The following is a 57,671-nucleotide window of genomic DNA, read 5'->3' on the forward strand; positions in this document are numbered from 1 at the left end:
GCGCCCCGCGCCAGGCGCGAAGCGCCCCCGCGCGGGGCGCCGGGTAGGGACCAGTGCCGCTCTCGCAAGGCCGAGGAGGGAGTCAGGGTGGTTCCCTGTCGACCGACGAGAACGCAGCGAGAGTGGTGCTGGGGCGCCCGCGCAGTAGGGCGAGTATCCATAAAACACGCCCTAGCCTCGGGGCGGCGCGGGGTCGGCGGCGGGCTCGCGCACCACGAACGGGCGCACCATGTCGGGGGTGACCCCTTCGGCGAAGGCCACCGACTCCGCCATGTCGGCGTCGATCGCGGTGTAGCCGCCCGGACCCGCGCCCACCGCCAGTTGCAGGTTCACCAGGTCGGTGCGGCGCTGGAAAAGCGACTGCTGCCACTTCCAGCCGATGATCGCCTCGCGGTGCACCACGGACTGCTCGCGGTGCAGCGACCCCGAGCGCACGCTGACCTGGTGGGCGTCGGCCCCGTGGCCGAGGTTGCGGTACCGGTCGACGCCCAGGGGGACGCCCAGCAGGGCCAGCACGCCCAGGGCGACGGCCACCCACGTCGGCGCCGTGAACGCGGCCACGGCCGCGGCGGCGGCGAAGGGCGCCACGGCCCGGAACAGCCGGCGGCCCAGCGCCGCGCGCGGGTGGCGCAGCAGCGGGCCGGTGAACGGCAGCAGCGCCCGCTCCACGACCGACTCCACGGTGGCGCGCGGCCCCATCGGCAGCAGGGCGGCGCGGGTGGCGGTCTGGCCCAGACCGGTCACCACGGCGCGCAGCCGCACGACCCGGCGCAGCCGCTCCAGCGGGTTGTCCCACAGTTCGTGACCCCGGATGCGGCGCAGTTCCAGGGTGACGCTCTGGCGGGTGAACAGGCCGCGCTCGGTCACCAGCGCGTGGCCGCGCCGGCGGAGGGTGAACTGCCAGTGGGCGATGGCGTAGGAGACGACCGCGAAGACCGGCATGGCCGCCAGCACCACGAGCAGCAGCGCCACGGCGATGAGCACCAGCAGCAGGGTGCCGCCCTCGGAGGTGCGCAGGTAGAGGTCGCGGGCCAACTCGCCGGCGTCCTGGACGCTGCGCTCGGCGGCGGCGTCGCCCAGGCCCTGGCTGACCACGCCCGAGACCGCCGCCAGCGCGGCGAAGGGGGTCAGCAGGTAGGCCAGGCTCAGCACCGCGTAGAAGTACCAGCTCAGCGGCATGGTGAAGTACGTCTCGGTGTCGGCGTCGCCGTCGCCGTCGTCGCCGGGGGCGGTCCCCGCCGGTGCGGCGGCGGGCGCACCCGGCGCGCCCGCCGCGGCGCCCTCGGCCACTGCGGCGCCCTCGGCGAGGACCGGTGCGCCGGCCGGTGCGGCGCTCTCGCCGCGCAGCACCGCCCGCCGGTGCAGCAGCACCCGGCGCAGCCGTTCGGCCTCGGCGGCGGTGACGGCGTCGAGCTTGCCCTCTTCGCTGGCCTCGCCGCCGGCCGCCGCCTCGACGCGGACCACGGCCAGGCCGAGCACGCGGTGCAGCAGGGTGGCGGTGATGTCCACGCCCCGGATGCGCTCCAGGGGAATGGACCGGCGCGAGCGGCTGATCAGGCCGCGCCGGATCTCCAGGCGGTCGGCGCTGACCTGGTAGCGGAAGGTGCGCCAGGTGACCAGGCCGCCGACGAGCATGGCGACGATGGCGGCGCCGGTGCTGCCCAGCACCCAGGGGTTGACGCTGTAGGTGCCGGCCACCAGCGCGATGACCACGGGCACCAGGAAGTTGCGCAGGTAGGCGATGGGCGCGGTGACCATCGTCAGCGCGCTGAGCCGACGGGCCGGCTCGGGCGGCGGCACGGCGGCGGGGGCCTCGGGCGGCGGCGCGCCGCCGGAGGCGTCGGCGGGGGCGTCGGTCTCCGCCGGCGGGCGCGCGGGGTCGGGGACCCGCTCCCCGGCCTCGGGCCGGTCCGGGGCGGGGCCGCCTGCCGCTCCCGGCGGGTGTCCCGGCTGCTCAGGGCCGGGGCCGCCGGCCCCGGGCTTCCGGGGCGGCTCGTGTGGCCGCTCGGCGGACGGCCCAGGGGTCGGCTCGTGGGGCGGCTCGGTGGGGCCGGGGCCGCTCACGTGGCGTCGTCCCGCAGTTCGGTGGCGCGCTCGGCCAGTTCCTCGGAGATGCGCTGGGCGTCGGCGGCGTCGAGCCCCGCGATGGTGGTCGACCCGGCGTGGGAGGCGGTCTGGATCTCCAGGGTGGCCACCCGGAACAGCCGCTCCATCCAGCCCTGGCGGTGGTCGACGGTCTGGATGCGGCTGACCGGGACCAACTGCCACTGCCGGCTCAGCCAGCCGGTGCGGGTGTAGACGACGTCGGCGGTGACCTCCCACCGGTGCACGCGGTAGCGCCAGCGCGGGGCGACCACCGCGCGGACCAGCGCGTAGGCGCCGTAGAGGCCGGGCAGCCACCAGGCGTAGCGCAGCACGGGGTCGGGTACCCAGAACCACGACGCCGCGCGCAGTCCCCAGGCCGCGGCGCACAGCAGTGCGGTGACGATCACGGCCGACACGGCCATCTGGAGGGTCCACATCGTGACCGATCTTCGGGAAACACGATGTGCGGGGGATCTCAGTCGAGTCGTCACGGCACGAGTGTAGAGGGGGCGGCGTCGGCGGCGTCCGCGTCAGCGCCGCCGGGCGGCGGGCGCCCGCGCTGACGGCCGCCTGTCAGCGCCGCGCACCCGTTATCAGCGCTTTGTCAGTACCGGTGACCAGACTTGAGGCATGAACGGACGTTGGGAGGAACGATGACTCACGCCATCCATGTGGAGGGCCTGGTCAAGAGGTTCAAGGGGAACACGGCGCTGGACGGCGTGGACCTGACCGCCCGCACCGGGGCCGTCCTGGGCGTGCTGGGCCCCAACGGTTCGGGCAAGACCACCACGGTCCGCATCCTGGCCACGCTGCTGCGGCCCGACGGCGGCCGGGCGCTGGTGGCCGGTCACGACGTCGTGCGCGAACCCCACGCGGTGCGCCGCCTGATCGGGCTGACCGGCCAGTACGCCGCCGTTGACGAGGACCTGAGCGGCACCCAGAACCTCGTGCTGATCGCCCGCCTGCTGGGGTTCTCGCGGCCCGACTCCCGGGCGCGCGCCGCCGAACTCCTCGACCGCTTCGCGCTGAGCGACGCCGCCGACCGCGCGGCCAAGACCTACTCCGGCGGCATGCGCCGCCGGCTCGACCTCGCGGCGAGCCTGGTGGGCCGCCCCAGCCTGCTCTATTTGGACGAGCCCACCACCGGTCTGGACCCCCACAGCCGCAACGAGCTGTGGGACGTCGTGCGCGACCTCGTGCGCGACGGCGTCACCGTGCTGCTGACCACGCAGTATCTGGAGGAGGCCGACCAGCTCGCCGACGACATCGTGGTCCTCGACCGGGGCCGCGTCATCAGCGAGGGCACCCCCGACCAGCTCAAGACCCGCGCGGGCTCCCAGGTGCTCCAGGTCCGCCCGGTGGAGGCCGCGCGGCTGCCCGAGGCCGCCCGGATCGTGGAGGCCGTCACCGGCGCCGAGGTCCGCTCGGGCGACGGCGCGGCCAACGCCTCGGTCAGCGACACCGCCGTGCTGCCCGAGGTCGTGCGCCGCCTTGACGACGCGGGCGTGCAGGTGGCCGAGCTGACCCTGCGCAAGCCCAGCCTTGACGAGGTCTTCCTGGCCCTGACCGGCCACACCGCCGAACCCGCCCCGGCCCAGGACGATCCCGCCGGCGCCGACCACACCGAGAGGACCCACGCATGAGCGCCGTGAACACGGCGGAGCGCTCGCCGCTGTCGGCCGGCCCCGCCACCGCGCAGCGCATCACCCCGCTGGGCACCGTGCGCCACGGCGCGCTGCTGACCTGGCGCAGCCTGCTGAAGATCCAGCGCAACCCCGAAGAGGTCCTGGGGTTGACCTTCATGCCGCTGATGTTCGTCGCCCTGTTCGTGTTCGTCTTCGGCGAGGCGATGATGGGCGACTGGCGGGCCTACCGCGACCTCATCACGCCGGGCATCATCTCCCAGTCGGTCATCTTCGCCACCATCGGCACCGGCGTGGCGCTGAACTCCGACATCGAGAAGGGCATCTTCGACCGGTTCCGGTCGCTGCCGATCGCCCGCTCGGCCCCGCTGATCGGCGCCATCCTGGGCGACCTCGTGCGCTACCTGCTCACCGTCATCATGGTGGTGCTGGTGGCCATGCTGATCGGCTACCGCCCCGAGGGCGGCGCGGTGGGGCTGGTGGCGGCCACCGCCGTGGTCATGGTGTTCGCCTTCGCGCTGTGCTGGCTGTCGGCGTTCATGGGGCTGCTGCTGCGCACCCCGATGGCGGTCAACATCTTCGGCTCCATCTGGATGTTCCCGCTGACCTTCGCCAGCTCGGCGTTCGTGCCCACCGAGCGCATGCCCGGGTTCATGCAGACCTTCGCGGAGTTCAACCCGGTCACCCACGTCATCGACGCCATGCGGGCGCTGCTGGAGGGTCAGCCCGCCGGCGAGCCGCTGCTGTGGGTGGCGGGCTGGAGCGTGCTGCTCACCGCCGTGTTCTTCCCGCTGGCCACCCGCGCCTACCGGCGCCGCGCCTGAGCCCTTCCCCCTCCCCTCCCCCGCCCGCGCCCGGCATGGCCGCGCGCGGGCGGGGAACCCCCACGGTGCCGTGCGCGTCGGACGGGTGAGCACCGTGAGCGTGTGCGATTGGCTGCGCGCGGCGGTCCCCACCCCCTGCACCGGAAGAGGACGGCATGGGCATCAAGCGTTTTCTCGCCGCGTTCGGCATCGGCGGCCCCAGTATCGACACCGTCATCGAGCAGCCGCTCGTGCGCCCCGGCGACCGCCTGGTCGGCCGCGTGGACCTCGTGGGCGGTGAGGTCGAGGCCCGCATCGACGAGATCGCGGTGTCGTTGGCCGCCCGGGTCGAGGTCGAGATCGGCGACCACGAGGGCCAGACCACCATGGAGTTCTCCCGGGTCGCCGTCAGCGGCCCGTTCGTGCTGGCCGCCGGGGAGCAGCGGCGGCTGCCGTTCGAGTACCCCGTCTCCCTCCAGAGCCCGCTGACCGAGGTCGACGGCCGCCCGCTGCCGCGCGCGGCGCTGGGGCTGAGCACCGACGTCGTGATCGGCGGCCAGCCCGACAAGGGCGACCTCGACCCCGTGCGGGTCGACCCCCTGCCGGCGCAGCGGGCGGTGCTGGAGGCCGTGGACCGGCTCGGGTTCGGCCTGGTCAAGACCGACATCGAGCACGGCACCCGCCACGGCACCCGCCAGGAGTTCCCGCTCTACCAGGAGTTCGAGTACCGGGCGGCGCCGCGCTACGCCGGTCGGCTCAACGAGATGGAGCTGTCCTTCGTGGCCGACGACCGCGGGGTCGACGTGCTGATCGAGGTCGACAAGCGCGGCGGGCTGTTCCTGGAGAGCCAGGACCGGTTCGGCCGGTTCCGGGTCGAGCACGCCGCCGTCGCCGGCGCGGGCACCGACCTCGCCCCCGTGGTGGCCGAGCAGGTGGACTCCCTGCTGCGCCGCCGCGGCCTGTTCGGCTGAGCGGCCCCGCGGGTCACGCGCCCGGGGTGCCCGGCCCGGCGGGGCGGGCCGGGCGCCACTCCGCCAGCCAGCCGGCCACCTGCGCGGCCATGGTGGCGCGGTCGGCGCCGCTGCCCTGGGCGTAGGCGCGGTCGAACTCGTCGGCGCCCAGCAGGTCGCGCGCCCGCCGGCGGCACCGCGCGACCTCGGGGTCGGCGTCGTTGGGCAGTCCCCGCACGGCCTCGGCGTAGCCCAGGACCACCGCGGCGCGCTCGGGCGCGGCGCCCGCCAGCACCTCGGCCAGCGCCTCCAGGACCTCGGCGGCGTGCATCTCGCCGATGAAGGGGTTGAGGGTGTCCCAGGCGGCGGCCACCCGGGTGCGGGCCTCGGCGGTGCGGCCCAGCGCCATGGCGGTGCGCGCCCGCCGCACCTGCACCAGCGGCTCCACCTGGGTGCGCATGACCTCGCTCATGTCCTGGACGGCGGCGGTGAGGTCGGCCAGGTGCTGGTCGGCCGCCAGGGGGTCGCCGGCCAGCCGGGCGACGTCGGCCTCGCCCACGCGCAGGAACACCCGGGTCTCGGGGTCGGGCAGGGCGCCGCGGGCCACGGCGAGTTCGCGGCGGGCCTCGGCGACCGCGCCGCGCGCGGCCATCAGCACCGCGCGCCGCACGCGGAACACCGTGGCCAGGCCGGGCAGGTGGAGTTCGTCGGCCAGGCGGCCGCCCTCGGTGAGGAGTTCGTGTTCGCGCTGGGGGTCGCTGTAGCGCACGACGTCGGCGGCGCAGGTGAGGGCGTGGGCGATGCCCCAGCGGTCGCCGATGGCGCGGTAGCGCGCCAGGCCGTCCATCACCCATTCGCGGCCCTGGGCGCCGCGCCCCTGGTGGGAGGCCAGCAGGCCGCCGAACAGCCGGGCGCAGGCGCGGGTCCAGGGGTCGGGGTGGGTCTGGGCGACGGTGTCCAGCCGGGCCAGGCGGGCGGCGGGGTCGTAGCCGAGCATGCCCAGCAGCAGCGGCAGCGAGAACAGGGCGGGGTGGTCCTCGGTGTGGTCGCCGGCCTCCAGCAGGATCTCCTCGGCGCGCAGCAGGCTCTTCACCGCGGTGTCGACCAGGGCGGGCTGGTCGCCGATGACGCTGGTGGTCAGGCACTGGGCGTAGGCGGCGGCGCGCCCGGGCGGCACGCGGTCGCCCACCAGGTCGAGGATCTCGCCGCACCAGCGCACGAGGTCGGTCCAGGTGTTGACCATCTGCCAGTACCAGGCGGACCCGGCGACCAGGTCGAGGGCGAGGTCGGTGTCGCGTTCGGCCACGGCCCAGCGCAGCGCGGCGGTGAGGTTGTCGTGCTCCTGGCGCAGCCGGGTCAGCCACGCCAACTGCTCGGGGCCGCGCAGGTGGGGGTCGGCCTCGCGGAAGAGGTCGCGGACGTAGTGGGCCAGGGCGCGGCGCAGCGCGGGCTCCTCGCCGCTTTCGGCCAGGCGCTGGGCGCCGTAGGCGCGCACGGTCTCCAGCATGCGGTAGCGGGGTTCGGAGTCAGAGTCTTCGGGGACGTCGGCGATCACCAGGGACTTGTCGACCAGCGCGAACAGCACCGACCAGACGTCGGGGCCGCCGCGGAGGTCGCAGACGGCCTCGACGGCGTCCAGGGTGGCGCCGCCGGCGAACACCGACAGCCGCCGCAGCAGGGTGCGCTCGGTGTCGTCCAGCAGCTCCCAGCTCCAGTCCACGACGGCCTGGAGGGTCTGGTGCTGGGGCAGCGCGAACCGGCTGCCGTTGGTGAGGATGCGGAAGCGGTCGCTGAGCCGGGCGGCCAGGTGGGCCAGCGGCATGGCGCGCAGCCGGGCGGCGGCGAGTTCGAGGGCCAGCGGCAGGCCGTCGAGTTCGCGGCAGACCCGCACGACGTGCTCGGCGTTGGCGGGGTCGACGGTGAACTCGGGCAGGACCGCGCGGGCGCGTTCGGCGAACAGGCGCACCGAGGCGTAGTCGCCGGCGCGGTCGGCGGGGGTGTCCTCGGGCGGGAGTTCCAGGGAGGGGACGCCCAGCAGGCGCTCGCCGGCGATACCGAGGGGTTCGCGGCTGGTGGCCAGGATCCGCAGCCCGGGGCAGGCGGCCAGCAGGCGCTCGGCGACCTGCGCGGTCTCGGCCACCAGGTGCTCGCAGTTGTCCATGACGACGAGGAGGTCCTGGCGGCCGATGAAGTCGACGACGCGGTCGAGGATGGCGGGGACGTGGGCGGTGGCCGAGGACACCGTCATGGCCGCGGAGTCGCCCAGGCCCAGGGCGGCGAGGAGGGCGTGGGGGATGTCGGCGCCCTCGCGCAGCGGCGCGAGTTCCACGAACCACACGCCGGCGGCGAGGTCGGCGTGGTCCTCCACGAACCGGGCGCCGGCCTCGATGGACAGCCGGGTCTTGCCGGCGCCGCCGGGGCCGATCAGGGTGACCAGGCGTTCGCGGGCGAGGAGGTCGCGCACCCGGGTCAGCTCGTCCTCGCGGGCGATGAAGCTGGTGAGGTGGTGCGGCAGGCGTTTGACGGGGGCCGGGCGCGGGGGCGCGGGTGGGGGCGGCGGGGTCTCGCGCCGGGGCGCGGGCGGTGCGGGCGCGGTCAGCTCCCCGCGCAGCAGGCGGACGTGCAATCGCTGGATCTGGGGCGAGGGGTCGATGCCGAGGTCGTCGGCCAGGGCGCGGCGCAGCCGGTCGTAGGCGGCGAGCGCGTCGGCCTGGCGCCCGGCGCCGGCCAGCGCGCGCATGAGGAGTTCGACGGGGCGCTCGGCGTGGGGCTCGCGCGCGGCGGCGGCCTCGATGTCGGGCAGGACGGAGTCGGCGCCGTGGAGGTCCAGGCGCAGGGTGAGCAGGTCGAGTTCGACGCCGCGGCGGGATTCGGCCAGGCGCACGGCGACGTCGTCGGCGCCGCCGGCGCCCGCGCCGCTGAGGTCGGCCAGGGCGGGGCCGCGCCACAGCTCCAGCGCCTCGGCCAGGCGCGCGGCGGCGGTGGCGGGATCGCCCTCGGCGCGGGCGCGCCGCCCCTGGTCGGCGAGGTCCTCGAAGCGGACGAGGTCGACGCTGCGGGGGTCGACGTCGAGGCGGTACCCGGTGGGGTCGCCGTGCAGCGGCGCCGAGGGCCCCAGGGCGCGGCGCAGCCGGGAGGCGAGCGCCTGGAGGGCGTTGCCCGCGCTCACGGGGGCGGGTTCGTCGGCCCAGATGCCGCGCACCAGGCGTTCGCTGCGCACGGTGCGCCCCGGGGAGAGCAGCAGCAGGACCAGCAGGCGGCGCAGCCGCGTGCCGCCGATGGGGAGCGCCGCGCCGTCGTCGCCGTGCACGACGAGGGGGCCGAGGATGGAGAACCGCACAGGTCCATGATTCCCGATGCCACCAAAGCGGGCTCAACGGGTTTTCGGTGAGCTGTGGAAAACCCGACGGAAGGCGGGGGCGGTGGCCTGATGCGGCCAGCGGTGGTGGATGAGCCGGCGCGGTGCGTGGAGGGGGGCGGCGGGGGCTGGGCCTGCGATGACCGCGACCGAAGGATCGCCGTGCGGGCTCCGACGAGGCGGCGAGGGCGACAGGGGCCGGGCCTGCGACCCTCGCAAGCGAAGGATCCGGCGTGAGCACCCGACGAGGCGGCGACGGGTGCGGCGGGGGCTCGGGTTGGTCGTCGGGCGGCCGGGTGGCGGCGGATTGGGCGACGTTGCGCGGTCCGACCATCGGCCGGTCGCGCCTGGCGCGGAGCCCGGCGAAGAAAAGCCGCGGCAATGCAGGATTCAACTACCTGCCATGTCACCCTTGGCCCGGTTTGCCCTGGCAGTGAAGCCCACAGGAGCCCACACTCGGGCGCCATCCATAGCGCCTACCACCTCCATGCCCAACATGTGAGACAACTTTCGCCGCTTGCTGCCCGATTTGGTGCGCGGGCCCGTTTGCAACGGCCGCCTGTCGCGACTTCTGAGCGAAATGGCGAACGGCAGCGGCATCTCGCCGCGCGATCGCCCCCACCGTCTCTCATATTGAGCCGAACAGTGGGGCATTCGCGTCAAATCGGACGCCTCAGCGGTGCCCCTTCTCCCGCAGCGCGGATTTCGCCGACCTCCCGCACCGCTGCCTTCGCCGAGTCGGTCCGGGGCTCCGCCGCCCACCGCCGGCACCGATGCCCGCGTGCCCGGCCCGCGCCGCCGCCCCGGCGCGGCCCGCACCACCCGCCGCCGTCGCAGCCCCGTCGCCACCGGCACCACCCGCCTCCCGACACGGTGCCCGCCCGGCCCAACCCCCGCAGCCCCGCGCCTCCACTCCCCCGCTTCCCCGGGGCGATGTGTCCGCCCGGCCGGAGTGCCGCCGAGCGTTGCTCCATCCCGTGGGCGAACGGGCTCATCGCTCCGCCGACCGCAGTAGGGTTCGGTGGGACGCCGCAGCACGCGCCCGGTACGCACCTCCCTCACCGCGTCCGGGGCGCCGCGGCGCCGCAGGAGCCACCGACGCATCGTTTCGCAGGAGTCCCATGTTCCCGGTCGAACGCCGACGTTCACCCCGATCGCGCCGCGCGGGAGCGCGGTCCGCCGCGGCGGGCGGCGCCGCGCTGCTGCTGGCCGCAACGGCGGGGTGCGGGACGCTGCCCTCCGGCACCGACGCCGAACTCAGCGACGAGATCAACCTGATGAGCACGATGCTCCAGGAGGGCGAGGCGCTACCCGACCTCTACACCTGCGACGGCGAAGGGGTCTCCCCCTCGCTCCAGTGGTCGGGCCTGCCCGGCGGCGACGTCACGCAGTCGCTGGCGCTGGTGGTGGACGCCCCCGAGGACGCCGTCGTGTTCTGGGTGCTCTACGGCCTGGACCCGCAGAGCGCGGAACTGCGGCAGAACACCGTGCCCCAGCCGGGCGAGCAGGGCCTCAACAGCGAGGGCGAACCGGCCTACGACCCGCCGTGCTTCTCCGAGGACGGCGCGAGCGAGATCCGGTTCACGCTGTACGCGCTCAACAGCGAGGTCGACCTGCCCAACGACGCGCCGCTGGACGAGTCCCTGGACGCCATCGCCGACCGGGCCGTGGCACGGGGCTCCCTTACAGTTACCAATGAGTAGTGAAATCGGACACCCGCAGGCGGGCGCCGTCGACGGCGGTCGCGCGGGGGCGGGGCCTCCTGCGGCCCCGCGCGAACCGTGGGAAGCGTCCGTCGCCCTCTGCACTCATGCCGCATCTATGCATAAAGTGGGTCCGTGCCCCCCGTTGATTACCTCATGACCGAATCGTGCAAGCGCTCGCATCGGCGCCCGCGCCCGGCGACGGGTCGCGTCCCCGGCGCCGCGCCCGGCCTGCCCACCGCGCCCGCGCGCGGCCGGCCGCCTGGCGGCGATCCGCTCCGCGTCGTGGCGGGGGCTCCCGAACGGGCCACGGTTTCCCGAGACCGCTTCAGCGCGCGGTACGGCCCGCTCCCCTCAGCGCGGCCCACCGCCCCCGCTCCGCGCGCCTCCACACCGGCCAGCCACATCACCACCGCCGGTGGCAGCTCTGTCCTCTACCAGGCCGCGGGCCCTAGGGTGGTGCATTCACCATGACCATTGCGCTTATCGCGATCATCGCCATCATCGTGGTCCTGATCGTGCTGGTCCTCATCCTGCTGGGAATGCGGGCGCTCAGCGCCGGCAACGCCGACGACCGCTACGACGACGACTACGAAGACGACGACTACGAGGGCGAGGACGCCGAGGCCGGCGACGCCGACGTCGACCGCGAGGGCGGTTCCCGCTCGCGCGGCCGCGAGCGCCGCTCGCGCGCGGAGTCCGCGCCCGCCCGCTCGCGCTCCCGCCGCGGCCGCGCCGCCGCGCGCGACGATGACGACGACGAGGACTCCGGGGGCCTGTCGGACAACGACTTCTGGTCCAGCCTCTCCGGCGACGACTCCGACGGCGACGACGACCGCCCCTTCGCCGGGCGCCGCGACACCCGCGCCGAGTCCACGGCCGCCATGGCCGCGCTGCCCGACGACGATGACGACGACGCCCCCGCGCCCCGGCGCGACTCCGGACGCGGCTCGCGCCGCCGCGCGGGCGCCGAGCCCGCCGCCCCGGCCGCGCCCGCGCCCGCCGCCACCCAGGCCGCCGACCCCGGCGACGCCTCGGGGCTGGCCGTGCTGGCGAGCCTGGGCCAGGGCTCGGGTCCAGCAGCCGGAACCGGAACCCCCGGCACCGGGGCCGAAACCCCGCGCACCGACGCTTCCCGGGCCGAGGAGTCCCGCCCGCAGGCCGGCGCCGCCGACCCGCGCGCCCTGCCGAGCGCCGGGCAGCGGCCTTCGGCGCCCGCCTCCCCCGACCCGCTGGGCGACCCGCTGGGCGGCCCCGCCGGCGGCTCGGGCGCCGCGGCTCCGCTGTCGCACAGCGGGCCGATCACCGGCGCGACCGGCCGGTCCGCCGCCTCGCCCGTCGACCCCCTCGACCCGCTGGCGCCCACCTCGGGCGCCTCGGGCACCGGCTCGGGCTCGGCCACGGACCGCACCGCGCGCTGGGACACCCCCCGCGACACCCGCGACACCGGGTCCTACTCCCGCGACCCGCTGAGCGGCCCCGCCCCGCTGAGCGGTTCGGGATCCACCTCCTACGACACCGGGTCGCACGCCCGACCGTCCTACGACTCCGGGCCGCTGTCGCGCTCCTCCTACGACACCGGCTCCCACGCCCGTTCCGGCTACGAGCCCGGCGCGGCCGGGCGCTCCCCGCTGGACCCCGGCACCTCGCCGAGCGGCTCCTACACCACCGGGTCGTTCGACACCGGCTCGTTCGACACCAAGTCCTTCGACACCGGCTCCCACGCCCGCCCCGGCTACGAGCCCCCGTCGGGCGCCTCGCCCTACGACACCGGGTCCCACAGCCGCCCCTCCTACGACTCCGGGCCGCTGCCCCGCTCCTCCTACGACACGGGGTCGCACAGCCGCTCCGGCTACGAGCCCGGCGCCGCCGGCCGGTCCCCCTTCGACACGGGGACCTCCTCGCGGCCCTCCTACGACACCGGCTCCCACACCCGGCCGGGCTACGAGCCCCCCTCGGGCGCCTCGCCCTACGACACCGGCTCCCACAGCCGCACGTCCTACCCGGGCGGCCGGGGCTCCGGCGGCGGCGACCCGCTGACCGACCCGTCGTTCACCCCGGCCGAGGCCGACTCCCCGATCTGGTCGAGCCTGGAGACCGGCTCTCACCAGCGGCCCGCCGTGCCGCCGACCGCGCCCGGCCCCGGCGCGCGGCCGGGCGGCCCCGCAGGCGCGGGCACCCCGCCCGGCGGGCTCACCCCGCCTCCGGGTGCGGGAGCGCCCGCGAGCGGTCCGGCCGGCCCCGCTGGGGGCGCGGGGGCGCCGTCGGCGCCGACGCAGTACACCACGGGCTCGTTCTCGCGCGACTCCTTCGACACCGGCTCCTTCGACACGGGCTCCTACGCCGCCCCGCAGGCGCCCGAGCCGCCGCAGCCGCAGCCTCCGCAGCCCGCGTCGCCGCCGGTGCCCCCGGCCGCCGCGCCCGGCGGCGGGTACGGCTACAGCGCCCCGCCCGCCGCGCTGTGGGACCAGCAGCAGCAACCAAGCTGGAGCGACCCCACCGGCGAGCAGCCGTCCATGGCGCCGCGCAGCACCGGCTACGAGCCGCCCTCCCCCTACGGCTCGGGCCCCTACGGGCGCGACCCCTACGAGAGCGGCGCCTACCCCGCGCCGCCGCGCGGACCCGAGGGTCCGGGCGGGTACTCCGGCGTCGGCGCCCCGGGCGGACCCGCTCCGACCGGCGGGCCGACCCCGCCCACCGGGCCGGGCGTCCCCGGTCCCGGGCAACCTGGCGGCCCGGATCCGATCGGGCCGCCCTACTCCGGCTACCCCGACGTGCTCGGCGGGTACCCGCAGTCCGGGGAGCCCTACAGCGGCGGCTACCCGGCGGGCCCGGGCTACGACGCCCCCTCGGGCGAGTGGCCCGCCTACGGCGGCGGCCGCCCTGACCAGCACGATCCTGAGAACGCGCCGCCGCCCTACGACCAGGGCGGGTACGGCTACAACGACGGACGGTACCGCTAGCCGGGACCAACGAAGGGGCGGGGCGCACCATGCGCCCCGCCCCTTCGCGTACGCAAGAGGCCAGAGCGGTCCTTCCGCCACAAAAACCGGTTATCCACATCACTTGGCGTGTCCAGTTATTCACCGCCTGGATTCGTTACCTTGGGTGTCCAACAGCGTTCGGTGGGTCAGGTTCCGAGGTCGGCTCACTGATCCTTCGCACGGCCGCTGTCCCAGAGCGCCATTTCGTTCACGCCCATCGGGGGGAACCATGCGTCACGACGCCCAGGGAACATCGACCGCGCCCCGGGAGGCGGGCACCGCCCCGCTGTCCCGTCTCCACTCCCTCCCCTTACTCCGCAACGTCCCGGCCGACCTCACCGCGTCGCTCATGGTCTTCCTGGTGGCGGTGCCGCTGTCGCTGGGCATCGCCGTCGCCTCGGGCGCGCCGCTGGTGGCCGGGCTCATCGCCGCCGCCGTCGGCGGTATCGTCGCCGGCGCCGTGGGCGGCTCGGCGGTGCAGGTCAGCGGCCCGACCGCCGGGCTGACCATCATCATCGCCGACCTCGTCCACACCTACGGCTGGCGCGTCACCTGCCTCATCACGCTGCTGGCCGGGCTGATCCAGATCGCGATGGGCGCCTTCCGCATCGCCCGGGCCGCGCTGGCGGTCTCGCCGGCGGTCATCCACGGCATGCTCGCCGGGGTGGGCATCACCATCGGGCTGGCGCAGGTGCACGTCCTGCTCGGCGGCGAGCCGCAGAGTTCGGCCATCGCCAACATCACCGGACTCCCCCGCCAGCTCCTCGACAACCACACCCCGGCCGTGGCGGTGGGGGTGCTGACCATCGCGGTGCTGCTGGTGTGGCCGCGGCTGCCGGTGGTGGGCCGCATCCGCCTGCTGCCCGCCGCCCTGGTGGCCGTTGCCGGGGCCACGGCCTTCGCAAGCCTGGCGCAACTGCCGGTCGAACGCGTCGACCTGCCCGACTCCCTGGCCGCCGCCTGGAGCGGCCCGCTGCTGCCCGAGCGCGCCGACCTCCACGGGGTGGCCATCGGGGCCGTGACGGTGGCGCTGGTGGCCAGCGTGGAGACCCTGCTGTGCGCCATCGCCGTCGACCGCCTGCACGACGGCCCCCGGGCCAACCTCAACCGCGAACTGATCGGCCAGGGCGCCGCCAACACCGTCAGCGGCGCGCTGGGCGGCCTGCCCGTGGCCGGTGTGATCGTGCGCAGCACCGCCAACGCCCGCGCGGGCGCGCGCACCCCGCTGTCGGCCATCATGCACGGCGTGTGGGTCGTGGTGTTCATCGCGCTGCTGGCCACCGCCGTGGAGCAGATCCCCATGGCGGCCCTCGCGGGCCTGCTGGTGTTCATCAGCGCCCAGATGATCAGCCTCGCGCGCCTGCGCGACCTCCGCCGCCACCGCGAGGCCAGCGTCTACCTGGTGGCGCTGGGCGCCGTGGTGGTGTTCGGGCTGCTGGAGGGCGTGATCATCGGGTTCGCGGTGGCGATCCTGGTGTCGCTGCGCCGCCTCACCCGGGTCACCGTCCTCACCGAGGAGTTCGAGGGCCGCTGGCACATCGTGGTGCAGGGCTCGCTGACCTTCCTGGGGGTGCCGCGCGTGGCCCACGTGCTGCGCACCGTGCCCAGCGGCACCCACGTCGACCTCGACCTGCACGTCGACTTCATGGACCACGCCGCCTTCGAGTCCATCCACGCCTGGCGGCTGGACCACGAGCGCACCGGCGGCAGCGTCGACATCGACGAGGTCCACGAGAACTGGTACGAGCGGCGGTCGCGGCAGACCCCGCCCGCCGACAAGACCACGCCCAGCGGCCTGTCGCGCTGGTGGGCGCCCTGGCAGATGCGCGGTTTCGACCACAGCGCGCCGCCCTCGGGGCTGCTGCTGAGCGGCGCGCGCGAGTACCACGCGAGCACGGCCGGGCGCATGCGCTCCATCATGAGCCGGCTGGCGCACCGCCAGCACCCCAAGGCGCTGTTCATCACCTGCGCCGACTCCCGGGTGGTGCCCAACGTGATCACCGCCAGCGGGCCGGGCGACCTGTTCACGGTCCGCAACATCGGCAACCTGGTGCCGCGCCAGGGCACCGGGCAGCCCGACGACTCCGTCGGCGCGGCCGTGGAGTACGCGGTGACCGTGCTGGAGGTGCCCTCGGTGGTGGTGTGCGGGCACTCCAACTGCGGGGCGATGAAGGCGCTGCTGGAGGGCACCGGCGCGCCCGACTCCGAACTCGCGCACCTGGGCCGGTGGCTGGGCCACGGAGAGGCCAGCGCCGTGCGCGCGGGCCGCTCCCAACTGCTGGACACCCCCGCGCCCGAGGCCATGCGGCTGCTGTCGCAGGCCAACGTGGTGCAGCAGTTGGAGAATCTGCTGACCTACCCGGTGGTGCGCCGCCGCCAGGAGGAGGGCCGCCTGGAGCTGACCGGCATGTACTACGACCTGGAGACCGCCGAGATCTCCGTCCTGGACCCCGCGACCGGGGAGTTCGCGCCAATACCCGCCGCCGAACTCAACGCGGGGCCGCCGGGCTCGGCGGCCAAAGGGGCGGTGCCGCCGCAGGGCGCGCCGCCCGCCGATTCCGACCCCGCGGGTTCCGCGCGCACGCAGGACCCCTCGCCGGCGGGCTGATCCCCTGACGGATCCCCCGAGGGCGGTGCCGCGCCGACGGCGCCGCCCTCGCGGGGGATCCGGTGCGTCACTTGTCGTCCGGCAGGTCGTCGCGCCCGTCCTGCTGGACCTCGGAGGAGTGATACCTGGCGAACGCGATGATCGCGATGATCGCGATGATCGGCAGGGCGAACAGGATCACCCAGGTCGTGGAGGACAACGTATTCTCACCGATACCCGAATCGCTGCGGCACGGGCGCCGATCGGCACCCGCGAAAGCCCCCGGGCGGCGGCGATCCGGGGGCCGTCATGACCCTCCCCAATCTAACGCCGCCCGGCGCCGGGTCGCCCCATTCGAGGCACTATGGCCGCACCCGGGCACCCGTCCCTTGCGCCCTTCCGGCCCCGTCCGGCCGTCGCCTCGTCGGCCGGGCCGCTCCCCCGCCGCCGTCTCCATCGCCGAGCGTGCTCACGACACCACGGATTGTCGGAGGGGAGTTCGCCCGCAACAGGTCCGATGACCCGTTGGATGGCACGGCAGCGGGCGACCGAAACGGGAGTGCCGGGGGCGCGGGCGGCGCGATGCCGGGGCCGCGCGCACGCGGCGGAGCTGCCGGAGGCAGGGCGGCACACCAGAACTGCCGCGCGAAGGGGCTGCGCGGGGAAGAGTCGGCCGGTAAGCCGGATTCTGTCGGTCCGCTGGGGACCGGGCGGTCATCCATCTGGGACTGGCGTTGCCGTCAGCCTCGGTGCGGTCTACCCGCGAACCTCGGGCGGGCCGCCCTCAAGCGTTCGCGCGGGGGAACTGATCGCTCCCCCTTTTTGACCTTGCTCCGGGTGGGGTTTACCTAGCCGACCGGATCGCTCCGGCCGCTGGTGGTCTCTTACACCACCGTTTCACCCTTACCACCGGTCGGGCCGGTGGCGGTCTGCTTTCTGTGGCACTGTCCCGCGGGTCGCCCCGGGTCGGTGTTACCGACCACCCTGCCCTGTGGAGTCCGGACTTTCCTCGACACCGCACGCGGTGCCGCGACCGCCTGGCCGACTCTCCCCTGCCCGCAAGTGTATCGCCCCCGCTTTGCGCCGGGCGCGGCGCGGAGCGGGGGCGCACAGGGGCGCACGGGGTGCGGCTCAGGCGAGGTGGCCGGTGAGGTGGCCGGTGTCGTTGAGGGCGCGCACCACCATCGGGCCGTCGCTGTAGCAGTCGATCCGCGACAGGCAGCCCACGTCCAGGTGCATGCGGAACAGCGCCTCGGGCGGGGCGCCCAGCGCCTGCTGGAGCAGCACCTTGATGGGGGTCACGTGGCTGACGACCAGGATGGTCTTGCGGGCGTGGCGGGACAGCAGCCGGTCGCGGGCCTCGGCGACCCGGTGGGCGACCTCGGCGAAGCTCTCGGCGCCGAACGGCGCGGTGTGGGGGTTGGCCAGCCAGCGCGCGAGTTCCTCGGGGTGGGCCTCCTGGACCTCGCCGAAGGTCATGCCCTCCCACGCGCCGAAGTCGAGTTCGCGCAGGTCGGGCTCCTCCTCGACGCTCAGGCCGAGTTCGGCGGCGATGGGGTCGGCGGTGTCGCGGGTGCGGCGCAGCGGCGAGGACACGATGGCGTCGATCCCGCTGTCGGCCAGGTGGCGGGCCGCCGCGCGGGCCTGGGCGTGCCCGGTGTCGGTGAGCGCGATGTCGCCCACGCCCGCGAAGCGCTGCTCGCTCGACAGCGGAGTCTCGCCGTGCCGCAGCAGGATGAGCCGGGTCGGCGAGGTGTCGGGGGCGGCCCACCCGGTGGCGGCGGCGGACCCGGCCACGCCCGGTTGCGCGCCGGTGTCGGCGTCGGCGGCCGGGTCGGGCGCCGCGCCCGCGTCGGCCGGTGCCGGGGCGGGGTCCTCGGAGGCGCCCGAGCCCTCGGCCGGGGCCGCCGGGCCGCCGTGCGCCGACGCGTCGGCTCCGGCACCCGCCGTGCCGCCGCCGGGCGCGCCTTCGGCGGACGCGGCCGCGCCGGCGCCCACGGGTTCCCAGGGCTCCGGCGACTCCGCCGTGTCCAGCCGCACCGGGCGCCCCTCGGCCGCCGCGTCCATGGCCTCGTTGGCGAGCCGGTCGGCGTGGGCGTTGCGGGCGCGCGGTACCCAGGTGTAGCGGACCGCGCCCAGTTGCTCGGCGGTGTCGCGGGCGCGCTCGTGCAGCGGGCGCAGGTCGGGGTGCTTGACCCGCCAGCGGCCCGCCATCTGCTCGACCACCAGCTTGGAGTCCAGGCGCGCCTCGACCTCGGCGGCGGGGTCCAGGCGGGCCGCCGCCGCGAGGCCGGCGATGAGGCCCTGGTACTCGGCGGCGTTGTTGGTGGCGGTCCCGATGGACTCGGCGATCTCGGCCAGGACGGTGCCGGTGGCGGCGTCGCGCACGACCGCGCCGTACCCGGCCGGGCCGGGGTTGCCGCGCGAGCCGCCGTCGGCCTCCACGATCAGGCGGCGGCTCATCGGCCCGCCTCCCGTCCGGCCGCGACCGCTGACACCGCCGTCAGCGCCGCGGGTGCGGAAGCCGCCGCGCGCGGCGGCCACCACCGCTCCGGCCGCCGTGCCGCCGTCCCCCGCGCCGTGCGCCACCGCGCCGCCCGCCCGACCTCGTCCTCCATGCCTTGCCTGCCTCCGCGTCGTCGTCTGTGTGTGTCCCGGCCCGCCGCCCTCAGGGGAGCGGCGATCCGGCGGCGGGTGGATACCCGCCGTCGGGCGCGGCATGCCGGACCCGGCGTCCGGAAGGACGGGACGCCGTCCGGCGGTCGCCTTCGCGCGCCCCAGACGTCCCCGCCGGAACCGCAGGAACCGGCGGGATCGGGAATCCGGAAAACCGGCGTTAGATACCCGACTCCTCGGTGCGGATCAGGATGCGGCGGCACTCCTCGCACCGCAGCACCTCGTCGGGCGGCGACTGGCGGATCTGGCCCAGTTCAGCCGTGCTCAGCGCCAGCTTGCAGCCCTCGCAGCGGCCGTAGCGCAGCGCCGCCGCGCCCACGCCCTGGTACTGGTCGCGCAGCTTGGTGTAGAGCGTGAGCAGGTCGCCGGGGATCTCACCGGCGACGCGCTCGCGCCGGGTGGCCTCGTTGTCGCGGTCGGCCTCGATCTCCAGCACCGCCGAGGACCGCCGGTCCTCGGCCGCCTCGCGTTCGGCCTGGGCCGCCGCCAGTTCCTTGTCCAGCTCGGCGTCCTCGGCCTCGGCCGCCTCGCGGCGCTCCATCACTCCCAGGACGATGTCCTCCAACTCGCTCTGGCGGCGCTGGAGCGACACGATTTCCGACTGGAGGTGCTCCAGGTCCTTGGGCGAGCCGACCTGGCCGGAGTCCAGGCGCTTGGCGTCGCGCTCGGCGCGGGCGCGCACCTGCTCCACGTCCGACTCGGCCTTGCGCTGCTCGCGGTCCAGGTCCGAGAGGGTGGTGGCGACGGCGGCCTTGCGGTCGCGCAGCTCGGTGAGGCGGGCGTCGAGCCGCTGGATCTCGGCGATCTCGGGCAGGGTGCGGACCCGGTGGGCCAACTGGGCCAGCCGGCTGTCGATCTCCTGTAGGTCGAGCAGGCGCACCTGGTCGGCGGGTTCTGCTTTCACTTGGGTTCCAGGCTCCTTGTGTGCGGCGTTGGAGGCGGTGGCGGCCGGCCGCGGGGCCGCCGAAGGGATCAGGTGGTGCGGGGGCGGGTCAGATCGCCAGTGACCAGGCGTCGGTGACGATCTCCGATACGCGGATCTCCACGTTAGCCCGTCCGTCGCCCAGCGCGCTCGCCAGTCGGGCGGCGCCGTCGGCCAGCCAGGGCCACTCGCTGGCCCAGTGCGCGGTGTCGATCAGGGCGATGCCGCCGTGCTCGGCGAACTCCGAGGCGGGGTGGTGGCGCAGGTCGGAGGTGAGGAAGACGTCCACCCCGGCGGCGCGGGCGCGCCCCAGCAGGGAGTCCCCGGCGCCGCCGGAGACCGCCACACGGCGCACCGGGCGGTCGGGGTCGCCGCTGACGCGGATGCCCCCGGCCGTGCGCGGCAGCCCCTCGGCGGCGCGCGCGGCGAACTCGCGCAGCGCGACGGGCTCGGGCAGGGTGCCGATCCGGCCGATGCCCCGGCGCCCGGCCGGGTCGGCGGGGTCGGGGTCGAGCGGGGCGAGGTCGCCGGTCAGCCCCACGGCCGCCGCCAGCGCGTCGGAGACCCCGGGCACGGCGGTGTCGGCGTTGGTGTGGGCGGTGTAGAGGGCGATGCCCGCGCCGATGAGCCGGTGCACCAGCCGCCCCTTGGGCGTGGTGGCGGCGACGCTGGTGACGCCGCGCAGCAGCAGCGGGTGGTGGGTGATGACCAGGTCGGCGTCCCACTCCCGGGCCTCCTCGACCACGGCGGCCACCGGGTCCACGGCGAACAGCACCCGCCGCACCGGCTGGGCGGGGTCGCCGCACACCAGGCCGACCGCGTCCCAGGAGGCGGCCCATGCGGGGTCGTAGATCCGCTCGAAGGCGGCGAGCACGTCGCCCAGGGCGGGCGGGGATGCGGGGTTAGCGGGAGTCGATGTCACGGACCGCAGATTAGCGGCTCAGCCGCCGTGCCCACGGCGCCCGCGCGCGGGAGGAGGGCGGAGTCCCCCGCCCGGCCGGGGCCGGCCCGCCGCGCACCGCCCGCGCGCCTTGTCCCGGCCGGGGCCGTCCCCTAGCGTCGTCAGCGACCCCCGGCCGCCGGAGCCGGGGCCAACCGCGACAAGGATGGGGCGGCCGTGAAGTTCCTGGTTCGTGAGCGCATGTTCGACATCGGCGACGACTACTGGGTGACCGACGAGGCGGGCCAGCGGGTCTTCCTGGTCGACGGCAAGGCGATGCGGATCCGCACCACCTTCGAACTCAAGGACGCCGAGGGCAACGAACTCCTGACCATCCGCAAGAAGCTGCTCAGCGTGCGCGACGCCATGCGGATCGAGCGCGACGGCGACACGGTGGCCACCGTGCGCAAGCGCATCATCAACCCCATCAAGGACAAGTTCGTGGTGGACCTCAAGGACGCCGACGACTGGGAGGTCAGCGGCGACTTCCTCGGCAAGGAGTACGTGATCAGCGACCCCAACGGCACGGTCGCCCACATCTCCCGCAAGTGGTTCCGGCTGCGCGACACCTACGCGGTGGACGTCAACACCTACCGCACCGACGCCGGTGGCGACCCCGCGCTCGTGCTCAGCGTGGCCGTGTGCGTGGACGCCATGACGGACGAGGACGGCGAGGCGGGCGACGACTAGAGCGCGCCGGGGCGGGGGTGGCCAACCACCGGCCCGCCGGACGATCACCGCCCATCCGCCGGAGTGCCACCGGGCATGGGTCGCTCCGAGGAGGGCAGCATTGCGCTCTGGGCGGTGATCGGCGCCGCCCCTTTCGTGGAAGGAGCCCGCAGATGGTCGGTCGCCTTGAGGCCGTGGTCCTCGACGCAGCGGACACCCACACCCTCGCCCGCTTCTACTCCGAACTGCTCGGCCTGCCCATCACCCGCGTGGACGGCGACTGGATCGAACTGGGCGGCCCCGAGGGCACCATGGTCTGCTTCCAGCACGTGCCCGACCACGTGCCGCCCCAGTGGCCCGACCCCGCCCACCCCCAGCAGGTGCACCTGGACGTGCGCGTGGACGACGTCGATGCGGCCGAGGCCCAGGTGCTGGCCCTGGGCGCCACGCGGCTCGGCGGGGGCGAAGAGGGCCAGGACTTCCGGGTCTACGCCGATCCGGCGGGCCACCCGTTCTGCCTGATCTTCGAGGCGCCCAAGGGCTAAGGAGCGATCGTGCCCTGAGGCGCCCCGCCGCGCGCCCCCGTTCCTCACCCTCGGGCGGCTCCCGTACCCACCGGGATCCGCACTCCCGCCAACTCCTCCAACTGCCGCCACACCGCCGCCATGGCCTCCGGTGCCGGATTCGCCGTCAGCGGCGGCGGGGTGGCGCGGACCGGCGGCCCCTTCACCCCGCTCTGCGGTGCGTACAGTTCCCCTCCCTTCGCCCGGGGGTCGGTGAGGGCGCGCACCGCCGGCCAGGCGGCGGCGTCCTTGCCCTGCGCCCACGGCGCGAAGGGGTGCCGGCGCACCGGTACCGTCTCGTCGCGGATCCCCGGCCGACGCGGCGTCCTGGCGTCCACGCCCACACCCGGCTGCGTCACCAGGGAGGCCACCGGCATGTCGGCCGCCCGCAGTCGGCGGTCCAGCTCGAACGCGAACATCTCCGTCACCGCCTTGGCCCGGGTGTAGGCCACGACGCCGATCCGCGACCCGCGCCGCACGTCGCTGACCCCCTTGCGCAGCAGCCCCACGAACCCCGTCGAGGTGTGCACGATCCGCACCGGCCCGCCGTGCCGCCACCCGGTCTCGGCCATCGCGGGCAGCAGCCGGCCCACCAGCTCCACGTTGGCCACGACGTGGGTGGCCAGCAGCGTCGACAGCCCCTCGGCGGTGCGGCTCGACCCCCACGCCGACATGGAGCCCCCGTTGAGCAGCAGCCCGTCGATCCGCTGCCGCGCCGCCAGCTCGGCGGCGGCGTCGGCCACCGACTCCTTCGACGCGAGGTCCAGCATCACGCGGCTCAGCGACGCCGAGGGCACCTGCCCGCGAATCGCGGCCTCGGCGGTGTCCAGCCGTGTGGCCGACCGCCCCGCCAGCACCACGTGCGCCCCGGCGGCGGCGAGCTGCTCGGCGGCGAAGTAGCCGATCCCCGCCGTCGCCCCGGTCACGACCACGGTGCGCCCGGCCTGCTCGGGCAGCCTGTCGGGATCCCACATCACAGCACTCTCCCATCAAGTGGATAACTCATCCGCTTACGCTAGCACTATACGGATAGACCATCCGCTTTTGGTAGAGTGCCGTCATGACCCCACTCCGCGCCGACGCCGCCCGCAGCCGCGAGCGCATCCTGGAGGCCGCGCGGCGGCACGACCCCCGCGACCTCCGCCTCAACGACGTCGCCCGCGAGGCGGGCGTGGGAGTCGGGACCGTCTACCGCCACTTCGCCACGGCCCACGCCCTGGTGGAGGCGCTGACCTTCGAGGCATTGGACCGGCTGGCCGAGGTCGCCCGCACGGCCGCCGCCCGCCCCGACCCCGGGCACGCCTTCGAGACGGCGCTGCGCGCCGTGCTGGACCTGCATTTGGAATCGGGCGGGCTCCAGGCCGTCCTGCTCGCCAACGAGGACATGAGCGAGGAGGTCGCCGCTCTCAAGTCCGCGATCCTCACCGAACTCGGCAGCCTGCTGGAGCGCGCCCAGGCGGCGGGCGTGGTGCGCCCGGACGTCTCGCCCGAACAGGTGCAGCGCCTCGTCTGCGGCATCGAGTACGCGGTGCGCCTGGGCACACTCCAGGACCGCGACGTCTTCGTGGACACGCTGCTGGCCGGGCTGCGGGCGCACTGACCGTCGACCCGCCCGGCCTCCCCTACGGCCTCAGCGCCGCTCGGCGCCGCTCGGCACTGCTAGCGCCCGGCCCGCTCCCGCGCCGTGCAGCCGCCCGCGTACACCCCCACCGCGCCCGCCAGCGCGCCCAGCACCAGCCAGGCCGCCACCACCCCCGGCGGCGCGGGGTCCGTCCACCCCGGCAGGGCCAGCAGCAGGTAGGCCGCCGTGCCGAACAGCGCCGCCGCGCCCGCGCGCGGCACCCCCCACAGCCGCAGCAGCCCCCACCCCGCCAGGGGTGTGGCCACCAGGCGCACGGCCATGATCCCGATGCCCACCCCGATGTTGGCGCCCACCACATCACCCCCGAACAGGGCGTCCACCGCCCAGCCGCCGCCCAGCGCGGCCAGCCCGACGGCCACCGTCGCGGCGCCGCCCACGGCGGCGCCCCGGGCGATGCCGCTCCAGTCGGGCGCGAATCGGGACGAGCGTGCGGTCGCGTCAGCCATGCCTCCATCCTGCCAGCGGCGCCCGCCGCCGAGGGGCGGCTTGCCGGGCCAGCCTCTAAGCTGGGGGAACCATGACTGATCTCGCCGTATCGCCCATCGGGGCGCACGTTCCCGTCGCCGGCGGCCTGGCCACCCGGGGCCTGGCCTACGCCGCCGAGGTCGACGCCGAGGCCGTGCAGGTCTTCGTCTCCAACCCCCGGGGATGGGCGGTCACCGCCGGTGTCCCCGCCGAGGACACCGCGCTGCGCGAGCGCGCCGACGCCGGGCTTCCGGTGTTCGTGCACTCCACCTACCTGATCAACCTCGGCGCGCCCGACGACGCCGTCGCCGAGCGCTCGCTGGCCTCCCTGGAGCACGCGCTGGTGCGCGGCGCGGCCATCGGCGCCCGGGGCGTGGTCGTGCACACCGGTTCGGCGGTGCGCGGCGGGCGCGAGGAGGGCCTGGCGCGGATGCGCGACCGGCTGGTCCCGCTGCTGGACCGCCTGGGCGAGGACGTCCCGCCGGTGCTGCTGGAGCCGATGGCGGGCCAGGGGCAGGTGCTGTGCGCGACGGTGGACGACCTCGCGGGCTACCTCGGCGCCCTGGGCTGGCACCCGCGCGCCGCCGTCTGCCTGGACACCGCGCACGTCTTCGCCGCCGGGCACGACGTGGCCACCCCGGCGGGCATGGCCGAGATGCTGGACCGCTTCGGCGAGGTCGTCGGCGCCGACCGGCTGCGGCTGATCCACGCCAACGACTCCAAGGCGCCGTGCGGCAGCAACAAGGACCGCCACGAGAACATCGGCGCGGGCCACATCGGTGCCGAGCCGTTCGGGGTGCTGTTCACCCACCCGGTGAGCGCGGGCGTGCCCGTGGTGTGCGAGACGCCGGGTCCGGCCGGGCCGCACGCCACCGACATCGCGGCGCTGAAGAAACTGCGCGGCTGACACCGGCCCCGGCCCGCCCTTTCCGTTCGGCCCGTTCGGCGTTGCCCGTTCCCCGCGCCGACGCTGGGAGCGGGGAGAGGGCCGCTTTCGGACCGAAACGCGAGCGGGCCGAACACCGGCGGACCGAAAAACAAGGACGGGCGCCTTCGCTGCGGCGAAGGCGCCCGTCCTGTTCTTCGGAGGCGGACGGCGGAGGCCGATCGCCGTCCGCCCGTCTGCGGTCGCGTACGGGCGGTCAGCCCATCCGCTGCTCGTGCTTGCCGGGCCGGGTGCCCGGAGGGCGCTCCATGCCCTGGCGCGGGTCCGGGGCGCCGCCCATCCCGCTGTCGGGCCTGCGGCGGCGGCCCCCGCCGGTCTCGGGCATCCACTGCTCGCCGACGCCCCGGGACTCGGCGCGGCCGGACGGCTCGCCGTAGCCCATCGCGCCGCGCGGGCCGGTCTCGGTGTAGTACGTCTGCTGCTGCGGACCGGTCGGCCCGGCGCCCTGGGGCATGTCGCCCTGGACCATGGGCTGGCTGTAGTCGTGCTGATCGCGCACGCCTCCGGCGGCCACGGGCTCACGCATGCCGCCCTCGGCGGCCTGCCCGCGCTCACCGCTGTGGGCGGGGTAGCCCTGCTCGCCGTAGCCGTACTCGCCGTAGCCCTGCTCGCCGCCCATCCCGGCGGCGGCGGGCTCGCCGCCCTGGCCCGCGTAGGCGGTGCGGCCGCCCTGGTCGACCATCTCGCCGGTCTGGCCGGACATGTGGCCGCCCCGGGGCGCGCCCTGGCCGTAGTGGGCGGGCGCGGTCTGGGCGTCGGAGCGGCCCGCGTCGTAGGCGTCGCGGCGGGGCTCGTCGGGCCAACCGGCGGTCATGCCGTAGACGATGAGCAGGTCAACGGCGATCACCACCAGCGACCACAGCGGGTGCGCGGAGATGAACGCCAACTGGGCCACGGCGTTGACGGCGGCCAGGACGACCGCGAACACCCGCGCCCACATCTGCCCGGAGAGCAGCGCGAGCCCGGCCAGCACCAGGACCACGCCCCAGATCCCCAGGACCAGCCCCCAGAGCAGGTAGTTGAAGACAAGCAGTTCCCCCTCGGCACCGAGGAAGAAGGCGGGCCGGAACATGCCCACAAGGCCCTGGACGATGTTGATGGCGCCGACGACGAACAGCATCGTCGCGCCGAAGACGCCCCATCCGTTCGCCCGTGATCGCTTCATTGCTGGCGCTCCTCTCGGGGTCGAGGGGCTGCCGTACCAGTGGTACCGCTCCTCATGGTGTCTTTGTGAGAACTAGGTATGGCCTCACGATGCACGACACCCAAGGCGCGAATCCACGTACGGGCGACCAGGGTCCGGTAAAGCAGGGCAAAAAAGAGATGCCCTGGTCCCCACGCCGATGGCGGGGCATCCAGGGCACGGTCGGAGGGGTGTCAGAGGGAGTCGACGTCGGCGAGGAAAGCGGCCCACTCCTCGCGGGGGAAGGCGAGCGTGGCCCTGTCCCGGTTCTGGGTGTCTCTCACCAGAGCGTCGCCGGTGTGGGCGACGCGGCACTCCACACAGTCACCCCGAACTTGCGAGTAACTACTCTTCCTCCACTGCGAATCCATGCAGAACCTCTCTTATCAGCTCACTGCTGGTACGGAAATCGTAGGCCCAGCCGGAGAGCTCGCTGAACACCGAGGTCAGCCGTCGTACCTCAGCGGCATCGGACACCAGGACCGAGCCGCCCGCATGTTCGCATTCGACACGCGGCGTGCGATCCGCGAAGGACAGCAAGCGGAACGATCCAGTGAGTCCGCCGAAGAACCCGCAGCCCAACGGAAGGACCTGGACGCGTGTTCGGCTTCCAAGGTCGAGCAAGTGCTGAAGCTGCTCCCTCATGATGGCCGGAGTCCCGACAATCGACCGCAATGCGGATTCGGAGATGACCGCCCGGAACTCGGCTCGCAACTGCCCCAGGCGTTCGCAGCGGGCTTTGGCGAGGGCTGTGACGGTATCCGGATTCTCGCCCGGTGAGCCGTGGCCGATCAGGATCTCCGCATAGCGGGGGGTTTGCAGGAGGCCGGGGAGTAGGTAGGGATGCCAGTTCCGGATCTCCGTGGCCCGCTCTTCGCTTTCTCGGACCAGGTTGAGCCACGGGGGGTCGGCTGCACGTTCCCTTGACTCCTGCCAGGCTCGGACCAACTCTCCACCTGCTTCATACAGGTGGTCGAGACGTTCGATGTTGCCGAGAGCCGTGGATCGCTGCCCGCCCTCTAGCTTGCTGAGGGTGGATTTGGAGAGATTCGACAGCGATGCCACTTGGTCCAGAGTCAGCGACTTACTCTTACGCCATTCGCGGAGTTTCTCCCCGAACTGTCGATGATGCGCGTTCATGTTTCCAAGGATCGCACACAATGTTTCTCTCCGCGTGCGAGTCTACCCAGATCGTCCACGGCGTGGTCATTCCCCTTACCCAAGCGTGTTGGCGGAGCGACCCTGGAAGCGCCAAGAAGTTTCTTGAGACGTGGAGACACCATGAGACTGCCGCCCGATCACATCATCGCCGCGCTTCCGTCCGATGTCGCAATTCGCGTGATCGACCTCAATGCGGTCAATCCGGCCTATTACGTCTGGCCTTCAATGGAGGACGGGGAATTCGGCGGCTCCTACTACGCCACCCTCGACCCCGCGAAGATGCCCGAGGGAAAGGACTGGGCGCCCACGCTCGCCAGTCCGCACCCCGGGCAGATGGAACGGCTCCTCGAATCCCCACCCGACCGGGTGGAGGTGAGCGCATGGCGGACACCGATGTCCCGGTAGACCCGGCAGAGGAGCCCCCCGATTCCGGGCAATGGACCTGCCGACTCTGCGAACGTCCCAGCCGGACCGATCCCTGCGGCTACTGCGGCAACCCCCGCCGCGAGAACAGCAGGTTCCCGCCCCTCCCCCAGGAGAGGCCCGCGCGGGTCCGGCCCTACCTGCGGCCGTAATCCATTGGACGGCCCGCCAACCCGGCCACCCGGCCGCGCGAATCGCGCCGGGTGGCCATGGCGTCCCGGCGGTTGCGGACGCAGAATGGAGGGGAAAACGGCCCGGACCACCGGGCGCCGGGCGGGGTCGTCGGTGACAATGAAGAGAACTTCGTCGGAGGGCGGTGCAGGATGGATCCGGTCAGCCTCGTCGTTGGAGCCGCCATTGCCCTCGGCGGCGTCATGATCGGCCGCCTCATCCCACGGCGCTCCCCCGCGCAGCAGCGCCCGCCCGTCGCCGTCCCCGCCGCGCCGCGCACCCCTCAACCCATCTGCGGCTGCGGCCACCACCTGGTGTTCCACGACCAGGAGTCCAAGCTGTGCCAGGCCCAGGTCGTCATCCCCGGCCGCTGGGTCGGCCAGAGCGGCGGCACCTACCGCCAGTGCATGTGCCAGGGGTACCGAGGCCCGGTCCCGGTGGACGAGTACTACGCTCCCGACATCCTGGGCGACTCCTGAACGCCGACGTGTGGGTGGTGGCCGGTGCGCCCGGGGCGGGGAAGTCCACCGCCGCCGAGGTGCTGCTGGCCGCGCTGCGCCCCGTCCCCGCGCTGCTTGACAAGGACACCCTGTTCAGCGGGTTCGTCGCCGAGGTGCTGTCGGCCCACGGCCGCCCCTACGGCGAGCGCGAGGGCGCCTGGTACGACGACCACGTGAAGGTCCACGAGTACGCGGGCATGACCGCCGCCGCGCGCGAGATCCGCTCGGCGGGGTGCCCGGTGATGCTGGTGGCGCCCTTCACCGGGCAGATCCGCGACCCCGAGCGCTGGCGCGCCTGGGCCGCCGACCTGGGCGGGCCGCCGGTGCGGCTGGTGTGGGTGCGCAGCGACGCCGACACCCTGCGGGCGCGGATCGGCGGGCGCGGGCGCTCCCGCGACTCCGGGAAGACCGACGACTTCGCCAGCTTCCTCGCCCGCGTCCGGCCCGACGAACCCCCGCCGGTCCCCCACGCCGAGATCGACAACCGGCGCGGCGCCCCGCCGCTGGCGGACCAGGTGGCGGCCCTGATCAGCGGGCGCTGCGGCGGCTAAACCCCGGTGTGGGGCGCGTATCAGCGGGTAGTCGCCTGATCATGGAGATCGGAACCGCTGAACTCATCGTCATAGCCGTGCTGATCATCGGGATCCCCACCATCTTCGTGACCGTCGCGACCCTGATGCGGCGCCAGTCCCGCCGGAGCAACCGGCGCTAGTGCTTAGCGCGCAGCCGACCGACCGCCGGATCCCGGGGCGGGGTCGGCTCGGGAACCGGCTCCGGTCTCGACTCCGGAGCCGGGGCCGGGACCGATGTCCAGTGCCCGGACCTCCTGGAGCAGGCCCCACGTGAAGTCGGCGACGTAGCGGCCGGGTTCGCCTTCGCCTGCGAGGCCGCCACCGGGACCGCCATCAAGGCCGCCGCCGGGCGCGGTGAAGACCAGTCGCCAGCGCGCGGGCGCGGTTCCCTCCAGCGGCCGGGCCGAGGGGAACGCGCGCCCCACGTCCTCGACCACGCACGACCACGGCGCAAGGTCGGCCACCCCGCGCAGCGCGGGCGGCGCCGACCCCGGCGCGCGCACCAGCCACTCCTGGAGCACGGTGCGCTCCCCCAGCGCGACCACCTCGAACCGCAGGTCGGGCCACAGCGGCAGCGGCCAGCGCAGGACGCGGCAGACCAGGTCGCCCACCGCCCGCTCGCCGTCGCTCTCGGGCGGGCCGAGGACCGAGGTGTGGCGCCGCGGCCCGGCGGGGGCGCGGGGGGAGCGGATCATGCGCTGCCAGGCGGCGTTGACCTCGCGCATCTCAGTGCGCGAGGCGCCCAGGGCGCGCCTGGCGTCCTCGACCAGGCCGGGCTGGAAGTCGGCCATCCGCCGCAGCAGCACCAACTGGAACTCGCGCACGCCGATCCCCGGCACCCCGACCGCCCTCCGCTCCCGCACCCGCCCGCGCCACCGGCGCCCACCCGCCGAGTCGTTTTCCGCAGCCTTCCGCAGCCGTGCGCGCCCGGTGCAGGGCGGAGTCGCCGACCGGTCAACGACCGGCCGGCCATCGCCCCTCGGCTACCAGCGCAGCAGCGCGGCCACGCCCTTGGCCTCGGCCAGCGCGTCGGCGGCCCCCTCGGGCAGCAGCGTGACCTCGGCGCCGGTGGCGAGCCCCATCTCGATCATCCGCTCGCCCAGGTCCAACTCCTCGGCCATGGAGGTGTAGGACTCCCCGGGCGGCAGCTCCCCTTGAGGGTAGTACCGCCCGTCGCGGCCCCGGTGCCCGGTCAGCGTGCGGGTGCCGTCCATCACCAGGTGGGCGACCCGGTTCTCGCGCAGGGCGCCCAGGGTGTCGCTGAGTCCGGTGGTGGCGTTGCCCCCCGAGCGCGCGATGTCGCACACCCGCTCGGCCAGCGACCGGCAGGCGCGGATGCGCGCCTCCTCCAGTTCGGGCCGCACCAGCTCGGCGATCTCGGGGACGGGGCGCTGCGGCGACACCCGGCGGTCCAGCAGGATGACGTCGCGGCGCGGCCGGTCGGCGCGCAGGCCCTCGCGCACCACCTCCAGCAGGCGGGCGTCACCGGTGACCACGACCTCGCGCCAGCCGCGCGCGTCGGCGATCTCGGCGATGCGCGGACGCACCGAGTTGAGGTAGCGCAGCAGGTTCTCGGTGACGCGGCGGTCGAAGCGCTCGGCGGCCCCGGCCGTGCGCGAGGGGGCGCCGCCGCCCGGCCCCCGGTTCCCGGCGGCGGCGGGGCGGGTGCCGCGCCAGTCGTCGTTGTCCAGGGCGAAGTCGAGCCGGGTGACCTCCGAGGCGGCCCCGAAGCGCAGGTCGATGACCCGCACGCCGTCGTGGGAGACCGCCACCACCCCGGCGGGCGCGCCCAGGGTGAGGGCGGCGGCCAGCGGGCGCAGGTAGGGGTGGGGCGCCAGGACGGCGCAGTCGTCCAGGGGCACCTGCACGGTGAGGGTGTGCACCTCGTCCCCGGTGACCGGGGCGAACAGCGCGCGGCCGACCCCGGGCTCGGTGGTGTGCAGCACGCTGTCGATCTCGGGGCGCAACCGGTCCAGGCGGTCCAGCACGGCCGCCTGGCGATCCTTGTCGCCGCCGTTGGCGGCGCCGCCGCGCACCTCGCCCAGGGCGTTGTCGACCGACAGGCGCCAGGCGGGCGAGGCGGTGCGGTCGCGGGGGTCGGCGGTGGCGTACACGGTGAGCACGCCGATGTCGTCGGAGATGGCGGCCAGGTCGCGCAGCGACGTCGGGTCGACGTTCACGCTCGTCCCCTCTCGTTCTGCTGAGGCGTCCTTTCCCTACAGGAGACCAGCAGGGCGTTCAACGCCCGGTCGGCGCGGGGTCAGCACCGGACCAAAACCGGCGCGGCGGCGTGAGGGGGCGGGCGGCGCGGGTCCGGCGTGACAACATCTGTGGGCCACAGGAGAATGCACCGTCGGACCAGAACGAGAAAGTGGACACCCCAACGTGACGATCAGCATCGACCGGCGGATCGCCGAGGAACTCGGCGTCCGCGAAAACCAGGTGACGGCGGCCGTCGCGCTGCTGGACGGCGGGGCGACCGTGCCCTTCGTCGCCCGCTACCGCAAGGAGGCCACCGGCGCCCTCGACGACGCCCAACTGCGCCACCTGGAGGAGCGGCTGCGCTACCTGCGGGAGCTGGAGGAGCGCCGGGCCGTGATCCTGGACTCCATCCGGTCGCAGGGCAAGCTGGAGCCCGAGCTTGAGGCGCGCATCAACGAGGCCGACTCCAAGGCCCGGCTGGAGGACATCTACCTCCCGTTCAAGCCCAAGCGCCGCACCAAGGCGCAGATCGCGCGCGAAGCCGGGCTGGAGCCGCTGGCCGACGCGCTGCTGGGCGACCCCGGGCTGGACCCCCAGGACGCCGGGGCGGCCTACGTGGACCCCGAGAAGGGCGTGGCCGACACCGCCGCCGCGCTGGAGGGCGCCCGCGCGATCCTGGTCGAGCGGTTCACCGAGGACGCCGACCTGGTGGGCGAGCTGCGCGAGCGGCTGTGGCAGCGCGGGCGGCTGGTGGCGCAGGTCCGCGAGGGCCGCGAGCAGGACGGCGCCAAGTTCGCCGACTACTTCGACTTCAGCGAGGGGCTGATGGAGCTGCCCTCGCACCGGGTGCTGGCGATGTTCCGGGGCGAGAAGGAGGAGGTGCTGACCCTCACCCTCAAGCCGGAGGACGACGAGGACGCCGCGCCCACCGCGCCCGGCCCCTACGAGCGCGCCATCGCCGCCCGCTACCGGATCGCCGACCGGGGGCGGCCGGGCGACCGCTGGCTGCTGGACACCGTGCGCTGGGCCTGGCGCACGCGGGTGTTCGTGCGGCTGGACATCGACCTGCGGATGCGGCTGTGGCAGCGCGCCGAGGACGACGGGGTGGGGGTGTTCGCGGCCAACCTGCGCGACCTGCTGCTGGCCGCGCCCGCGGGCAGCCGACCCACCCTGGGGCTGGACCCGGGGCTGCGCACGGGCGTGAAGGTGTCGGTGGTCGACGGCACCGGCAAGGTGGTGGCCACCGACACCGTGTACCCGCACGCCCCGGCGCGGCGTTGGGACGAGGCGCTGGCAACGCTGGCGCGGCTGGTGCGCGAGCACGGGGTGGAGCTGGTGGCCATCGGCAACGGCACGGCCTCGCGCGAGACCGACAGGCTCGCCGGGGAGCTGGTGAAGCTGGTGGCCCCGGCCAAGCTGACCAAGGTGATGGTGTCGGAGGCGGGGGCGTCGGTGTACTCGGCCTCGGCCTACGCCTCGCGCGAGCTGCCGGACCTGGACGTGTCGCTGCGCGGCGCGGTGTCGATCGCGCGGCGGCTCCAGGACCCGCTGGCGGAGCTGGTCAAGATCGACCCCAAGTCGATCGGGGTGGGGCAGTACCAGCACGACCTGTCGGAGGTGAAGCTGTCGCGGTCGCTGGACACGGTGGTCGAGGACTGCGTGAACGCGGTGGGCGTGGACGTCAACACGGCGTCGGTGCCGCTGCTGTCGCGGGTGTCGGGCATCAACTCCACGATCGCGCAGAACATCGTGGACCACCGCGACGCGCACGGGCCGTTCCGGGCGCGCTCGGCGCTCACCGAGGTGCCGCGGCTGGGGCCCAAGGCGTTCGAGCAGTGCGCGGGGTTCCTGCGGATCCGGGGCGGCGACGACCCGCTGGACGCCTCCAGCGTGCACCCGGAGTCCTACCCGGTGGTGCGGCGGATCCTCAACGCGACGGGCGGGCAGGTCGGCGACCTGATCGGCAACGGGTCGGCGCTGCGCGGGCTGGACCCGAACGACTTCGTGGACGAGGTGTTCGGGCTGCCGACGGTCACCGACATCCTCAAGGAGCTGGAGAAGCCGGGGCGCGACCCGCGTCCGGCGTTCACCACGGCCGCGTTCAAGGAGGGCGTGGAGACACTGGCCGACCTGCGGCGGGGCATGATCCTGGAGGGCGTGATCACCAACGTGGCGGCGTTCGGCGCGTTCGTGGACGTGGGCGTGCACCAGGACGGGCTGGTGCACGTGTCGGCGATGTCCAAGAGCTTCGTCAACGACCCGCGCGACGTCGCCAAGCCCGGCGACATCGTGCGGGTGAAGGTGATGGACGTCGACACCGACCGCAAGCGGATCTCGCTGAGCATGCGCCTGGACGACGACCCGGAGGCCGAGCGCCCGGCCAAGGGCGGCGGCGGACGCGCCGAGCGCGGTGAGGGCGGCCGGGGCGCCGGAGGAGGCGGCGGCCGCCGCCGCGGCGAGGGCGGCGGCCAGGGCGGACAGGGTGGACAAGGCGGCCGTGGCGGGCAGGGCGGCGGCAGGCAGACCGGCCGCCGCGGCGGCGCCCCGGACGCGGGCGGCAACAGCGCGATGGCCGAGGCCCTGCGCCGCGCCGGCCTGGACAAGGGTCTGCGCTGAGGACCGCCTAGGAGGGGCGGGAGCGCCGATGGGAGGGGGCCGCCTGGGCGGGGGCGGCCTCCGCCCAGGCGCCCCGGCGCCGACGCGGCGGGGCGGCGGACGCGTCGGCGCCCGTGTCGGCGTGGCGCGCCATCGTCGCGTGTCGGCCTGGCGCGCCGTCGATCGCCGCGCGCCGCCGCCGCGCCCGCCCCTCTCATCTGGACGTAGAGGGGCGTAGAGCCCTACGAACTGTGCCACGATCACGGGGTGCACTACCACGTCTACCGCTGGCGCGGCACCGCCACCGAGTACCAGCGCCGCCACACCTACGAGTCCCACATCGACCAGGCCGCGTTCGCGAGGTCGCCCGTGCCGCCGCTCAAGGCGTGCTGGTGGCTGCGCAAGCCCGCCGAGGCGGCGGCGGGCACCTACAACACCGCGCACGACGCGGCGCGGTGGCTGGCGGCCGAGTACCGCGCGGTCGCCGACACGATCGCCGTCCCCGGCCTCTGGACGGCCGACCGCCAAGAGCACGCCGCCCGCGACCTGGCCGACGGCCGCGACATCACCTGGTCCTGGTCGCTGGAGGGCGACCGACGAGCCTTCGCCTCCGCCGTGGCCTGCTCCCCCAACCGCTGGGACCCCGACGCCGCCTGCCCCCTGCGCGACCGCCCCCGCCACACCTAAGGCCGTGGACGCCGGCGCGGCCGGCCGCGCGGGAGGCCCGGCCCATGCCCGCGGATCGACGGCGCGGTCCACCGGCGGCTCAAGTCCGGCAGGCCAAACGCGGTCGGGGATGAGCACGGCCCGGTCGAGGCCCGCGAAAGCGCGCCGGATGTCGTCGGTCACTTCCTCCTGAACAGCGATCCCCCGAGGTCACCAGCGGAAGGCGACCGTCCCGCAGCGCACTGCCATTGCCTGTCCACAACGGAGAGTGGCAGACGAGCACGGGAGCGGGGGCGCGTTCGGCCGGGGTCGGGTGACCGGATCCGGACACATTCGGTCACCGGAAATAACAGCAGGTAACCATGGGGCTACGGTGGTGCCGCGAGCCGCCGACCCCGAGGAGAACCGATGGGCCGCCACGAAGGACCGCCGCAGCCGCGCCCCCAGCCGATGCCCCCACCGCCGCCGCCCAGCCCCGACGGCGGCCCGCGCCCCGGACGGCACGAGAAGTGACCGAGGAGCTGGAACAGTTCCTCTTGGCCACCGAGACCCTGGATCCCGCGTGGCGCGGCGCCTTCCGCGCCGTGCCACGCGCGGACTACCTGCCCGACGTCATCTGGCCCTTCACCCCCGAGGACGACCGGCGCCGGGTGGACCGCGCCGCCGACCCCGACGCCTGGGCGCGGTGGGCCGAGGCCGATGTGCCCATCACCGTGCAGTGGGACGACGGCGCCACCGCCGAGGCCGGTGAGGTGTACACCTCCAGCGCGTCCATGCCCAGCCTCGTCGCCGCGATGCTGCGCGACCTGGACTCCCGGCCCGGCATGCGCGTGCTGGAGATCGGCACCGGCACCGGCTGGAACGCCGCGCTGCTGTGCGAGCGCCTGGGCGCGGAGGCGGTGACCACCGTCGAGGTCGACGCGTCGCTGGCCGAGCGCGCCCGCGCGCGGTTGCGCGCCGCCGGGTACCGGCCCGTGGTGGTCGCCGGGGACGGCCTGGCCGGGTGTCCCGACCGCGCGCCCTACGACCGCGTCATCGCCACGGTGGGGGTGCGCGCGGTGCCCGTGGCGTGGATCGACCAGACCCGGCCGGGCGGGGTGATCCTGGCGCCCTGGGGCACCCACTTCAGCACGCACGACGCCCTCGCGCGGCTGGTGGTGGCCGCCGACGGCAGCGCGTCGGGGCAGTTCACCGGACCCGCGCAGTTCATGAAGGCGCGCTCCCAGCGCCGGGCGTGGCCCGACCACGAGGAGTACGTCCGCACCGGCGACTCCACGGCCATGCGCACCGACCTGGACGTGGCCGACCTCTTCGATCCCGGCTACGGCGGGACCGGCATGCTGCTGGGCCTGCTCGTGCCCGACGCCGTCCACAACGCCCGCGACGGCAAGGTGTGGCTGTACGGGCTCACCGACCACTCCTGGGCCGCGGCCGTCACCGAGGACGGCACCACCTCGGCGTACCAGGGCGGCCCGCGCCGACTGTGGGAGGAGGTGGAGGCGGCGTACCGGTGGTGGCTGGCCCAGGGAAGCCCGGGAGTGGACCGGTTCGGCCTGACCGTGCACCCCGACGGCACCCACGAGGTGTGGCTGGACACCCCCGACCACCCGGTGTCCCAGCCGGTCGGGGCATCCCGGTAGCGGGGGCCGCTGCCCCGCGCTGCTCCAGCAGGCCGAGAGCACGCCGCTGCGCGATGCGGAGCCGTCGCGCGGCGGGTCCGACCTGCTGGGCGCGCTGTGCCGCTGGGGCCGCTGAGGCGGCCCGGAGTGCGGCGCACCGCGCACGCCGGGGGGAGGGCGCCGGGCGGGGCCGCCGTCCACGGCGCCGCCCGGCGCCCTCCCCCCGGCGGGGCGCGCCCGTCCGGCGGGTCATCCGGCGGTGCGGGCGGCGGGCTTGGCGCGGCGGTGGGTGCGCAGCCCCACCCAGCTCGCCACCAGCAGCACCGCGCCCGCCAGCAGCAGCACCGCCGCCGCGCCGATCGCGCCGTCGGTGAGGTCCCACACCAGCTCGGGCAGGCCCACGGTGATCCCCAGGACGCCGAACACCAGCAGCACGGCGCTGCGCTCCCACCGGTAGAAGACCAGGCAGGCCGCCGCCACGGCCAGGGTGGCGGCGTATCCCCAGGCGGTGTAGCCGTCCCAGGCCAGCACGATCTGGGAGCCCACCAGGGCCAGCGCGGGCGCCAGCCCCAGGCCCAGGCGCCGCTCGACGAGCGCGCCGGCGGCGGCCAGGGCGGCCCAGGCCAGCCCGAGCCCGATCCAGGCACCGCCCAGCAGCAGGCTGAAGTGGCGGGTCTGGGGCCACCAGGTGTCGATCAGCGCCGGCACCAGCCCGGCGGCCATCCCCCACACCGCCACCTGCCCCACCGCCGAGGGCAGCGCCGCGTAGCCGGCCGCCGCCACCACCAGGCCGACCAGCACCGGCGCCCAGGTGAGGTCGCCGTCGTACTCCAGGGACTCCCCCACCGCGAAGGCGGCGAGCACCGAGGCCAACGCCAGCAGCACCCCGCCTATGCGGCGCCGCACCGTGGGGACCGTGCCCCGGCGGCCCCGCAGGTGCTGGGGGCCGCCCGCCATCACCAGGGCGCCGGCGACCGCGACCACGGCGAGCGCGGCGAGCAGGGCCACCCGCACCGGGCGGCTCAGCTCGCTCCAGGAGGCGCCCACCAGCGCGCAGGCGCCGGCCAGCACCAGGCCGCCGCCGATGTAGCCCACGACCTCCGTCCAGCGCGCGCCGGCGCGCCGGGGCTCGTGGGCGGCCAGCGCCGCCCGCACCTGGTCGGCCTGCCAGCCCGACAGCACACCGCGCTCCACGAGGCCGCGCAAAGCCTCGTCGTGCGCACCCTCGGTTCCGCTCATGTCCGTCCGCCTCCTCGTCGCCTCCGGGGTGACCGGTCGCCGACCGGTGTACCCATCCCATCGTGGCGGCGCGGTCGGGGGCGTGAGTACGGGCACTCAACTTGCGGCGCGCGCCCGGGGCCGAAACCGGCGGAGGCGCCCCCGCGCCCCCCGGCGGGCGGGGTGCGGGGGCGCCTCGAAGCCTGCGGGCGCACGCGCGGCCGGCGGACGGACACCGGCGCGCGTGCGCCCCTGGGGGGAGGGCGCGGGGGCGCGGGTGCGGCTAGGAGCCGTACTCGGCGCGGATGCGGTCGGCGTAGTGGGAGAACTCGCAGGCGTGCAGGAAAGCCGAGCGCATGGTGCCCGGGTTGGCCTTGCCGGTGCCCGCGATGTCGAAGGCGGTGCCGTGGTCCACCGAGGTGCGCAGGATCGGCAGCCCCACGGTGACCGAGATCGTGCCGTCGAAGTCGAAGGTCTTGGCGGCGATGTGCCCCTGGTCGTGGTATTGGGAGAGCACGCCGTCGTAGCGGTCCTGGAGCAGTTGGTGGAACACCGAGTCGGCGGGCACCGGCCCGGACACGTCGGCACCGGTGGCGCGCACCCGCTCCACCGCCGGGGCCAGGTGGTCGATCTCCTCGCGGCCGAACGCGCCGTTCTCGCCGCCGTGGGGGTTGATGGCGGCCACGGCCAGGCGCGGGTTGTCGTGGCCGAACACCCGCAGCGCCGTCAGCGCCTCCTCGATGCTCTTGACCTGGTGCTCGACGCTGACCTGGTCCAGCGCCGTGCGCAGCGACACGTGCCGGGTGGCGAAGAAGATCTTCTTGCCGCGCACCACGAACATGGTGTTCTGCCGGGTGACCCCGGTGAGCGCGCCCAGCATCTCGGTGTGGCCCAGGTGCTCGCTGCCCGCCGCCCAGATGGCCTCCTTGTTGATGGGGCCGGTGACGATCCCGGCGACGCCGCCCTCCATCGCCGCGCCGGTGGCCACCTCGATCGCGCGCACGGCGGCCTCGCCGGCCCGCTTGTCGACCACGCCCCAGGGCAGCTCGGTCTCGCCCAGCACGCCGATGTCGAAGCAGTCGATCACGCCGTCCTGCTCGGCGGGCAGGTCCCACGAGTCCAGCGCGCGCACCTCCACGTCGATGCCGCACACGGCGGCGGCGCGGCGCAGCACGGCCGGGTCGGCCACCACGACGGCGCGGGCCGACGCGGAGGCGCCGACCTCGGTGAGGGTGCGCACGGTGATCTCGGGGCCGATCCCCACGGGGTCGCCCACGGTGACCGCGAGGGCGGGGCGCCCGGGGGCGGTCTGCGTTCGTTCGGACATCTCGGGTTCCTCCCAGTTGGCCGGCCCGGCCGCGCGGGCGCGCGGCCGGGCGCCGTCGTTTTCCTGCCGGTGCTGCTCAGCCGGCGCGGCGGTGCGCCGGAGCCGGTCGGGCGCCCTGGCCCGGCCCGGCGGGGGGTGGGGACGCGGGCGCGGGGCGCGCCGGGGGCGGGGGGTGCTCGGCGACCTCGGCGGCGACCGTGCGCATGCGCGCCTGGACCGCGCGGCGCAGCCGGTTGAAGCACTCCACCAGGGTGCTGTCGTCGCCCACGAGCCCGCCCTTGGTGACCACCGGCACGCCGTCGAGCGGGCCGCCGCTGAGGCGGCCGTGCACGGCGAGCGGCACGACCTCGCCGCCCACCTCGAAGGCGCGCACGCCCAGCGCCTCCAGCACGGCCGAGGTGACCTCGCCGCCGCTGGTGTAGAGGCCGCTGGGGACGGCGGTGCCCGCGGCGCGGGCCACCACGTCGGCCACCAGCGCCGCCAGCAGTCCGGGCAGCGCGAGCTTGGCGGCCTCGGGCAGGTCCACCACGTCGCGGGCCGAGCCGGCGGTGCGCACCACGACCGGTTCGGGGAACTCCGCCTCCTCCAGGTGGGCCAGAACCTCCCCGGCCACCTCGGCACGGTAGGCGGGCTCGGCCGAGGCCAGGCGGGCGGCGTCGACGTCGACGAACCGGACCGGGCCGGTGCGCGCCAGCGCGTCCAACTGGCGGCGGGTCAGCTCGGTGGCGCTTCCCACCACCGCCAGCAGCGGGCCCGCCGCCGCCGCCCGGCCGCGCAGCCGCAGCGCGTCGGCCAGCAGCGCCCCGGTGGGTCCGGGGTCCACCGCCACCCACACGGTGTCCTGCTCGCGGGCGACCTCGGCGGCGGCCTGGGCGATGTCGGCCAGGTGCTGCTCGGTGAGCGCGTCGCACAGCACGACGGGCTCCTCGCCGGCCGCCAGCGCGGTGGCCAGGGTGCCCTGGGTGACCGTGCGCAGCGGCACGTGGCGCACGGCCAGGCCGGTCTGCTCGGCGACGATGTCGGCGACCACGCTGGTGCGCATGGGGTTGAGCGGGTCCAGGGCCAGCTCGCTGCGCTCCAGCGGCAGCCCGTCGAGCAACTGCACGCCGTCGACGGTGACCCGGCCCGAGGCGGGGAAGGCCGGGGCGAACAGGGCGCGCACCCGCGCGCGGGGGTCGACCCGGTCGCGGACCGCCCGCCAGGCCGCCTCCAGTTCGGCGCCGATGTTGCCGCGCAGGGTGGTGTCGGTGCGCTTGACCACCAGGCCCACGGGCCACACCGCCGCCACCGCCTCGGCCACCAGGTGCGCCGCCCGGGCGGGCGGCACGTGCCGGCTGTCGAGGTTGGTCACGACCACGTCGTAGTCGCGGGCCGCGCGCGCCGCCTGGTCGGGGGCGACGGTGGCCACCCGCATCCCGGCGCGCGCGAAGCGGGCGCCGGTGGCGTTGGCGCCGGTGAGGTCGTCGGCGACGACGAGCACGTGGGCCACGGTGTCCTCCTATCCCAGAATCAGCGCGGCGATGCCGAGCAGCGGCAGGCTGGCCGCCCACAGCACGGTCGACATGCCCGACCACATCTTCACGGCGGCGCCCCCGGTCAGCCCGGTGAAGCGGGTGACCACCCAGAAGTAGGAGTCGCTGACGTAGGAGAAGACGAACGACCCGGCGCAGGCGGAGAGCACCGCCACCGTGGGGTCGATGCCGGCCGACTGCACGACGGGGGCGCTGAGGGTGGCGGCGGTGATCATGGCGACCGTGCCCGAGCCCTGGGCCAGGCGCACGAAGGTGGCGATGATGAACGGCATCAGGAACATCGGCACGGGCCAGCCGGCCACGGCCTCGCCCAGCGCGTCGCCCACGCCGGACTGGCGCAGGACCTCGCCGAAGGCGCCGCCGGCGCCGGTGATGAAGACGATCATGCCGGCCGAGGCCGCGGCGGCGGTCAGCCAGCCGATGACGGTCTTGCGGGGGGTGCCGCGGCGGGGCAGCACGTAGACGCCGACCGCCAGGCCGATGAGCAGCGCGATGGCGGGGTTGCCGATGAAGGTGAAGACCTCGGCCAGGGCGGTGCCCTCGGCCACGGCCGTGCTGACGGTGTTGCCGATGATCAGCAGCAGCGGCAGCAGCAGCGGGATCGCGGCCACCAGCGGGTTGACGCGGGGGCGCTCGGGGGCGGTGGGCTCGGCGTCCGTCCCGGCGGACCCGGCGGAGCCGGTGCCGGACTCCCCGGCCGATCCGGAAGTGCCGGCGGCGGCCATCTCGGGCACGAGGTCGGGGTCGAGCTGCTTCTCCAGGCGCGGACCCATGATGCGGGCGTAGGCCACCACGACGGGGATGAGCACGATGGACATCAGGCCGCCGGCCAGGATCACGGTGCCCAGGTCGGCGCCGAGCAGGCCCACGGCGGCGAGGGGGCCGGGGGTGGGCGGCACCAGGTGGTGGGTGATGGACAGCCCGCCGGCCAGCGCCAGCGACAGGGTGACCAGGGGCTTGCCGTAGCGCCGGGCCAGGGAGCGGGCCAGCGGGTGCAGGATGACGAATCCGGAGTCGCAGAACACCGGGACGGACACGACCGCGCCGGTGGCGGTCATGGCGACGTCCTCGCGGCCCTTGCCGGCCATGTTCAGGAACATTCGCGCCAGCGCGTCGGCGCCGCCGCTCTCCTCCAGCACCTTGCCGATCATCACGCCCAGGGCGATGACGATGCCGATCCCGGCCAGGGTGTTGCCGAAGCCGGTGGTGATGTGCTCGATCAGCTCGGTGACCGGCACGCCGGCGATCACACCGGTGACCAGCGCGCCGGCCAGCAGGCCGACGAACGCGTCCAACCGCGTCCAGACGATGATCGCGACGACCGCGGCGACGCCGATGATCAGCGCCGCGAGAAGGTGTAGTTCCATGTCCGCCCCTTTCGTGGGGTCAATCCGTTGCCGCAGGCGTGTTGGGGCCGCCTGCCGTCTCCACGACGCGGAGTTCGCACGCGGGGTCGGCGTCGAGGAGCCGGGTGTCCTCCGCGCTGATGCCGTCGTCGGTGAGGAGGACGTAGTGGCCGGGCAGGACCGCCCAGTAGGCGTACTCCTCGGCACGCACCTTGCTGGAGTCGGCCACCACCACGACCGTGCGCGCGCTGCGCATCTGGAGTTCCTTCATCGCCGCCAGTTCGGGGCTGGGGCAGTTGACGCCGCGGCCGGGGACGATCCCGTCGGCCCCGATGAAGGCGATGTCGGCGGTGATGCGGTCGAGCACGCCGCGGGCGTAGTCGCCCACGATGGAGCCGCGCCGGCGCCGCACCCGGCCGCCGATGACGATCAGCTCGATCCCCTCGGCGTCGTGGAGCGCGGTCATGGGCCCCAGCCCGCTGGTGACCACGGTCGGTCCCGACCGCTGGGCCAGCCGCTCGGCGATGAACGTGGTCGTGCTGCCCGCGTCGAGCAGCACCACGTGGTCGTCCTGGACCAGGTCGGCGGCGCAGGCGGCGATGCGCCGCTTGGCCGGGGCGTGGCGCAGGCTCTTCTGGGTCCACGACAGCTCCCCGCCCGCGGGTGCGGGCACGGCCCCGCCGTGGGTGCGCACGACCTTGCCGGCCTGCTCCAGTTCGGCGAGGCCCCGCCGGACGGTGGAGGGGCTGATGCCGAGTGCCCGGGCGAGGTCCTCGACCCGCTGGACGCCGTCGGTGACGGCGTCGAGCAGCTCTTGATGGCGCACCCTGACTCCTACGTGCTCATTTCGCGCAAGTTAACTCCCAGATAATGACCCATGTGCTCACGTTGCGCAACAGATGACCGGAAAATTGACTAAAACGCGCAGCGGGGTCGGGAGTGTGCACCGCGTCACCAACGCGCCGGAAACCGGTACGGCGCCGGGCCTGCCGTTTCGGGAGAGGGGTGCGCCGAGGCGGCGGAGGCAGCCGGGCGCGCACGCCGACGGCCCCCGGAGAGCGTGGAAACCACCCCAACCGGGGGCCGGCCGCGCGCGGATCAACGGTCCGCGCGCCACCTGAACGCGCGGGTCCACCGCCGACCGGGCGACCGCCCGGCCGCGGGCGGTCAGGCCGCCAGGTGGCGGCGGACGCGGCGGGCGATTCCGGCGGCGTCCAGGCCGGCCTCGGCCAGCAGGCGGTCGCGGGAGGCGTGCGCCAGGAAGCGCGGCGGCAGCGCCTGGGTGAGCACCCGGGGCGGGCGCGGGCGGTTCGCCAGCGCCTGGGCCAGCCGGCCGCCCAGCGCGCCGGTGGTGCAGGTGTCCTCGACCGCGACCACCAGGTCGCGGCCCTCGGCCAGCGCGCACAGCCCCGCCGGCAGCGGCGCGCACCAGCGCGGATCGACCACGTCGGTGGGCACGCCGCCGGCGGCGAGGTCGGCCGCCGCCTCCAGGCAGGGCTGGGCCATCGGCCCCACCGCCACCAGCAGTACCCGGGCGCTCGGGTCCTCGCGCAAGACGTCGCAGCCGCCCGCCCGGCGCACCGTCGGGATGTCGGGGCCCGCCGCCGCCTTGGGGTAGCGCAGCGCGGTGGGGCCGTCGGCGGTGCCGACCGCCTCGCGCAGGAGTTCGCGCAGCCGGGCGCAGTCGCGCGGGGCGGCCAGCGCCAGCCCCGGCACCACCGGCAGCAGCGAGGCGTCCCACATGCCGTGGTGGCTGGCGCCGTCGGGGCCGGTGATCCCGGCGCGGTCGAGCACGAAGGTCACCGGCAGCCGGTGCAGCGCGACGTCGGTCAGCACCTGGTCCACGGCCCGGCCCAAAAACGCGGCGTAGACGGCCACCACCGGGTGCAGCCCGCCCAGCGCCAGCCCGGCGGCCGAGGTGACCGCGTGCTGCTCGGCGATCCCGACGTCGTAGACCCGGTCGGGGAAGCGCTCGGCGAACGGCCCCAGGCCGGCGGGCAGCCGCATGGCGCCGGTCACGCACACCAGGTCGGGGCGCTCGGCGCCCAGCGCGGTGACCTCCTCGCCGAAGACCGAGGTCCAGGTGGGGCCGCCGGGGCGCACCGGGCGCCCGGTGCCGGGGTCGATCACGCCCACGGCGTGCATGTGGTCGCTGTCGTCGGCCTCGGCCGGGGCGTACCCCCGGCCCTTGCGGGTCAGGCAGTGCACCACCACCGGGCGGCCCAGCGCGTCGGCGGCGCGCAGGGCGTCCTCGACGGCGGCGGTGTCGTGGCCGTCGACCGGGCCGAGGTAGGCCAGCCCGAGGCCCTCGAAGACCGTGGTAGCGCCCGACCCGCCGCGCAGCGCGGCCAGGTGGCGGGCGATTCCGCCGACCGTGGGCGAGTAGGAGCGGCCGTTGTCGTTGAGCACCACCACGACCGGCCGGTGCGGCGCCGCGCCCAGGTTGTTCAGCGCCTCCCAGCTCATGCCGCCGGTCAGCGCGCCGTCGCCGACCACGGCCACCACGCGCCGCCCGGCCGGCCCGCGCAGCGCGGCGGCCTTGGCCAGGCCGTCGGCGTAGGACAGCGCGGTGGAGGCGTGGGAGTTCTCGATGAGGTCGTGGCGCGACTCCGCCCGCGAGGGGTAGCCGGAGAGGCCGCCCTCCTGGCGCAGCGTGGCGAACGCCTCGGCGCGCCCGGTGAGGATCTTGTGGACGTAGGTCTGGTGGCCGGTGTCGAAGACCAGGGCGTCGCGCGCGGAGTCGAACACCCGGTGCAGCGCGATGGTCAGCTCGACCGCGCCCAGGTTGGGGCCCAGGTGCCCGCCGGTGCGCGCGACCGTCTCGACCAGGAACCGGCGGATCTGGTCGGCGAGGTCGGGCAGCGCCTCGGCGGGCAGCCGGCGCAGGTCCTCGGGGCCGGTGATGGCCGCCAGGGCGGCGGTGTGCGCGCCAGTGGCGGAGGTGGCGGGGCTCATGGCCGCCTCACCGCCGAGGGCAGGGTGAACCGCACGGTCTCGCGGGTGGTCTCGCGTTCGCGCACGGCCACGCGGCCCAGCCCGCCCAGCGCGGTGATCACGGCCTCGACCAGGCCGGGCGGTGCCGAGGCGCCGGCGGTCAGGCCGACCGTGGCGGCGCCGGCCAGCCAGTCGGCGCGGATGTCGCCGGTGTCGTCCACCAGGTGGGCCGGGGTGCCGCCGCGCCGGGCGAGTTCGACCAGGCGCTGGGAGTTGGAGGAGTTGTGCGAGCCCACCACCAGCACGAGGTCGGCGTCCTCGGCGATCGAGCGCAAGGCGTCCTGGCGGTTGGTGGTGGCGTAGCAGATATCGGCGGAGGCGGGACCGCGCAGGTCGGGGAAGCGGGCGCGCAGCGCATCGACCACCTCGGCGGTCTCGTCCACGGCCAGCGTGGTCTGGGTCAGGTAGGACACCCGGCGGGGGTCGGGGACCTCCAGGGCGGCGGCGTCGGCGGGGGTCTCGACCAGGACGGTGCGCTCGGGCGCCTCGCCGAGGGTGCCCTCGACCTCCTCGTGCCCGGCGTGGCCGATCAGCACCACGGTGTCGCCGCGGTCGGCGTAGCGGCGGGCCTCGGTGTGGACCTTGGTGACCAGCGGGCAGGTGGCGTCGACCACCCGAAGGTCGCGGTCGGCGGCCTCGGCGCGCACGGCCGGCGAGACGCCGTGGGCGGAGAACACCACGGTGGCGCCCTCGGGCACGGCCGAGAGTTCGTCCACGAACACCGCGCCCCGGGACTCCAGGTCGGCGACCACGTGGGTGTTGTGCACGATCTGCTTGCGCACGTAGACCGGGCTGCCGCGCTGGGCCAGCGCCCGCTCCACGATCTCCACGGCGCGCTCGACCCCGGCGCAGAAGGAGCGCGGTGCGGCGAGCAGGACAGTGCGGGTGGGGCCGGCCGCCGCCCGCCAGGCTGCGAAGGCGGCGCGCGCGGCGTCGGCGGGGTCGGGCCCGCCGGCGGCCAGGGGGCCGGGCACCAGGCCGATGCCGGCGGGCGGGGCGGTGCAGGTGAGCACGGCCGCGGCGGCGCCGTCGGGCGCGGCGGCGGGTGCGGCGCCGGGCGGGCCGAGGGCGCCGGGCGCGGCCACCGGCAGCGGGCCGCGCACCACGGCCGCGCCGCGCCGGCGCAGCTCGCCGGCCACCAGGTCGGCGGCCGGGCACGGGATCTCGGCGGGGGCGGCGCCGTCGGTCCGCACGAGGCGGTCGGCGACGAGCACGGCGCCGGCGGGCACGTGCCCGGGGTCGCCCGCCGCCAGCACATGTACGGTGCCGTTCGGGGATGTGTCGGTCATGGGCGGTATGCCTCCTCGGCTGGGCCGGTGGCCCGGTGGTCAGTGGTCGCGTCGGGTGGCCAGCCGCGCCAGCAGGGCGAGTTCGGCGGCGGCCCGGCGGTCGGGGGCCGCCGAGCGCAGGCGGGCCAGCGCGGTCTCCAGCAGCGCGGCGGTCTCGCGCTCGCTCCAGGCCCGCCCGCCGGCCAGGTCCACGAGTTCGGCGGCGCGGACGAGTTCGGCGCCGTCCAGCGGGCGGTCGGCGGCCAGCAGTTCGGCGAGTTCGGCGGCATGGGGGGTGCCGCCGGACAGCGCGGCGACCACCGGCAGCGACTTCTTGCGGTTGCGCAGGTCGGAGTGGACGGGTTTGCCGGTGACAGCGGGGTCGCCCCAGATGCCGAGGAGGTCGTCGGCGATCTGGAAGGCGAGCCCCAGCAGCTCACCGAAGCGGCGGAGGTCGGCGCGCTGCTCGGCGCCGCCCCCGCCGAAGACGGCGCCCAGTTCGCAGGCGCTGCCCAGCAGGGCGCCGGTCTTGGCCTCGGCCATGGCGCGGCACTCGGTCAGCACGACGTCGCCGCGCCGCTCGAAGGCCATGTCGCGGCTCTGGCCGTCGATGAGGCGCTGCACAGTGGCGGTGAGGCCGCGCACGGTGTCGTCGGCGGCGGGGTGGCCGCTGGCGGCGAGCACGTCGAAGGCCAGCGCCAGCAGGGAGTCGCCGGCCAGGATGGCCCCGCCCACCCCGAACACGCTCCAGGCGGTGGGGCGGTGGCGGCGGGTGGTGTCGCCGTCCATCACGTCGTCGTGCAGCAGGGAGAAGTTGTGCACCAGCTCCACCGCCACGGCCGCCGGGACGGCCGCCTCCCAGGTGCCGCCGACCGCGTCGGCGGCGAGCAGGGCCAGCGCGGGGCGGAACAGCTTGCCGCCCCCACCGCCCGCCGGATTGCCGTCCTGGTCGCGCCAGCCGAAGTGGTACTCGGCGATCGCGCGCGGCGCGGGGGGCAGCGTCTCCACGGCCGCCCGCACAGCCGGCCCCGCGATGTCGCGGGCGCGGGCCAGGACCTCCGCCGCCGGACGTGCTCCCGTGGTGTCCTCGACTGTCGCCATGCGGCGCCCCATCCCTTCGGTTGGAAACGGCACGTCCTAGTGCCCGACCTCGACGTTCTCCAGGACGCCCAGGGCGTCGGGCACCAGCACCGCGGCGGAGTAGTAGGTGGTGACCAGGTAGGAGGTGATGGCCTTCTCGCTGATGCCCATGAAGCGCACGGACAGGCCGGGTTCGTACTCGTCGGGCAGGCCGACGTGGTGCAGCCCCACCACGCCCTGGTCCTCCTGGCCGGTGCGCATGGCCAGCATCGCGGTGCTGCCCGAGGGGCTGACGGCGAGCTTGTCGCAGGGCAGGATGGGCACCCCGCGCCAGCCGGTGACGGTGTGGCCGTCCATCGGGACGGAGTCGGGGTAGACGCCGCGGCGGCTGCACTCGCGGCCGAAGGCGGCGATGGCGCGCGGGTGGGCCAGGATGACCCGGGTCTTGCGCCGGCGCGAGATCAGCTCGTCGAGGTCGTCGGGGGTGGGCGGGCCGGTGCGGGTGGGGATGCGCTGCTTGAGGTCGGCGTTGTGCAGCAGCCCGAAGTCGGGGTTGTTGACGAGTTCGTGCTCCTGGCGCTCGCGCAGCGCCTCCACGGTCAGCCGGACCTGCTCCTCCAACTGGTTCATCGGGTGGTTGTAGAGGTCGGTCACGCGGGTGTGCACCCGCAGCACGGTCTGGGCCACGCTCAGCTCGTACTCGCGCGGGCGGGCCTCGTAGTCCACGAAGGTGCCGGGGAGGTCGGGTTCGCCGCTGTGGCCGGCCGCCACCGCGATGTCGGCCTCGCCGTAGCGGTTGCTGGGGTTGCGGGGCCGGGACCGGGCGTCCTGGACGTGGGTGCGCAGCGGCGCGGAGCGCTCCAGGAGTTCGGTGAAGCGCTCGCGGGGCAGCGCCAGCACGGTGCAGTCGGTGAGGGCGCGCACGGTGGTGTCGGCGGTGCCGGGGTCCTCCTCTAGGGCGGAGTCGCCGAAGTGGTCGCCGTCGACCAGTCGGTCCACCACGGCGTCGTCGCCGTAGGGGCCGGTGCGGTAGACGCCGGCCTTGCCGTGGGCCAGGAGGTACACGTGGTCGGCGGGGGCGCCGGCGGCCACGATGGTGTCGCCCGCGGAGTAGGAGCGCTGCTCGAAGCGGTCGGCCAGGGCCTGGAACGCCTCCTCGTCGTCGAATCCGCGCAGCAGCGGGAGTTCGGCCAGCTCAGGCGGGACCACCTCGACGGTGGAGCCGGTGGTGATGAAGCTGACCCGGCCGTCGCCGAGGGTGTAGGTCAGCCGCCGGTTGACGCGGTAGGCGCCGCCCTCGACCTGGACCCAGGGCAGCGCCCGCAGCAGCCAGCGGGTGGTGATGCCCTGCATCTGGGGGCGGGTCTTGGTGGTCGAGGCGAGGTTGCGCGCCGCGGCGGTGCCGAGGCTCAGTTGCGGCTGGCCGTTCTCGGCGGCGGGCTCGGTCATGGTGTGCACCACCCATCGTGTGAGGTGTCGGTTTGCGGGGGTCGGGCCGGCGCGGCGGGGGCCCCCGGGGGGGCCGGAGGCGCCGGCGGGGGCGCCGCCCCGACCGTGCCCGGCCGCCGCGGGGGGAGGCGGCGGCCGGGCGCCGGCCGGGGGGCCGGGGGCTAGGACTCGCGGCCGATCTCGACGTTCTCCAGGACGCCCAGGGCGTCGGGCACCAGCACCGCGGCCGAGTAGTAGGTGCTGACCAGGTAGGACATGATCGCCTTGTCGTTGATGCCCATGAACCGCACCGACAGGCCGGGCTGGTACTCGTCGGGCAGGCCGGTCTGGTGCAGCCCCACGACGCCCTGCTTCTCCTGGCCGGTGCGCATGAGCATGATCGAGGTGCTGCGGGTGGAGCTGACCGGGATCTTGTTGCAGGGGAACATCGGCACGCCCCGCCAGGCCGGCACGCGGTGGCCCTCGACGTCGACGCTCTGGGGGTAGACCCCGCGCCGGGTGCACTCGCGGCCGAAGGCGGCGATGGCGCGGGGGTGGGCGAGCATGAACGCGGGCTCCTTCCACACCGTGCTGAGGAGTTCGTCGAGGTCGTCGGGGGTGGGCGGGCCGGTGCGGGTGGGGATGCGCTGCTTGAGGTCGGCGTTGTGCAGCAGCCCGAACTCTCGGTTGTTGACCAGTTCGTCCTCCTGGCGCTCGCGCAGCGCCTCCACGGTCAGCCGGATCTGCTCCTCCAACTGGTTCATGGGGTTGTTGTAGAGGTCGGCGACGCGGGTGTGCACCCGCAGCACGGTCTGGGCCACGCTCAGCTCGTACTCGCGCGGGGAGCCCTCGTAGTCGACGAACGTGCCGGGGAGGTCGGGTTCGCCGCTGTGGCCGGCCGCCACCGCGATGCGGGCCTCGCCGTCGGAGTCGGCCTCGTTCTCGGGGCGGTTGCGGACCTCCTCGACGTGTCCGGCCAGCGCCTCGGACTGGTCCACGACCTGCTGGAACTCCGAGCGCGGCAGGCTCAGCACGGTGCAGGGGGTGACGGCCTTGGCGGTGGCGTCCCAGGTGTTGTCCTCCTCCAGCAGGGCGGGCACGCCGAAGTGGTCGCCGTCGACCAGGGTGCTCAGGACGGTGTCGTTGCCGTACTCGCCCTGGCCGATCTGGTTGACCTTGCCGTGGGCGATCAGGTAAACGCGGTCGGCGGGGGCGTCGCGCTCCACGATGACGTCGCCGGGCTGGTACTCCTCCTGCACGAAGCGGTCGGCCAGCGCCGACAGCACCTCCTCGTCCTCGAACCCGCGCAGCAGGGACAGCTCGCCCAGTTCGCGGGGGATGACGCGGACGTCGGCCCCGGTGTTGACGAAGCTGACCCGGCCGTCGCCCACGGTGTAGGTCAGCCGGCGGTTGACGCGGTAGGCGCCGCCCTTGGCCTCGACCCAGGGCAGCAGCCGCAGCAGCCACCGGGACGTGATGCCCTGCATCTGGGGAACGGTCTTGGTCGTCGTCGCGAGGTTGCGCGCGGCAGCGGGACTCAGACTCAGCGGCTGCTGCCCGTTCTCCACACCGGACTCGGTCATGGTGTGTTCCACCCATTCCTTTTTGCTGCGGGTTGGTGCTGTGGCGGTCGTGTTCCGATCGGTGTTCGGCCCCCACCGGAGGGTTCAGGGTGCACGGGCGACCGATTCCACCCGGATTGCGGAACCAGACGCATTCTGACCCAGTCCGCTATCTATTTCCGTTTTCTCCACCCGGCCGAACGGACCCCCGAAAAGGCGGCGCCTTTCCCGGGAGACCCGCGAGAGGCCGCGTGTTCACCTGCGTCACGTGCACGCCTGGTCGGCCCCCACGTACCCGTGGATCACTCCCGCATGCCGCGCGGCCACCGACTTTCCCGGCGCACACGCATCCACTTTCCATAGGACCCCAATTCGGACCGGAAGCAACGGCACGCGGGAAAATCGGGAAAAGAATCGCCAACCTGCGCGGAAGCGGTTTCGGACCCGGTTGCGGACCGTCTTCAATGCCGCACCCGGAAACACGGGGAATCGCGCGGAATGCGGCGCCCGGGCCTCGTTAAGGTCATGCGGAATGCGCCGTAAAAGCACAGCGGAAATCGGCGACCCCGCTATTCGCGGATCCCTTGATAAACGTCTAAAAACGGTAAAACAGACAAGAGAGGCGGCGGGAACACCCGGGGGCACCCGGGGCCGCCGGCGCCGGGAAGCGGCGCGGCGGGACGCACCGGCGCGAAAGCCTCGCGCCGGCACCGGTCCGACCCCGGCCCCGGCCGCGCACGGCGGCGGGCGGCGGCGAGGCGCCCCGCCCCGCCGCCGCCCGCCGCTGCCCGGACCGGCGCCCGGTCAGCCCCCGGCGGCCACCGGCGCGGTCTCCGCCTGGCGCAGGATCCCCCGCACGGCCGCCTCGACGGCGCCGGCGTCGATGCCCGCCTCGCGCCGCTGCTCTTCGGGCGTTGCCGAGGCCGGCATGCCCGACACCGCCAGCTTCATCGTGCGCGGCATGGTGCGGGTGTCGGCGAACACGTCGAGGACGGCGTCGCCGAGCCCGCCTTCGGGCCAGTGGTCCTCCACGGTGACCACGCACCCGGTCTCGCGCGCGGCGGCGCGCAGCGTGGCCGCGTCCACGGGCTTGATCGAGTAGGCGTCGATCACCCGCACCGCGATGCCGTCGGCGGCCAGCGCGTCGGCGGCGGCCAGCGCCTCGTGCACGGTGGCCCCGGCCGCGACCACGGTGGCCCGGTCATCGGCGGAGGACCGCAGCACCTTGCTGCCGCCGATGTGGAACCCCTCGTCGGGGCCGTAGAGCACCGGGGTCTCGCCGCGCAGGGTGCGCAGGTAGCTCACCCCGCGGTGCTCGGCCATGCCCGCGGTCAGCCGGGCGGTGGAGTTGGCGTCGCAGGGGTGCAGCACGACGCTGTTGTGCACCGCGCGCAGCGACGCGATGTCCTCCAGGCCCATCTGCGAGGGGCCGTCCTCGCCGATGGAGACCCCCGCGTGGGAGCCCACCAGGTTGATGTCGGCCCCGCTGACGGCGGCCATGCGCACGAAGTCGTAGGCGCGCGAGAAGAACGCCGCGAACGTGGCCGCATAAGGCGTGTAGCCGCGCACCTGGAGGCCCACGGCGGTGGCCACGAGCTGCTGCTCGGCGATGTACAGCTCCACGAACCGGTCGGGGTGGGCGTCGGCGAACGCCTTGGTGCGGGTGGAGTCGGCCACCTCGCCGTCGAGCACGACCACGTCGGGGCGGCCGTCGCCCAGCGCGGCCACCGCCTTGCCGAAGGCGTCGCGGGTGGCGACCTCCTCGCCCGGCTGGTAGACGGGCAGGTCCACCTGGGTGCCGCCGGGGCGCTGGGAGGCCCCGCCGCTGGTGGGCCGGGCCACCTCGATGCGCAGGTCGCGGCGGCCGCCCAACTCGGCGATCGCCTCCTCTGCGTCGGGCACCGGCTTGCCGTGGGCGCCCTCCTTGTCGGCGACACCGCTGACACCCTGGCCCTTGACGGTGCGGGCGATGACGGCGGTGGGGCGGTCGGTGGTCTCGCGCGCCTCACGGTAGGCGGCGCTGATCGCCTCGGGGTCGTGGCCGTCGACCTCGACCGTGTGCCAGCCGAAGGCGGCGACCCGGCGGCGGTAGGCGTCCAGGTCCCAGCCGTGGCGGGTGGGGCCGCGCTGGCCCAGCCGGTTGATGTCGAGGATGGCGGTGAGATTGGCCAGCCGCTCCTGGCCGGCGTACTCCAGCGCCTCCCACACCGAGCCCTCGGCCAGCTCGCTGTCGCCGCACAGCACCCACACGCGGTAGGGCAGCCGGTCGAACCGGGCGCCGGCCAGGGCGATCCCGGCGCCCACGGGCAGTCCCTGGCCCAGCGAGCCGGTGGCCACGTCGACCCAGGGCAGGCGCGGCGTGGGGTGGCCCTCCAGCGGGCTGCCGAGCTTGCGGTAGCGCAGCAGCTCGTCGTCGGTGATGGCCCCGCACGCCTTGTACAGCGCATACAGCAGCGGCGAGGCGTGGCCCTTGGAGAAGATCAGGTGGTCGTTGCCGGAGTGGTCGGGGGCGTCGAAGTCGTAGCGCAGGTGGTCGGCGGCGAGCACCGCGATCAGGTCCGCCGCCGACATGGACGAGGTCGGGTGTCCCGAGCCCGCGGCGTCGGCGGCGCGCACGGCGTCGACGCGCAGTTGCTGTGCCAGTTCCGTGAGCCGGTGCCGGTCGGTCATCGGCGTCCTCCTCTCGTGTGGCGAATGCGCCGTGGGTCGGCGAACTCGCCGTGCGCCTACCCGCCGGCCGGGCGGGCATGCGCGGGAGGGGGCTGCGGTGCGGCCGACAGGACCAGGCCGTCGAGGGTGGCGGTGGCGAGGTGGTCGACCACGTCGGTGAGGCGGCCGCGCGCGGCGAAGGCGGCGCGCTGGCGGGCGGCGCCGCCGCCGGGGCCGCCGAGGGCGCCCAGCACCTCCTCGGCCAGGGCGAGGTCGCCGGTGTCGGCGAGGTAGGGCCGCAGCCGCTCCAGGGCGCGTTCGGCCACGTCGCGGGCGGGCCGGGCGGCGCCGGCGGCCAGCGGGTCGGCGCAGCGGCCGGCGAAGCCCTCGCGGGCGGCGTGCCACAGGTCGGCGCGCAGGGTGGTGTGCTCGCGGGCGAGCGGGGGGCGGTCGGCGGCGATGTCGTCGAGGGCGGCGCGCACCAGGGCGCGCACCAGCACCGCGATCAGCGCGGTCTCCTCGGCGGTCTGCGGGATGTCGCAGATGCGGACCTCGACGGTGGGGTGGTGGGCCGAGCGGCGGATGTCCCAGTAGAGCATGCCGGGGTCCAGGGCGGCGCCGGTGTGCAGCAGCTCGGTGACGCAGGCGTCGTAGTGGGCGGCCGAGGCCAGGTGCGGCGGCGGGCCGGCCGAGGGCCAGTTCGACCAGCGCTGGTGGCGCCAGCTCGCGTACCCGGTGTCGGTGCCCTCGCAGTAGGGGGAGTTGGCGCTGAGGGCGAGCAGGAACGGCAGCCAGGGGCGGAGGTGGTTGATGACGCGGGTGGCGGTCTCGGGGTCGGGGACGGCGACGTGGACGTGGCAGCCGCAACTGCTGGCGGCCAGGTTGGCCAGGCCGCCGAAGTGCTCGGCGATGCGCGTGTAGCGGGGCGCGGGGTTGAGAGGCGGGGCCTGGCGCTCGGCCAGGACGGGGGCGCCCGCCGCGAGGAGGCGCAGGCCGCGCCGGGACGCCGCGGCGCCGAGGCGGCGGCGCGCGGCGCGCAGTTCGGTGAGGAGTTCGCCGCCGGTGGTGCAGACGGGGCCGGCGGCCTCGACCTGGCAGCGGGCGAACTCGCCGACCAGTTCGGCCGGGCCGTCGCCGGCCTCGGCGATGACCTCCTGGCCCTCGTGGGCGAGGAGGCCGTCGCGGCCGACGAGCAGGAACTCCTCCTCGACACCCATGGTGGGGGCCTCCGTCGCCGGAGGGCCGCCCTGTGGTGCCCGTGCCATGGATCACCGCCGTTTCCGCTGGAGTGGGGTGGTTGCCTGGACCGCCGGCCGGGCGGATGAGCGGGGTGGAACGCCATCGCGGTCCCGGCCGGTCCGCCGCCCGCGGGGGCGGCGGACGTGCCGCCGCACCTGGGCGCGGCGTGCGGCTTGTGAGTGGGTTCGTGGTGATTCGAGCGGCTGTTCCAATGGGCTACCCCGCCCGGTGCGGGGGTTAACCGCCGCCCGGGCCCCGCCCCGCCCGGCGCATGGCGGCGGGCGCGCGGGGGTAGCGGGGCGGGTCGAAGACGCGCCGACGACACGCGAGGGGTGAGGGGCGTGCGGGTCTTTCGCGACCGGGCCGAGGCCGGGGAACTGCTGGCGGAGCGCGTTGCCGAGCTGGACCTGGCCGATCCCGTGGTGCTGGCGCTGCCGCGCGGCGGCGTGCCCGTGGGCTGGGCGGTCGCGGCGCGGCTGGGGGTGGGGCTGGACGTGCTGGTGGTGCGCAAGATCGCCACGCCGCGCAACCCCGAGACGGCGGTGGGCGCGGTCACCGCCGAAGGCGCGCCCGTGATCGACCCGGAGCTGTGCCGGATGGCCGGCGCCGACACGGTGGAGCTGGCGCGCACGGCCGCGGCCGAGCAGGACGAGGCGCGGCGCCGGGTGCGGGCCTACCGGGGCACCCGGCCGGCCCCGGAGGCGGCGGGGCGCGACGCGGTGGTGGTCGACGACGGGCTGGCGACGGGCATGAGCGCGCGGGCGGCCCTGCTGGCGCTGCGGGAGCGCGGGCCGGCGTCGCTGACCCTGGCGGTGCCGGTGTGCTCGCCCGACGCCGCGCGGGCGCTGGGCGACGTCTGCGACCGGGTGGTGTGCGTGCACAGCCCGCCGGACTTCCGCGCGGTGAGTATGTGGTACGCGTCGTTTCCGCAGGTGGAGGACGACGAGGTCCGGGCGTTCCTGGAGCGGGCGCCGGGCTAGGGGTGGCCGCGCCGGGCGGCGACACGCCCGGAACCGGGAATTCCAGGTCGGCGCGACGGGAGCTCGCCCGGGGCGGGCGCAGGGGCCGCCGCCGAGGGTATCGCCGCAGGCCGGGCGGGGTCCGGCAGGGGATGCGCGGATGCGGCCGGCCGGGGGCGCGCGCCGCCGGGCGGCCACCGGTTGTCCACAGATCCGCCGCAACGGGTCGCGCAGCCACCAGGGACTGTGCCAGCATGTGTCCGTCCGATCACCCAAAGTGAAAGGTGTGGCACATGAGCGAGCTTCCCGGCGTCCTCGACCTCCTCCTGAGCGACGAGTCCATGTGGATCGAGGGCTGGCGCCTCGACCTCCTCGAGGGCGACCAGGGCTGAGCCCCCGCCGTCACGCGCGACGGCCCTCCGGACCCTTCCGGAGGGTCGCCCGCCGTCCGTCACCTGACCAGAAAGGCAGAACTCGATGTATGAGCTTCCCGGCGGCCTCCTCGGCGGCCTCCTGATGAGCGACGAGTCCATGTGGGTCGAGGGCTGGCGCCTCGACCTCCTGGAGGGCGACCAGGGCTGAGCCCGCGTCCCCGCTCCGCGACGGCCCTCCGGGACACCCCGGAGGGTCGCCCCCTGCCGGGGGCACCGCAGCGGCGGTCGGGGAAGCCGCCGCTGGGCCGCGCGCGGCGCGGCGGTGCGGGCCGGCCGCTCAGGGCTTGCGGGCCACCGCGCCGAACTGCGCCACCGGGCTCGGCTCGTCCTCGGCGGGGTCCGGCCGCCACAGCGCGCACGACACCACGCCCGGGTCCACCACCTCCAGGCCCGCCAGCAGCCGCTCCAGCCCGGCGGCGTCGCGCAGCCGCAGGGGCGTGGAGCCTCCGGCGTTCCACAGCCGCGCGGCCTCCTCCATCGCGGCGGTGTGCACCTCGTTGGTGGAGTGCGCGATGACGATGTGGCTGCCGCCGGGCACGGCGGCCAGTAGGCGCTGGACGATCGCGGCGGCCTGGCCGTCGTCGGGGACGAACTCCAGGATGCCCAGCAGCAGGACCGCCACCGGGCGGTCGAGGTCGAGGGTGGCGGCGGCCGCCGCCAGCACCCCCTCGGGATCGCGCAGGTCGGCGTCGACGTAGTCGGTGCGGACCGAGCCGTCGCCCACCAGCAGCGCGCGGGCGTGGGCCAGCACCACCGGGTCGTTGTCGACGTAGACCACCCGCGACCCGGGGGCGACCTCCTGGACGATCTCGTGGGTGTTGCCGGCGGCGGGGATCCCGGTGCCGATGTCGAGGAACTGCCGCATCCCGGCCTGGCCCGCCAGGTAGCGCACCGCGCGCCCGAGGAACTCCCGGTCGGCGCGGGCGTTGGCCACCATGTCGGGGAAGGCGGCGAGGATCCGGTCGCCGGTCTCGCGGTCGGCCGCGAAGTTGTCCTGGCCGCCCAGCCAGTAGTCCCAGACACGTGCGGGATGGGCCACGCTGGAGTCGATCTCGGGCGGCGGGGAGCTGGGGGCCCGCACGCGCATCCACTCCGGCGACTGGTTCATCGGGTGCTCCTGCCCATCGGGGGTGGGACGGTGGCCCCGCGCCGCGGCGGAGCCTTCGGCATCGTAGTACCGCCTCCGCGCGCCGGCACGGGCCTTCGGTCCCCGCTCCCGCGCGCCGGAGGGCCGCCGGTCGCCCGGCGGCCCTCCGAGTGTTCGTTGTCCGGTTGTGCGTCAGCGTTGGGGGGCGGCTCCTCGGGTGCCGCAAGCGTCTAGAAGGGCGTCTTGCCCCGGCCCCGCCGTCCGGCGCGGGCGCTCTTGCCGAGCAGCCGCTGCGAACTGGAGAACGGCTTGGCGGCCCAGCGGCCCAGCGGTCCGGGGGCCTTGCTCGCGCCGCGCCGGCCCACGCCCAGCACGTCCTTGCTCCCCCGCTCCGGCCAGCGCGAAAGCATGGGGAACAGGAACGCCAGAACGAGCAGGACCGCTGCGGCGATGATGACCCCGACAACCATTCCGACCTTCTTTCCGGTGTCCTTGCGTCCACCTGATCGGCTCTTTGCCTCGCGTCACCGGGCTACCCGTTCCGTAATGCGCAAACCTTGGAGCCCCCTGCCGTCACCCTCCCCCACCCCACCACGCACCCTCTTGACCTGCGCAAATACCCGATCCGCAGAAGTCTCCGGTCTGCCGGCCGGGGGCGCCGGCGGGCGGACGGGGACGCCCCGGCGCCTCAGCCGGCGCGGAGCCGGTCGAGCAGCCGCCGCAGGACGGGTTCGGCGTGGGTCCACAGCACCGCTCCCCCGATGCCGGGCACCAGGTGCCGGACCGCGCCGGGGATGCGGCCGGTGAGCGTGGCGCCCAGGTCGGGCGAGTGGCTGCGGTCCTCCTCGCCGTACCAGAGGTCGACGGGCACCGCGACGGCGTCGAGGTCGATCGCCCAGTGCCCCATGGCCAGGACGGTGTCGCGCGCGTACCCGGCGGCGGCGCCCTGGGCGAAGCCCTCCTCCAGGGCCGCCCGGTAGGCGGCGGCGAATCCGGGATCGGCGTAGACCGCCAGGTCGGAGTCGGGGCTGCCGGCCATCACCATGTCGCGCATGGCCTCGGCGGTGAACCCGGCGAGGTGCGCCTCGGCCTCCTCGCGGTCGGCGACGGCGGTGTCGACCAGCCGCCCGAAGTCCTCGGGCAGGCGCGCCCGCACGGCCGGATGCGCGACCTCGTCGGCGGCCGAGACCAGCGCAAGGGCGCTCACCGCCCCGGCGGCCGCGCACGCCAGCGCGAACGGCGCGCCCTGGGAGTTGCCCACCATGGCGGGCCGGCCGAGCCCGCGCCGCTCGGCGAGCCGGGCGATGTCGGCGGCGAAGTCGGCGAACCCGCGCCCGGGGGCGGGTGTGGAGGCGCCCAGGCCGGGGCGGTCGACGGCGATGATCCGCACCCCCAGCCGCCCGGCGGCGTCGGCCCCGAAGCCCAGCCGCCGGCTCGTGCCGGCTCCGGGGGAGAACAGCACCGGCACGCCGTCGGGCGCCCCCCACTCGGCCCACCCGAGGACCCGACCGTCGGGCAGC

General features: G+C 75.1%; 45 protein-coding genes, 1 other RNA gene and 1 pseudogene (1 of these 47 running past the window's edge). 17 read left to right on the plus strand and 30 right to left on the minus strand.

All coding sequences use genetic code 11. The features are described 5' to 3' along the window. Positions 1-171 precede the first annotated feature (171 nt). On the minus strand, positions 172-2,064 hold the full coding sequence (locus LG943_RS19050) for a PH domain-containing protein (RefSeq protein ID WP_270073676.1): 1,893 nt from the start codon (positions 2,062-2,064) through the stop codon (positions 172-174). Then, entirely contained in the window at positions 2,061-2,522 is a 462-nt protein-coding gene (locus LG943_RS19055) for a PH domain-containing protein (RefSeq protein ID WP_270073677.1), read from the minus strand. Before LG943_RS19055 ends, LG943_RS19050 begins: the two co-directional genes overlap by 4 nt. A gap of 216 nt (positions 2,523-2,738) precedes the next feature. Between LG943_RS19055 and LG943_RS19060 the strand changes: the two genes are divergently transcribed. The 3 genes from LG943_RS19060 (at position 2,739) to LG943_RS19070 (ending at position 5,502) form a co-directional block, all read left to right on the plus strand. After that, complete coding sequence (locus LG943_RS19060) at positions 2,739-3,728, plus strand: ATP-binding cassette domain-containing protein (RefSeq protein ID WP_270073678.1); 990 nt, start codon at positions 2,739-2,741, stop codon at positions 3,726-3,728. Then, entirely contained in the window at positions 3,725-4,552 is an 828-nt protein-coding gene (locus LG943_RS19065) for an ABC transporter permease (RefSeq protein ID WP_270073679.1), read from the plus strand. The genes LG943_RS19060 and LG943_RS19065 overlap by 4 nt, the downstream gene beginning before the upstream one ends. A gap of 155 nt (positions 4,553-4,707) precedes the next feature. Then, positions 4,708-5,502: a sporulation protein gene (locus LG943_RS19070; RefSeq protein ID WP_270073680.1), complete on the plus strand. Its 795-nt coding sequence runs from the start codon at positions 4,708-4,710 to the stop codon at positions 5,500-5,502. A gap of 13 nt (positions 5,503-5,515) precedes the next feature. Here the strand turns inward: LG943_RS19070 and LG943_RS19075 are convergent, their stop codons facing one another. Beyond that, positions 5,516-8,821 carry an AfsR/SARP family transcriptional regulator gene (locus LG943_RS19075; RefSeq protein WP_270073681.1) on the minus strand — a complete coding sequence of 1,102 codons (3,306 nt, stop codon included), beginning with the start codon at positions 8,819-8,821 and terminating at the stop codon, positions 5,516-5,518. A 1,139-nt stretch (positions 8,822-9,960) separates the two neighbouring features. Between LG943_RS19075 and LG943_RS19080 the strand changes: the two genes are divergently transcribed. From LG943_RS19080 to LG943_RS19090, 3 genes are all read left to right on the plus strand, one after another. Then, positions 9,961-10,542 (plus strand): YbhB/YbcL family Raf kinase inhibitor-like protein, encoded by a 582-nt coding sequence (locus LG943_RS19080; RefSeq protein WP_270073682.1) that lies wholly within the window; start codon positions 9,961-9,963, stop codon positions 10,540-10,542. A gap of 470 nt (positions 10,543-11,012) precedes the next feature. Further along, positions 11,013-13,505 carry a hypothetical protein gene (locus tag LG943_RS19085; protein WP_270073683.1) on the plus strand — a complete coding sequence of 831 codons (2,493 nt, stop codon included), beginning with the start codon at positions 11,013-11,015 and terminating at the stop codon, positions 13,503-13,505. A gap of 250 nt (positions 13,506-13,755) precedes the next feature. Beyond that, entirely contained in the window at positions 13,756-16,134 is a 2,379-nt protein-coding gene (locus LG943_RS19090; protein ID WP_270073684.1) for a bifunctional SulP family inorganic anion transporter/carbonic anhydrase, read from the plus strand. A 67-nt stretch (positions 16,135-16,201) separates the two neighbouring features. Here the strand turns inward: LG943_RS19090 and LG943_RS19095 are convergent, their stop codons facing one another. The 5 genes from LG943_RS19095 to LG943_RS19115 all read right to left on the minus strand — a co-directional run bounded on the left by LG943_RS19095 (position 16,202) and on the right by LG943_RS19115 (position 20,633). Further along, positions 16,202-16,333 carry a hypothetical protein gene (locus tag LG943_RS19095; RefSeq protein ID WP_270073685.1) on the minus strand — a complete coding sequence of 44 codons (132 nt, stop codon included), beginning with the start codon at positions 16,331-16,333 and terminating at the stop codon, positions 16,202-16,204. Between the two features lie 441 nt (positions 16,334-16,774). After that, positions 16,775-17,162: RNase P RNA component class A (gene rnpB, locus LG943_RS19100), an RNA gene on the minus strand. Between the two features lie 82 nt (positions 17,163-17,244). Further along, positions 17,245-18,576 (minus strand): bifunctional RNase H/acid phosphatase, encoded by a 1,332-nt coding sequence (locus tag LG943_RS19105; protein WP_270073686.1) that lies wholly within the window; start codon positions 18,574-18,576, stop codon positions 17,245-17,247. A 373-nt stretch (positions 18,577-18,949) separates the two neighbouring features. After that, the gene (locus tag LG943_RS19110; RefSeq protein WP_270073687.1) at positions 18,950-19,693 is read right to left on the minus strand and encodes a zinc ribbon domain-containing protein; all 744 of its coding nucleotides are present in this window, start codon (positions 19,691-19,693) and stop codon (positions 18,950-18,952) included. An 88-nt stretch (positions 19,694-19,781) separates the two neighbouring features. After that, complete coding sequence (locus tag LG943_RS19115; RefSeq protein ID WP_270073688.1) at positions 19,782-20,633, minus strand: Nif3-like dinuclear metal center hexameric protein; 852 nt, start codon at positions 20,631-20,633, stop codon at positions 19,782-19,784. A 195-nt stretch (positions 20,634-20,828) separates the two neighbouring features. Between LG943_RS19115 and LG943_RS19120 the strand changes: the two genes are divergently transcribed. Next, positions 20,829-21,341 carry an LURP-one-related/scramblase family protein gene (locus LG943_RS19120; RefSeq protein ID WP_270073689.1) on the plus strand — a complete coding sequence of 171 codons (513 nt, stop codon included), beginning with the start codon at positions 20,829-20,831 and terminating at the stop codon, positions 21,339-21,341. A 152-nt stretch (positions 21,342-21,493) separates the two neighbouring features. Continuing rightward, positions 21,494-21,865 carry a VOC family protein gene (locus tag LG943_RS19125; protein WP_270073690.1) on the plus strand — a complete coding sequence of 124 codons (372 nt, stop codon included), beginning with the start codon at positions 21,494-21,496 and terminating at the stop codon, positions 21,863-21,865. Between the two features lie 44 nt (positions 21,866-21,909). On the opposite strand, the gene LG943_RS19130 is transcribed toward LG943_RS19125, so the two are convergent. Beyond that, a complete protein-coding gene (locus LG943_RS19130; protein ID WP_270073691.1) occupies positions 21,910-22,857 on the minus strand; it encodes an SDR family NAD(P)-dependent oxidoreductase in 948 nt (315 codons plus the stop codon). Positions 22,858-22,943: 86 nt separating this feature from the next. Between LG943_RS19130 and LG943_RS19135 the strand changes: the two genes are divergently transcribed. After that, entirely contained in the window at positions 22,944-23,483 is a 540-nt protein-coding gene (locus LG943_RS19135; RefSeq protein WP_270073692.1) for a TetR/AcrR family transcriptional regulator, read from the plus strand. A gap of 59 nt (positions 23,484-23,542) precedes the next feature. Here the strand turns inward: LG943_RS19135 and LG943_RS19140 are convergent, their stop codons facing one another. Continuing rightward, complete coding sequence (locus LG943_RS19140) at positions 23,543-23,971, minus strand: hypothetical protein (RefSeq protein ID WP_270073693.1); 429 nt, start codon at positions 23,969-23,971, stop codon at positions 23,543-23,545. A gap of 71 nt (positions 23,972-24,042) precedes the next feature. Here LG943_RS19140 and LG943_RS19145 point away from each other — a divergent pair, with 71 nt between their 5' ends. Then, a complete protein-coding gene (locus LG943_RS19145) occupies positions 24,043-24,897 on the plus strand; it encodes a deoxyribonuclease IV (protein WP_270073694.1) in 855 nt (284 codons plus the stop codon). 235 nt (positions 24,898-25,132) lie between these two features. On the opposite strand, the gene LG943_RS27685 is transcribed toward LG943_RS19145, so the two are convergent. From LG943_RS27685 to LG943_RS19160, 3 genes are all read right to left on the minus strand, one after another. Beyond that, positions 25,133-26,101, minus strand: a complete 969-nt coding sequence (locus LG943_RS27685; RefSeq protein ID WP_333486395.1) for a DUF7144 family membrane protein — start codon at positions 26,099-26,101, stop codon at positions 25,133-25,135. Between the two features lie 212 nt (positions 26,102-26,313). Next, the gene (locus LG943_RS19155) at positions 26,314-26,490 is read right to left on the minus strand and encodes a DUF397 domain-containing protein (protein WP_270073695.1); all 177 of its coding nucleotides are present in this window, start codon (positions 26,488-26,490) and stop codon (positions 26,314-26,316) included. After that, positions 26,465-27,259, minus strand: a complete 795-nt coding sequence (locus LG943_RS19160) for a helix-turn-helix domain-containing protein (protein ID WP_270073696.1) — start codon at positions 27,257-27,259, stop codon at positions 26,465-26,467. The genes LG943_RS19155 and LG943_RS19160 overlap by 26 nt, the downstream gene beginning before the upstream one ends. A gap of 141 nt (positions 27,260-27,400) precedes the next feature. On the opposite strand from LG943_RS19160, the gene LG943_RS19165 reads away from it, so the two are divergent. The 3 genes from LG943_RS19165 to LG943_RS19175 all read left to right on the plus strand — a co-directional run bounded on the left by LG943_RS19165 (position 27,401) and on the right by LG943_RS19175 (position 28,925). Next, positions 27,401-27,685 (plus strand): hypothetical protein, encoded by a 285-nt coding sequence (locus LG943_RS19165; protein ID WP_270073697.1) that lies wholly within the window; start codon positions 27,401-27,403, stop codon positions 27,683-27,685. Between the two features lie 341 nt (positions 27,686-28,026). Then, complete coding sequence (locus LG943_RS19170; protein WP_270073698.1) at positions 28,027-28,353, plus strand: hypothetical protein; 327 nt, start codon at positions 28,027-28,029, stop codon at positions 28,351-28,353. Positions 28,354-28,370: 17 nt separating this feature from the next. Next, positions 28,371-28,925 carry an AAA family ATPase gene (locus tag LG943_RS19175; protein WP_333486396.1) on the plus strand — a complete coding sequence of 185 codons (555 nt, stop codon included), beginning with the start codon at positions 28,371-28,373 and terminating at the stop codon, positions 28,923-28,925. Between the two features lie 164 nt (positions 28,926-29,089). Here the strand turns inward: LG943_RS19175 and LG943_RS19180 are convergent, their stop codons facing one another. Both LG943_RS19180 and LG943_RS19185 read right to left on the minus strand, forming a co-directional pair. Beyond that, positions 29,090-29,785 carry a hypothetical protein gene (locus LG943_RS19180; protein WP_270073699.1) on the minus strand — a complete coding sequence of 232 codons (696 nt, stop codon included), beginning with the start codon at positions 29,783-29,785 and terminating at the stop codon, positions 29,090-29,092. A gap of 144 nt (positions 29,786-29,929) precedes the next feature. After that, on the minus strand, positions 29,930-31,126 hold the full coding sequence (locus LG943_RS19185; RefSeq protein ID WP_270073700.1) for a VLRF1 family aeRF1-type release factor: 1,197 nt from the start codon (positions 31,124-31,126) through the stop codon (positions 29,930-29,932). Positions 31,127-31,331: 205 nt separating this feature from the next. Here LG943_RS19185 and LG943_RS19190 point away from each other — a divergent pair, with 205 nt between their 5' ends. The 3 genes from LG943_RS19190 to LG943_RS19200 all read left to right on the plus strand — a co-directional run bounded on the left by LG943_RS19190 (position 31,332) and on the right by LG943_RS19200 (position 36,049). Then, positions 31,332-33,764: a Tex family protein gene (locus tag LG943_RS19190; RefSeq protein WP_270073701.1), complete on the plus strand. Its 2,433-nt coding sequence runs from the start codon at positions 31,332-31,334 to the stop codon at positions 33,762-33,764. Between the two features lie 246 nt (positions 33,765-34,010). After that, on the plus strand, positions 34,011-34,430 hold the full coding sequence (locus LG943_RS19195) for a hypothetical protein (RefSeq protein ID WP_270073702.1): 420 nt from the start codon (positions 34,011-34,013) through the stop codon (positions 34,428-34,430). A gap of 488 nt (positions 34,431-34,918) precedes the next feature. Continuing rightward, the gene (locus LG943_RS19200; RefSeq protein WP_270073703.1) at positions 34,919-36,049 is read left to right on the plus strand and encodes a methyltransferase domain-containing protein; all 1,131 of its coding nucleotides are present in this window, start codon (positions 34,919-34,921) and stop codon (positions 36,047-36,049) included. 228 nt (positions 36,050-36,277) lie between these two features. Here LG943_RS19200 and LG943_RS19205 read toward each other — a convergent pair whose 3' ends face one another. From LG943_RS19205 to LG943_RS19260, 12 genes and pseudogenes are all read right to left on the minus strand, one after another. Next, positions 36,278-37,267, minus strand: a complete 990-nt coding sequence (locus LG943_RS19205; protein WP_270073704.1) for a DUF2157 domain-containing protein — start codon at positions 37,265-37,267, stop codon at positions 36,278-36,280. A gap of 262 nt (positions 37,268-37,529) precedes the next feature. Beyond that, positions 37,530-38,573: a 4-hydroxythreonine-4-phosphate dehydrogenase PdxA gene (gene pdxA / locus LG943_RS19210; protein ID WP_270073705.1), complete on the minus strand. Its 1,044-nt coding sequence runs from the start codon at positions 38,571-38,573 to the stop codon at positions 37,530-37,532. 76 nt (positions 38,574-38,649) lie between these two features. Further along, positions 38,650-40,062 carry a four-carbon acid sugar kinase family protein gene (locus LG943_RS19215; protein ID WP_270073706.1) on the minus strand — a complete coding sequence of 471 codons (1,413 nt, stop codon included), beginning with the start codon at positions 40,060-40,062 and terminating at the stop codon, positions 38,650-38,652. A 9-nt stretch (positions 40,063-40,071) separates the two neighbouring features. Further along, the gene (locus LG943_RS19220; RefSeq protein ID WP_270073707.1) at positions 40,072-41,472 is read right to left on the minus strand and encodes a GntP family permease; all 1,401 of its coding nucleotides are present in this window, start codon (positions 41,470-41,472) and stop codon (positions 40,072-40,074) included. Between the two features lie 19 nt (positions 41,473-41,491). Further along, complete coding sequence (locus LG943_RS19225) at positions 41,492-42,277, minus strand: DeoR/GlpR family DNA-binding transcription regulator (protein ID WP_270073708.1); 786 nt, start codon at positions 42,275-42,277, stop codon at positions 41,492-41,494. Between the two features lie 341 nt (positions 42,278-42,618). Next, on the minus strand, positions 42,619-44,406 hold the full coding sequence (locus tag LG943_RS19230; RefSeq protein WP_270073709.1) for a 1-deoxy-D-xylulose-5-phosphate synthase: 1,788 nt from the start codon (positions 44,404-44,406) through the stop codon (positions 42,619-42,621). Next, positions 44,403-45,734, minus strand: a complete 1,332-nt coding sequence (ispH, locus tag LG943_RS19235; protein ID WP_270073710.1) for a 4-hydroxy-3-methylbut-2-enyl diphosphate reductase — start codon at positions 45,732-45,734, stop codon at positions 44,403-44,405. The genes LG943_RS19230 and ispH overlap by 4 nt, the downstream gene beginning before the upstream one ends. Positions 45,735-45,773: 39 nt before the next feature. Continuing rightward, the gene (locus LG943_RS19240) at positions 45,774-46,814 is read right to left on the minus strand and encodes a family 2 encapsulin nanocompartment cargo protein polyprenyl transferase (RefSeq protein WP_270073711.1); all 1,041 of its coding nucleotides are present in this window, start codon (positions 46,812-46,814) and stop codon (positions 45,774-45,776) included. Between the two features lie 36 nt (positions 46,815-46,850). After that, complete coding sequence (locus tag LG943_RS19245; protein ID WP_270073712.1) at positions 46,851-48,242, minus strand: family 2B encapsulin nanocompartment shell protein; 1,392 nt, start codon at positions 48,240-48,242, stop codon at positions 46,851-46,853. 161 nt (positions 48,243-48,403) lie between these two features. Further along, complete coding sequence (locus LG943_RS19250; protein ID WP_270073713.1) at positions 48,404-49,804, minus strand: family 2B encapsulin nanocompartment shell protein; 1,401 nt, start codon at positions 49,802-49,804, stop codon at positions 48,404-48,406. A gap of 783 nt (positions 49,805-50,587) precedes the next feature. Then, positions 50,588-52,456, minus strand: a pseudogene (locus tag LG943_RS19255) (transketolase); the annotation flags it as partial. 53 nt (positions 52,457-52,509) lie between these two features. Continuing rightward, positions 52,510-53,649, minus strand: a complete 1,140-nt coding sequence (locus LG943_RS19260) for a carboxylate-amine ligase (RefSeq protein WP_270073714.1) — start codon at positions 53,647-53,649, stop codon at positions 52,510-52,512. Positions 53,650-54,012: 363 nt separating this feature from the next. Here LG943_RS19260 and LG943_RS19265 point away from each other — a divergent pair, with 363 nt between their 5' ends. Next, a complete protein-coding gene (locus LG943_RS19265; protein ID WP_270073715.1) occupies positions 54,013-54,651 on the plus strand; it encodes a phosphoribosyltransferase in 639 nt (212 codons plus the stop codon). Positions 54,652-55,341: 690 nt separating this feature from the next. Here LG943_RS19265 and LG943_RS19270 read toward each other — a convergent pair. The 3 genes from LG943_RS19270 to LG943_RS19280 form a co-directional block, all read right to left on the minus strand. Next, positions 55,342-56,172 (minus strand): SAM-dependent methyltransferase, encoded by an 831-nt coding sequence (locus LG943_RS19270; RefSeq protein ID WP_270073716.1) that lies wholly within the window; start codon positions 56,170-56,172, stop codon positions 55,342-55,344. Positions 56,173-56,381: 209 nt separating this feature from the next. Beyond that, positions 56,382-56,621, minus strand: a complete 240-nt coding sequence (locus LG943_RS19275; RefSeq protein WP_270073717.1) for a DUF6411 family protein — start codon at positions 56,619-56,621, stop codon at positions 56,382-56,384. A 218-nt stretch (positions 56,622-56,839) separates the two neighbouring features. After that, positions 56,840-57,671: the 3' portion of an alpha/beta fold hydrolase gene (locus LG943_RS19280; RefSeq protein WP_270073718.1), read on the minus strand. 47 nt of this gene lie beyond the right edge of the window; only the last 832 of its 879 coding nucleotides appear in the window; the start codon falls outside the window, past its right edge — the gene reads right to left on this strand; it ends in the stop codon at positions 56,840-56,842.

The sequence above is a fragment of the Streptomonospora mangrovi genome (assembly GCF_027604915.1).
Lineage (GTDB): Bacteria > Actinomycetota > Actinomycetes > Streptosporangiales > Streptosporangiaceae > Streptomonospora > Streptomonospora mangrovi.

What these genes read in the sequence shown, in the direction of transcription:
- LG943_RS27685 (WP_333486395.1), bottom strand. Translation starts at nt 26,101, where the DNA reads ATGAAGCGATCACGGGCGAACGGATGGGGCGTCTTCGGCGCGACGATG.
- LG943_RS19165 (WP_270073697.1), top strand. Translation starts at nt 27,401, where the DNA reads ATGAGACTGCCGCCCGATCACATCATCGCCGCGCTTCCGTCCGATGTC.
- LG943_RS19060 (WP_270073678.1), top strand. Translation starts at nt 2,739, where the DNA reads ATGACTCACGCCATCCATGTGGAGGGCCTGGTCAAGAGGTTCAAGGGG.
- LG943_RS19160 (WP_270073696.1), bottom strand. Translation starts at nt 27,259, where the DNA reads ATGAACGCGCATCATCGACAGTTCGGGGAGAAACTCCGCGAATGGCGT.
- LG943_RS19275 (WP_270073717.1), bottom strand. Translation starts at nt 56,621, where the DNA reads ATGGTTGTCGGGGTCATCATCGCCGCAGCGGTCCTGCTCGTTCTGGCG.
- LG943_RS19155 (WP_270073695.1), bottom strand. Translation starts at nt 26,490, where the DNA reads ATGGATTCGCAGTGGAGGAAGAGTAGTTACTCGCAAGTTCGGGGTGAC.
- LG943_RS19065 (WP_270073679.1), top strand. Translation starts at nt 3,725, where the DNA reads ATGAGCGCCGTGAACACGGCGGAGCGCTCGCCGCTGTCGGCCGGCCCC.
- LG943_RS19230 (WP_270073709.1), bottom strand. Translation starts at nt 44,406, where the DNA reads ATGAGCCCCGCCACCTCCGCCACTGGCGCGCACACCGCCGCCCTGGCG.
- LG943_RS19055 (WP_270073677.1), bottom strand. Translation starts at nt 2,522, where the DNA reads ATGTGGACCCTCCAGATGGCCGTGTCGGCCGTGATCGTCACCGCACTG.
- LG943_RS19245 (WP_270073712.1), bottom strand. Translation starts at nt 48,242, where the DNA reads ATGACCGAGCCCGCCGCCGAGAACGGCCAGCCGCAACTGAGCCTCGGC.
- LG943_RS19135 (WP_270073692.1), top strand. Translation starts at nt 22,944, where the DNA reads ATGACCCCACTCCGCGCCGACGCCGCCCGCAGCCGCGAGCGCATCCTG.
- LG943_RS19090 (WP_270073684.1), top strand. Translation starts at nt 13,756, where the DNA reads ATGCGTCACGACGCCCAGGGAACATCGACCGCGCCCCGGGAGGCGGGC.
- LG943_RS19105 (WP_270073686.1), bottom strand. Translation starts at nt 18,576, where the DNA reads ATGAGCCGCCGCCTGATCGTGGAGGCCGACGGCGGCTCGCGCGGCAAC.
- LG943_RS19240 (WP_270073711.1), bottom strand. Translation starts at nt 46,814, where the DNA reads ATGGCGACAGTCGAGGACACCACGGGAGCACGTCCGGCGGCGGAGGTC.
- LG943_RS19170 (WP_270073698.1), top strand. Translation starts at nt 28,027, where the DNA reads ATGGATCCGGTCAGCCTCGTCGTTGGAGCCGCCATTGCCCTCGGCGGC.
- LG943_RS19140 (WP_270073693.1), bottom strand. Translation starts at nt 23,971, where the DNA reads ATGGCTGACGCGACCGCACGCTCGTCCCGATTCGCGCCCGACTGGAGC.
- LG943_RS19270 (WP_270073716.1), bottom strand. Translation starts at nt 56,172, where the DNA reads ATGAACCAGTCGCCGGAGTGGATGCGCGTGCGGGCCCCCAGCTCCCCG.
- LG943_RS19145 (WP_270073694.1), top strand. Translation starts at nt 24,043, where the DNA reads ATGACTGATCTCGCCGTATCGCCCATCGGGGCGCACGTTCCCGTCGCC.
- LG943_RS19130 (WP_270073691.1), bottom strand. Translation starts at nt 22,857, where the DNA reads ATGTGGGATCCCGACAGGCTGCCCGAGCAGGCCGGGCGCACCGTGGTC.
- LG943_RS19260 (WP_270073714.1), bottom strand. Translation starts at nt 53,649, where the DNA reads ATGGGTGTCGAGGAGGAGTTCCTGCTCGTCGGCCGCGACGGCCTCCTC.
- LG943_RS19080 (WP_270073682.1), top strand. Translation starts at nt 9,961, where the DNA reads ATGTTCCCGGTCGAACGCCGACGTTCACCCCGATCGCGCCGCGCGGGA.
- pdxA (WP_270073705.1), bottom strand. Translation starts at nt 38,573, where the DNA reads ATGTCCGAACGAACGCAGACCGCCCCCGGGCGCCCCGCCCTCGCGGTC.
- LG943_RS19085 (WP_270073683.1), top strand. Translation starts at nt 11,013, where the DNA reads ATGACCATTGCGCTTATCGCGATCATCGCCATCATCGTGGTCCTGATC.
- LG943_RS19125 (WP_270073690.1), top strand. Translation starts at nt 21,494, where the DNA reads ATGGTCGGTCGCCTTGAGGCCGTGGTCCTCGACGCAGCGGACACCCAC.
- ispH (WP_270073710.1), bottom strand. Translation starts at nt 45,734, where the DNA reads ATGACCGACACATCCCCGAACGGCACCGTACATGTGCTGGCGGCGGGC.
- LG943_RS19205 (WP_270073704.1), bottom strand. Translation starts at nt 37,267, where the DNA reads ATGAGCGGAACCGAGGGTGCGCACGACGAGGCTTTGCGCGGCCTCGTG.
- LG943_RS19250 (WP_270073713.1), bottom strand. Translation starts at nt 49,804, where the DNA reads ATGACCGAGTCCGGTGTGGAGAACGGGCAGCAGCCGCTGAGTCTGAGT.
- LG943_RS19220 (WP_270073707.1), bottom strand. Translation starts at nt 41,472, where the DNA reads ATGGAACTACACCTTCTCGCGGCGCTGATCATCGGCGTCGCCGCGGTC.
- LG943_RS19070 (WP_270073680.1), top strand. Translation starts at nt 4,708, where the DNA reads ATGGGCATCAAGCGTTTTCTCGCCGCGTTCGGCATCGGCGGCCCCAGT.